Annotated in this window: 52 protein-coding genes and 1 pseudogene (2 of these 53 cut by a window edge); 13 read left to right on the top strand and 40 right to left on the bottom strand. The window is 68.2% G+C overall.

The annotated features are described in order from the left end of the window. Positions 1-353: the 5' portion of a DUF1349 domain-containing protein gene (locus JHW48_RS16145; protein ID WP_119886400.1), read on the bottom strand. It extends 214 nt beyond the left edge of the window; 353 of the gene's 567 nt are visible here — the first part of the coding sequence; its start codon is at positions 351-353; its stop codon lies off the left edge, out of view. Positions 354-413: 60 nt separating this feature from the next. After that, positions 414-845 carry an LbetaH domain-containing protein gene (locus tag JHW48_RS16140; protein WP_147388098.1) on the bottom strand — a complete coding sequence of 144 codons (432 nt, stop codon included), beginning with the start codon at positions 843-845 and terminating at the stop codon, positions 414-416. A 507-nt stretch (positions 846-1,352) separates the two neighbouring features. On the opposite strand from JHW48_RS16140, the gene JHW48_RS16135 reads away from it, so the two are divergent. Then, positions 1,353-3,098, top strand: coding sequence for a DUF927 domain-containing protein (locus JHW48_RS16135; protein WP_170152301.1), 1,746 nt, complete (start codon positions 1,353-1,355; stop codon positions 3,096-3,098). Between the two features lie 1,075 nt (positions 3,099-4,173). Here the strand turns inward: JHW48_RS16135 and JHW48_RS16130 are convergent. The 4 genes from JHW48_RS16130 to JHW48_RS16115 form a co-directional block, all read right to left on the bottom strand. Continuing rightward, positions 4,174-6,435 carry a hybrid sensor histidine kinase/response regulator gene (locus tag JHW48_RS16130; RefSeq protein WP_119886402.1) on the bottom strand — a complete coding sequence of 754 codons (2,262 nt, stop codon included), beginning with the start codon at positions 6,433-6,435 and terminating at the stop codon, positions 4,174-4,176. Further along, complete coding sequence (locus JHW48_RS16125; RefSeq protein ID WP_119886403.1) at positions 6,432-7,580, bottom strand: FIST N-terminal domain-containing protein; 1,149 nt, start codon at positions 7,578-7,580, stop codon at positions 6,432-6,434. The genes JHW48_RS16130 and JHW48_RS16125 overlap by 4 nt, the downstream gene beginning before the upstream one ends. Further along, on the bottom strand, positions 7,558-8,268 hold the full coding sequence (locus tag JHW48_RS16120; protein ID WP_119886404.1) for a response regulator: 711 nt from the start codon (positions 8,266-8,268) through the stop codon (positions 7,558-7,560). The genes JHW48_RS16125 and JHW48_RS16120 overlap by 23 nt, the downstream gene beginning before the upstream one ends. Before the next feature lie 126 nt (positions 8,269-8,394). Further along, a complete protein-coding gene (locus tag JHW48_RS16115) occupies positions 8,395-10,161 on the bottom strand; it encodes a PQQ-dependent methanol/ethanol family dehydrogenase (protein ID WP_119886405.1) in 1,767 nt (588 codons plus the stop codon). Between the two features lie 221 nt (positions 10,162-10,382). Here JHW48_RS16115 and JHW48_RS16110 point away from each other — a divergent pair, with 221 nt between their 5' ends. The 4 genes from JHW48_RS16110 (at position 10,383) to JHW48_RS16095 (ending at position 14,178) form a co-directional block, all read left to right on the top strand. After that, positions 10,383-11,549, top strand: coding sequence for an ABC transporter substrate-binding protein (locus tag JHW48_RS16110; RefSeq protein ID WP_170152251.1), 1,167 nt, complete (start codon positions 10,383-10,385; stop codon positions 11,547-11,549). Positions 11,550-11,557: 8 nt separating this feature from the next. Beyond that, complete coding sequence (locus JHW48_RS16105) at positions 11,558-12,517, top strand: YVTN family beta-propeller repeat protein (RefSeq protein WP_119885615.1); 960 nt, start codon at positions 11,558-11,560, stop codon at positions 12,515-12,517. 153 nt (positions 12,518-12,670) lie between these two features. Continuing rightward, the gene (gene pedF, locus JHW48_RS16100; protein WP_240637784.1) at positions 12,671-13,288 is read left to right on the top strand and encodes a cytochrome c-550 PedF; all 618 of its coding nucleotides are present in this window, start codon (positions 12,671-12,673) and stop codon (positions 13,286-13,288) included. Next, on the top strand, positions 13,288-14,178 hold the full coding sequence (locus JHW48_RS16095; RefSeq protein ID WP_119885617.1) for a substrate-binding periplasmic protein: 891 nt from the start codon (positions 13,288-13,290) through the stop codon (positions 14,176-14,178). The genes pedF and JHW48_RS16095 overlap by 1 nt, the downstream gene beginning before the upstream one ends. Positions 14,179-14,191: 13 nt before the next feature. Here JHW48_RS16095 and JHW48_RS16090 read toward each other — a convergent pair whose 3' ends face one another. The 3 genes and pseudogenes from JHW48_RS16090 to JHW48_RS16080 all read right to left on the bottom strand — a co-directional run. Next, positions 14,192-15,061: an FAD:protein FMN transferase gene (locus JHW48_RS16090; protein WP_119885618.1), complete on the bottom strand. Its 870-nt coding sequence runs from the start codon at positions 15,059-15,061 to the stop codon at positions 14,192-14,194. After that, on the bottom strand, positions 15,058-17,097 hold the full coding sequence (locus JHW48_RS16085; RefSeq protein WP_119885619.1) for a 4Fe-4S binding protein: 2,040 nt from the start codon (positions 17,095-17,097) through the stop codon (positions 15,058-15,060). Before JHW48_RS16085 ends, JHW48_RS16090 begins: the two co-directional genes overlap by 4 nt. A gap of 267 nt (positions 17,098-17,364) precedes the next feature. Beyond that, a pseudogene (locus JHW48_RS16080) lies at positions 17,365-17,597 on the bottom strand (integrase core domain-containing protein); the annotation flags it as partial. Between the two features lie 587 nt (positions 17,598-18,184). On the opposite strand from JHW48_RS16080, the gene JHW48_RS16075 reads away from it, so the two are divergent. Then, entirely contained in the window at positions 18,185-19,105 is a 921-nt protein-coding gene (locus JHW48_RS16075) for a LysR family transcriptional regulator (RefSeq protein ID WP_170152252.1), read from the top strand. Here JHW48_RS16075 and JHW48_RS16070 read toward each other — a convergent pair. The 20 genes from JHW48_RS16070 to JHW48_RS15975 form a co-directional block, all read right to left on the bottom strand. Next, positions 19,059-20,438 carry an MmgE/PrpD family protein gene (locus tag JHW48_RS16070; protein ID WP_205961868.1) on the bottom strand — a complete coding sequence of 460 codons (1,380 nt, stop codon included), beginning with the start codon at positions 20,436-20,438 and terminating at the stop codon, positions 19,059-19,061. The two genes, JHW48_RS16075 and JHW48_RS16070, sit on opposite strands and share 47 nt — an antisense overlap. A gap of 3 nt (positions 20,439-20,441) precedes the next feature. Beyond that, positions 20,442-21,347: a serine hydrolase domain-containing protein gene (locus JHW48_RS16065; RefSeq protein ID WP_119885621.1), complete on the bottom strand. Its 906-nt coding sequence runs from the start codon at positions 21,345-21,347 to the stop codon at positions 20,442-20,444. After that, positions 21,344-22,126 carry an ABC transporter ATP-binding protein gene (locus JHW48_RS16060; RefSeq protein ID WP_119885622.1) on the bottom strand — a complete coding sequence of 261 codons (783 nt, stop codon included), beginning with the start codon at positions 22,124-22,126 and terminating at the stop codon, positions 21,344-21,346. The genes JHW48_RS16065 and JHW48_RS16060 overlap by 4 nt, the downstream gene beginning before the upstream one ends. Further along, positions 22,126-22,989, bottom strand: coding sequence for an ABC transporter ATP-binding protein (locus tag JHW48_RS16055; RefSeq protein WP_119885623.1), 864 nt, complete (start codon positions 22,987-22,989; stop codon positions 22,126-22,128). Before JHW48_RS16055 ends, JHW48_RS16060 begins: the two co-directional genes overlap by 1 nt. Then, complete coding sequence (nikC, locus tag JHW48_RS16050; RefSeq protein ID WP_119885652.1) at positions 22,982-23,893, bottom strand: nickel transporter permease; 912 nt, start codon at positions 23,891-23,893, stop codon at positions 22,982-22,984. Before nikC ends, JHW48_RS16055 begins: the two co-directional genes overlap by 8 nt. A 7-nt stretch (positions 23,894-23,900) precedes the next feature. Beyond that, the gene (locus JHW48_RS16045; protein ID WP_119885624.1) at positions 23,901-24,956 is read right to left on the bottom strand and encodes an ABC transporter permease; all 1,056 of its coding nucleotides are present in this window, start codon (positions 24,954-24,956) and stop codon (positions 23,901-23,903) included. 63 nt (positions 24,957-25,019) lie between these two features. After that, positions 25,020-26,606 (bottom strand): ABC transporter substrate-binding protein, encoded by a 1,587-nt coding sequence (locus JHW48_RS16040; protein ID WP_170152253.1) that lies wholly within the window; start codon positions 26,604-26,606, stop codon positions 25,020-25,022. A gap of 45 nt (positions 26,607-26,651) precedes the next feature. Then, positions 26,652-28,076 (bottom strand): amidohydrolase, encoded by a 1,425-nt coding sequence (locus JHW48_RS16035; RefSeq protein ID WP_119885626.1) that lies wholly within the window; start codon positions 28,074-28,076, stop codon positions 26,652-26,654. 10 nt (positions 28,077-28,086) lie between these two features. After that, complete coding sequence (locus tag JHW48_RS16030) at positions 28,087-29,880, bottom strand: S9 family peptidase (protein ID WP_119885627.1); 1,794 nt, start codon at positions 29,878-29,880, stop codon at positions 28,087-28,089. Next, positions 29,867-30,844: a prolyl aminopeptidase gene (gene pip, locus JHW48_RS16025; protein ID WP_119885628.1), complete on the bottom strand. Its 978-nt coding sequence runs from the start codon at positions 30,842-30,844 to the stop codon at positions 29,867-29,869. The genes JHW48_RS16030 and pip overlap by 14 nt, the downstream gene beginning before the upstream one ends. A gap of 222 nt (positions 30,845-31,066) precedes the next feature. Continuing rightward, positions 31,067-32,428 carry a TRAP transporter large permease gene (locus JHW48_RS16020; protein WP_119885629.1) on the bottom strand — a complete coding sequence of 454 codons (1,362 nt, stop codon included), beginning with the start codon at positions 32,426-32,428 and terminating at the stop codon, positions 31,067-31,069. After that, complete coding sequence (locus tag JHW48_RS16015) at positions 32,418-32,963, bottom strand: TRAP transporter small permease (protein ID WP_119885630.1); 546 nt, start codon at positions 32,961-32,963, stop codon at positions 32,418-32,420. Before JHW48_RS16015 ends, JHW48_RS16020 begins: the two co-directional genes overlap by 11 nt. After that, on the bottom strand, positions 32,960-33,994 hold the full coding sequence (locus JHW48_RS16010) for a TRAP transporter substrate-binding protein (RefSeq protein ID WP_205961870.1): 1,035 nt from the start codon (positions 33,992-33,994) through the stop codon (positions 32,960-32,962). The genes JHW48_RS16015 and JHW48_RS16010 overlap by 4 nt, the downstream gene beginning before the upstream one ends. A 184-nt stretch (positions 33,995-34,178) precedes the next feature. Further along, entirely contained in the window at positions 34,179-35,249 is a 1,071-nt protein-coding gene (locus tag JHW48_RS16005) for a sugar phosphate isomerase/epimerase family protein (RefSeq protein WP_119885631.1), read from the bottom strand. Positions 35,250-35,263: 14 nt separating this feature from the next. Then, positions 35,264-36,424 carry a Gfo/Idh/MocA family protein gene (locus tag JHW48_RS16000; protein ID WP_119885632.1) on the bottom strand — a complete coding sequence of 387 codons (1,161 nt, stop codon included), beginning with the start codon at positions 36,422-36,424 and terminating at the stop codon, positions 35,264-35,266. A gap of 4 nt (positions 36,425-36,428) precedes the next feature. Beyond that, positions 36,429-37,184, bottom strand: coding sequence for a sugar phosphate isomerase/epimerase family protein (locus JHW48_RS15995; protein ID WP_119885633.1), 756 nt, complete (start codon positions 37,182-37,184; stop codon positions 36,429-36,431). 17 nt (positions 37,185-37,201) lie between these two features. Beyond that, a complete protein-coding gene (locus tag JHW48_RS15990) occupies positions 37,202-38,290 on the bottom strand; it encodes an ABC transporter ATP-binding protein (RefSeq protein WP_119885634.1) in 1,089 nt (362 codons plus the stop codon). A gap of 3 nt (positions 38,291-38,293) precedes the next feature. Beyond that, complete coding sequence (locus JHW48_RS15985; RefSeq protein ID WP_119885635.1) at positions 38,294-39,214, bottom strand: carbohydrate ABC transporter permease; 921 nt, start codon at positions 39,212-39,214, stop codon at positions 38,294-38,296. Continuing rightward, positions 39,207-40,100, bottom strand: coding sequence for a carbohydrate ABC transporter permease (locus JHW48_RS15980; RefSeq protein WP_119885636.1), 894 nt, complete (start codon positions 40,098-40,100; stop codon positions 39,207-39,209). The genes JHW48_RS15985 and JHW48_RS15980 overlap by 8 nt, the downstream gene beginning before the upstream one ends. Before the next feature lie 69 nt (positions 40,101-40,169). Then, complete coding sequence (locus JHW48_RS15975) at positions 40,170-41,408, bottom strand: ABC transporter substrate-binding protein (protein ID WP_205961871.1); 1,239 nt, start codon at positions 41,406-41,408, stop codon at positions 40,170-40,172. A gap of 244 nt (positions 41,409-41,652) precedes the next feature. Between JHW48_RS15975 and JHW48_RS15970 the strand changes: the two genes are divergently transcribed. The 3 genes from JHW48_RS15970 to JHW48_RS15960 are packed head-to-tail and all read left to right on the top strand — an operon-like array spanning position 41,653 to position 43,308. Further along, entirely contained in the window at positions 41,653-42,036 is a 384-nt protein-coding gene (locus JHW48_RS15970) for a hypothetical protein (RefSeq protein ID WP_119885637.1), read from the top strand. Positions 42,037-42,084: 48 nt separating this feature from the next. Continuing rightward, positions 42,085-42,837, top strand: a complete 753-nt coding sequence (map, locus tag JHW48_RS15965) for a type I methionyl aminopeptidase (RefSeq protein WP_119885638.1) — start codon at positions 42,085-42,087, stop codon at positions 42,835-42,837. Positions 42,838-42,849: 12 nt separating this feature from the next. Further along, a complete protein-coding gene (locus tag JHW48_RS15960) occupies positions 42,850-43,308 on the top strand; it encodes a metallophosphoesterase family protein (RefSeq protein ID WP_119885639.1) in 459 nt (152 codons plus the stop codon). 3 nt (positions 43,309-43,311) lie between these two features. Here the strand turns inward: JHW48_RS15960 and JHW48_RS15955 are convergent, their stop codons facing one another. Next, positions 43,312-43,902, bottom strand: coding sequence for a LysE family translocator (locus JHW48_RS15955; protein ID WP_119885640.1), 591 nt, complete (start codon positions 43,900-43,902; stop codon positions 43,312-43,314). 93 nt (positions 43,903-43,995) lie between these two features. On the opposite strand from JHW48_RS15955, the gene JHW48_RS15950 reads away from it, so the two are divergent. After that, a complete protein-coding gene (locus tag JHW48_RS15950; protein WP_119885641.1) occupies positions 43,996-44,448 on the top strand; it encodes an Lrp/AsnC family transcriptional regulator in 453 nt (150 codons plus the stop codon). Between the two features lie 4 nt (positions 44,449-44,452). Here the strand turns inward: JHW48_RS15950 and JHW48_RS15945 are convergent, their stop codons facing one another. Beyond that, a complete protein-coding gene (locus tag JHW48_RS15945; RefSeq protein ID WP_119885642.1) occupies positions 44,453-45,163 on the bottom strand; it encodes a FadR/GntR family transcriptional regulator in 711 nt (236 codons plus the stop codon). Positions 45,164-45,245: 82 nt separating this feature from the next. Here JHW48_RS15945 and JHW48_RS15940 point away from each other — a divergent pair, with 82 nt between their 5' ends. After that, the gene (locus JHW48_RS15940; RefSeq protein WP_119885643.1) at positions 45,246-47,021 is read left to right on the top strand and encodes an IlvD/Edd family dehydratase; all 1,776 of its coding nucleotides are present in this window, start codon (positions 45,246-45,248) and stop codon (positions 47,019-47,021) included. Here the strand turns inward: JHW48_RS15940 and JHW48_RS15935 are convergent. Next, complete coding sequence (locus JHW48_RS15935; protein WP_119885644.1) at positions 47,015-47,218, bottom strand: hypothetical protein; 204 nt, start codon at positions 47,216-47,218, stop codon at positions 47,015-47,017. The genes JHW48_RS15940 and JHW48_RS15935 overlap by 7 nt on opposite strands. Before the next feature lie 59 nt (positions 47,219-47,277). Continuing rightward, positions 47,278-48,018, bottom strand: coding sequence for an SDR family oxidoreductase (locus JHW48_RS15930; RefSeq protein WP_119885645.1), 741 nt, complete (start codon positions 48,016-48,018; stop codon positions 47,278-47,280). 138 nt (positions 48,019-48,156) lie between these two features. Between JHW48_RS15930 and JHW48_RS15925 the strand changes: the two genes are divergently transcribed. Continuing rightward, positions 48,157-49,323, top strand: coding sequence for a fumarylacetoacetate hydrolase family protein (locus tag JHW48_RS15925; protein WP_119885646.1), 1,167 nt, complete (start codon positions 48,157-48,159; stop codon positions 49,321-49,323). A gap of 6 nt (positions 49,324-49,329) precedes the next feature. Here JHW48_RS15925 and JHW48_RS15920 read toward each other — a convergent pair whose 3' ends face one another. The 7 genes from JHW48_RS15920 to JHW48_RS15890 all read right to left on the bottom strand — a co-directional run bounded on the left by JHW48_RS15920 (position 49,330) and on the right by JHW48_RS15890 (position 55,449). Then, positions 49,330-50,331, bottom strand: a complete 1,002-nt coding sequence (locus JHW48_RS15920; RefSeq protein ID WP_119885647.1) for an ABC transporter ATP-binding protein — start codon at positions 50,329-50,331, stop codon at positions 49,330-49,332. A 2-nt stretch (positions 50,332-50,333) separates the two neighbouring features. Beyond that, positions 50,334-51,368 (bottom strand): Gfo/Idh/MocA family protein, encoded by a 1,035-nt coding sequence (locus JHW48_RS15915; protein WP_205961872.1) that lies wholly within the window; start codon positions 51,366-51,368, stop codon positions 50,334-50,336. Then, on the bottom strand, positions 51,365-52,204 hold the full coding sequence (locus JHW48_RS15910) for a carbohydrate ABC transporter permease (protein WP_119885648.1): 840 nt from the start codon (positions 52,202-52,204) through the stop codon (positions 51,365-51,367). Before JHW48_RS15910 ends, JHW48_RS15915 begins: the two co-directional genes overlap by 4 nt. Before the next feature lie 9 nt (positions 52,205-52,213). Then, positions 52,214-53,131, bottom strand: a complete 918-nt coding sequence (locus JHW48_RS15905; protein WP_119885649.1) for a carbohydrate ABC transporter permease — start codon at positions 53,129-53,131, stop codon at positions 52,214-52,216. Positions 53,132-53,253: 122 nt separating this feature from the next. Beyond that, positions 53,254-54,525, bottom strand: coding sequence for an ABC transporter substrate-binding protein (locus JHW48_RS15900; RefSeq protein ID WP_119887930.1), 1,272 nt, complete (start codon positions 54,523-54,525; stop codon positions 53,254-53,256). A gap of 41 nt (positions 54,526-54,566) precedes the next feature. Next, positions 54,567-55,232 carry an N-acetylmuramic acid 6-phosphate etherase gene (locus JHW48_RS15895; protein ID WP_272835885.1) on the bottom strand — a complete coding sequence of 222 codons (666 nt, stop codon included), beginning with the start codon at positions 55,230-55,232 and terminating at the stop codon, positions 54,567-54,569. After that, positions 55,147-55,449, bottom strand: coding sequence for a hypothetical protein (locus tag JHW48_RS15890; RefSeq protein ID WP_272835884.1), 303 nt, complete (start codon positions 55,447-55,449; stop codon positions 55,147-55,149). Before JHW48_RS15890 ends, JHW48_RS15895 begins: the two co-directional genes overlap by 86 nt. Positions 55,450-55,593: 144 nt before the next feature. Between JHW48_RS15890 and JHW48_RS15885 the strand changes: the two genes are divergently transcribed. Continuing rightward, positions 55,594-55,685, top strand: partial view of a glucosamine kinase nucleotide-binding domain-containing protein gene (locus JHW48_RS15885; RefSeq protein ID WP_119887052.1) — the start only. Its footprint extends 757 nt past the window's final position; only the first 92 of its 849 coding nucleotides appear in the window; its start codon is at positions 55,594-55,596; its stop codon lies beyond the right edge, outside the window.

Here is a 55,685-nt window from a genome sequence, read left to right as displayed (position 1 = left end):
TCCGTCGGATCACCGGGAACCTCGACAAGCGACCAATCCGACATGGTGTTGGTCACGACGACCGAGAAATAGTTCTTTCCGTCCGTGCGTTCGATGCCTGCCTTGATCCAGTGGCTTTCGCTGAGCCGGATCATCAGTCCTGCCTGATCATAGAGCGCCCTGTAGTCGCCGCTTACAGTCACCTCTGCCGTGAAATCACCTTCGACGCGCTGATGGAGGAAATGGCCGCTGTCACGAAAGAACCCGTAGAATGTTCCGCGCCAGAAGTCGGTCTTGTCACCGGTGGTGACCCTGATCACGTCACCGTCCTGTGTCACGTGTTCGGGCGGGTTCAGCCATTTGAGATCAGTCATCTTGGACCGTGCTTCGCTGGAGGTTTCCAATTGAGAGCATGTTGGCTGCACACGGGCCAGTCACGCTTCTTCGATAGGATCAGCGATACCGCAACGCGACTTGCTTTTCGAACTCATGGATAACGCAGGCAGGGTTGCCGCCGAAAAAATCGATGCAAACATCTTGCCGCAGTCATTGGAACCTGCAGGAATCACCGGGCCTGCATCGAGCACATCGCCAAACAAGATCGATACTTCCGCTCGGTATATGACATCGTTCCCAGTTGTCACCGGATGGGCATATTGCCACGCCTGGTTTCTCCGTCCGGCCTGAGAGGCGTGACCGGCGATGTAGATCCCCCCGGTGTGAACGACAATATTACCACCGATAGTCACCTCGGCACTGTCATGGGACTTCCTGCCGCTGGCATCTCGGAAGGGCGAGTTTGAGAGGCAGATAGTTGCGTTGGAAACGGGGTTACAGGAAAAGGAAAGCCTGCAGATCCGCATCATGGGAGGTTCCACAGCTTGGTCAGGTGGAGGCCACTCCCAACGTGAGCAAAGGGATTCTGATCATCCCTGACGATTCGGTCCAATTGCCGGTCCAAGGCATGCGTGACGTCATCTGACCCGGCGAGATCACGGCGACGACGGCAGGGCCATCGTCATTGCTGCCGCGGCTCCTCCCATGCTTGATACAAAATGCGGCGGATTAAACGTCTATCATTTCTAGCGCGGCTCCGTAATTTCCCCTTGTTGTGTCAGCAAAACTGCAAGTTTCGTGGCCCTGTTCTGTCAGTTGGTTCCATCTGGGCAGCTGCGGATACCTGCGGATGCTCAACACATGCCGCGAGACTTTTTCTTGTTTCTGCGGATGGTCGAATCAGGTGATCGCCCCTGTTCTCTCCGATCATGACGCGGCTCTGGTCCAACGGTCCAACGGTCCAAGGACAATGAGCCTGCTCATCGTGGAAAGCATCGGGCGTCGCCATGTCGACCCGCATGATGATGGAGCCGCGTATGAACGACATGATGAGCAACGGCATGGAAGGATCGGCCGGGACGCGCCCTTGGTCTCTCGCGGCTCAAAGCGCTGACCTGACAGAACCAGCACTGCGCATGCTGACGATGGAGGAGCTGGAAGACCGGGTGGCATCGGGCCTGCATTCCGGTTTCAAACTCAAGGCCGGGTTCATCTGCGACATGGACAATACCCGGATCTGCGACCTGATCCTGCCGCTCCGATGGGCACGGCGGCAGGACGGCTCGGGCTACGCTGTCGAGGTGGCCTTTGCGACGCGGCACCGCTCTGTTGCACGTATGGTGCTGGAGAATGTCGCGCTGAACGGATCCCGCGCCATCGCGCGGCTTGCCGATCACGGCTTCACCATGGTCGGGCAGTCGTCCTCCTTGAAGAGGCTTCTGCAGGGTTGGCGCAACGTCCCGGACGCCCTGCGGACCGACCGCTCTGGATGGCTGCGGACCTCTTGCGAGGAGGTTTACATGCGTGCCGACGGCACTTGCCTGGGGGCCTGTCCCACGGAGCCCGGGCCGGCGCTTCTGGCAAATCCCCGGCCGCCGCAGCGGGCCGGCACGCTGGCCGGCTGGCAGGAGGCCGTCGCGCGCCCTGCCCTCGGCAACGACCTGATGATCTTTGCCATCTGCGCCGCCTTGGCCGCGCCCCTGATGCGGCCGGCCGGGATGCAGACCGGGACGTTTCACCTGCACGGCAAGGGTCCGATCGGAAAGTCCCACCTGGCCCTCATCGCCGCCAGCGTGGATCATGCGCCAACGCTGCGGCTGAGCTGGACGATCGATACGGAACGGCTGGATCGCCTTCTGGAGCAAACCTGCGACGGGCTTCTGGATCTGGATTGCCTGTCAGAGAACCCCTCGGGGCGGCTTCTGGAACGGCTGGCGGGCCTCGGAGACGAGGCTGTCGGCCCGCATGACTGGTCCTGGCATGGGATCCGGCTTTCCACCGGTGAACGGCCCCTGAGCAATCTCCTGGCGCAGCACCGCAAGATCGTCGCGGCGGCCGTGACCTCGCGGGTGATCGACATTGCCGCGGGAACTGGTTCTTACGGGGCCTTTCAGACGCTGCATGGCCATGCGGATGCGGATGGTTTTCTTGCGGCCCTGAGGCAGGGTGCAGAGGCGCATCATGGTCATCTCCTCCCCGCCTTCATCGGGCAGATCCTTGCTGGTCAGAAGGCCCTTGGCGGTGTTCTCCCGGAACGGATCGCTGCGATGGCCTCCAAGATCTGCGCGCGGGCGGATTGCCCCGTGACTGCTGTCGAGGGCCCTCTGCGCGAGGCTCTGCGCCGCCTTGCCCTGGTCGCCGTGGCCGGAGAAATGGCGATCACCTTCGGCCTTCTGCCATGGCCGAGGGGCAGCGCAACGGAAGCGCTCGGTGCGATCGCGGCGCGGTGGCTTCCTGGTCAGGATGGCACAGTGAAGCCAGGGAATGTCGTGCGGCGTCTGGCAGCGTTCATCGCCGAAAACCGCGATGTGTTTTCGTGGTTGGATGCCGGCAGCGAGGCCGACAGGGCTGATCCGGAACGCAGCTGGCAGGACGACACGTTCATATATCTGACCGCCACTCAGGCCAATCTGATCCCCGGTTTCCGCGCGTTGCTTCCTGAGCTGGTCAAGCAGGGGGTCGTGGCGCCCGGAGACGAGCGGAACTCGTGGAAATGGCGGATGGGTCGCCAGTTCAAGACACGCCCGCGCTACTACAGGATCCGCAAAGATGCCGTCATGTGAGTGGGTTGCTCGGCGATCCTCGAACGATTTCGGATATTAGGCGGGATCCCGACTTCCGTAACGGGGTCTTCCGGGTCAAGCTACTTCCGCAACAAAATATCGACTGCGGGCACGCGGTAGTCTTGAACCTATCATTCTCCAACTGACCTCTTCTGGCAGAAGGCATTCGTCTGAGGGCATGCCCGGTGCATGTTCCGGTCCGTGGTCCCGACATTGACCGCCAAGATGATGTCATTTCGCCGTCACTCCGATGTGTCCGCCTGATCGGCGTGCGCCCAGTCATTGGACAACGCCTGGAGTTCGGCATCGTCAGAACCGCGTCCTTCGGGGTCGTTGAAGGCCTAGACTTGGGCAGGGCACGGTTGGTGGCCCGGCACGCAGATCCTCAGCCGATATGCGATGCAGGACAGCACCAATCCGGCGCGGCGGCGCGACCGCTATGCGCAACGATCCTCGGCGGCAGGCCCCCGTTCGGCCCATATCCGGAGCCAGGCCGAACGGCCAGGATGCATCACAAATGTCGCAGCCAGGAACCAGGGGAGCCGGAAATCGTCGTCGCCAATATTGGTTATTCGACCTGCGACACAGCGCCTGTCCGACTGATCTCGAGAAGGCATCGAGCCAATCCGTGAGGCGACCGGGGGTCCTTGATCGCAAATCGATAGGTCTGTGCGACCCCCGCGCCGGCCCTGGGCATGGACATCGTGGGACGACAGGGCAGAACCTCCTGGGCAAGCTGGCGGACAAGACCCTCGAGCCCGACCATCCTCAGTCCGAGCAAGAATCGCGGTCGTGCCATCGGTTCGGTTGCCGGCAGCGGCAGAGGATTGCACCCCGGCATTTCTCGATTGAGCTGTCCAAACCTGCCGCATGGGATGGTGGGAACGTTCGGTGAGAGACCCCACACGGATATTTCCAATGCGATGATAACCCGTTGCACCGCCCTGCGCGCATTCAGAACCCGGCGAACCTCCCGCGTCGACCCAGCATTGCAGTGGGCTGGCCCGAACCACCCCGGAAGAAGCCGACGTAAGTTCGTGTCTTCCGTCACTTTCCGACAGATGGCAGGAGCGGCTCATCCGCGCGGCATGTCCTGTCGCATGGCCTCCCGCGCCTCTGCGATGATCTGGGCTAATGTGCCAGGCGCTATCGGTTTGCTCAGCAGGGTGACGCCAAGATCGTCGGCCTGGCGCTGCAGTGCCTCGGATCGGCTGGCGCTCATCAGCCAATAGCGGCTCGTGGTCCCCAGATTATGGGCCAGCCGCCTCAGGCAGGCCAGACCGTCCATGCCCGCGCCCAACTGGTAATCGACGATGCACAGGTCGGGCTCGACCCCGGTTTCCTCCAGCAGGGCCACGGCATCCTCGCCGGAGGATACGTCCAAAACGTTGACGCCCCATTGCTCCAGAAGGCCGGTCAGGGCCTGCATCATCGCGGCGTCGTTCTCGACGATCAGCGCGGTGACCTCGGGCCGGTCCGCGCCGCCCGGCCCCAATCCGCTGAACGCCCCCCGCCGGTCGGGTGCCTGCAGCGTCGCGGCCACCTCGACCCCGAAGGTCGAACCGCGCCCCGGCGCCGAGCGCAGCGTCAGCGCATGGCCCAGAAGCGCCGCGGCCCGGTCGACGATGGCCAGGCCCAGGCCCAGCCCCTCGGAGGCCGAGGCCTTGGCGTCCAACCGCTTGAACTCGGCAAAGATCAGGCGGTGATCGCCTTCCGCAATCCCCCGCCCGGTATCGCGCACCTGCAGCAGCACCCGACCCGCCCGCGGCCGCGCGGCCACCAGCACCCGTCCTTGGTCCGTATAGCGGATCGCGTTCGCCAACAGGTTCTGCAGGATGCGCCGCAGATAGAGCCGGTCTGAGATCACCCATCCCTGCGCCGGACGCACCACCAGCTGCAGTCCCTTGGCCTGGGCGACGGGGGTGAATTCCTCGCGCAGCTGCTCGAACAGGGGGGCCAGCGCGACCGGCTCGACCGTCAGGGCCGCCTGCCCGGCCTCCAGACGCGAGATGTCCAGAAGCGCCTCGATCAGCCCGCTGACGCTATCCAGGGATCGCTGGATCTTCTCCAGCTTCGCGCGGGGGGCGGGCTGGGCCACATCCTCCAGCAGCGAGCCGACGAACAGGGTCGCCGCCGACAAGGGCTGCATCAGGTCATGGCCCACCGCGGCCACAAAGCGCGCCCGCGAGGCATTCGCCCGTTCGGCCTGGGCCAGCGCGTCCTGAAGCTCCTCGGTGCGGGCGGTGACGCGGGCCTCCAGCGTCTCGTTGGCACGGCTGACGCTGTCCAAGGCACGGCTGTAATCGGTGATGTCGTCGATCGACAGCACGAAGCCGCCATCGGGGATCTCCTGCGCGTGCAGCGCCAGGGTGCGCGGCCCCCCGACACCCCCAAGGCGCATCACCTCGACCCCAAAACTTTCGCGCCGCCGCACCGAACGCGCCCAATCCGCCAGCCGGTTCGCCCCCTTCTGCGCGGGAAACACGAATTGCGTGCGCAGCTGGTGCCACAGCTCGTCGAAATGCACCCCCTCGCGCAGGCGCGTCAGCGGCAGGGTCAGCATCTGGGACAGGTTCGCGTTCCAGGCCAGCAGCCGCAGCCGCCCGTCGAACAGGCACACCCCCAAGGGCAAGTGCTCCAGCGTGGCCTTCAGGATCGCGGCCTGGTCGTTCAGCAGCCGCCCCCGTTCCGCCCGCTCGGCGCGGATCAGGTCGGTCACCTCGGTCTGCAGGATCGCGGTGCCGCCATCCGCCGTGCGCTGTTCCGACACCTGGATCAGCCGGCCTTCGGTCAGCTCCTGCGTCAGGATGAAGTGACGTTCGGCATGGCGGCTGCGGCGCATCGCGATCCAGGCATCCGGGGTCATCCCCTCCGGCGGCTTGAAATGCCGCGAGCTAGCGACGACGCGCAGATAGGTCTCGAAATCCAGGCCGGGCTGCAGGCGGTCGACGATATCGGGCAGGATCGCGTTGAAGCGCGAATTGCACATGACCAGCACGTCATCGGCGTCGAACAGCGCGAACCCCTCCTGTACGGCCTCGATGGCCGACGACAGGTTCTGCCGCGCGGCCTCCTTGTCGCGATAGGCCTGGGACAGGCTGGCATTCGAGGCGTTCAGCAGGTCCAGCGCATGTTCCAGCTCGCGCGTGCGGGCACGAACCTCGTCCTCCAGCAGGGCGGCGCGCTGGAACTGGGCATAGCCGCCGGCGGTGTCCTGGGGCTGATCCTCGATCTGGCGGATCAGGGCCTGGGCGATGACGACCAGTTTCTGGTGCCGCCGCTCGGCATCGTCACCCGGCGCCATCATGCGGGCGATGTCGGCGGGCCGGTCGCTCATGCGGGGTCGAAGAAGGCGACGCCGGTCAGCGTCTGGTTCACATGCATGCCGCCGGTCTGCTCGCCATAGGTCGAAAAGCCCGCGACGCGGTGCCGGACCAGCAGGTCCGAGACGGGGCGCATCTGCTGGCGGGCCTCGGCATCCATGCGGCGAAAGATGCAGTCGAAGCCCAGGATCATGCGCGGCGCGCCCGCCGCCGACAGGTCCGCAAAGGATTGGGCCAGATGGGTGGCCATGTCGGATTCGCCGGCCAAGGTCAGCACCATCCCCTCGGCCACGGCGCCGAAGAACTGCAGCCCGTCATCGGGGCCGACGCCCCGGATCGCGCGCACGAAATGGCGGCTGCCGGCGCGCACCATCACCGGCCGTGTCGCAAACATCTGCGGGCCCAGATCTGCGGGATCGCAACCCAGCAGCCGGGCATATTCGCGCGCCGCCGGTTCGTCATTGATGCGCAGCACGGTGCGGGCGGCGGGATCGGCGCGGGTCACGACCATCTGCGTGCGCGAGGGCCGCGCCGAGTTGAAGGAAAAGGGCCGCATCGCCATGCGGCTGCGCAGCAGGCACAGGACCGCGGCGGCGCGGTCGCGCATCTGCTGGCCGCAGAAGACCCGCGTGCGGTCAAAGGCGCGCCCGTCCCCCGCCGATCCGCCGATGATGCGCACCGGCCCCAGACCCCCGGCCAGCGAGGCGACCAGATGCTCCTCGCGGCCCGACATGCCGTCGACCAGCAGGATGCCCAGTTCCTGCGGCATCTGGGGCGCCCGGCGGGCCAGGTCCTGGCGGGCCTCCTGCAGGCGGGCGATCATCGGGCGCGTGTCGATGGCGTCGATCGGGTCGATCAGCACGGTCGAGGCTGCAAAGCCCGCCTCGGGAAAGCCGATGGCGACCAGGCTGCGATCGGCATAGCCACCCTCGCCCAGCTCGCCCGCGGTGGTGCATCCGGCGATGGCGCAGCGCCCGAAATGGCCCGGCGCCCGGGCCAGAAGCACCGGCAGGTCGGCGCCTTCTCCCGCAAAGATCAGGACCAGCGCAAAGGGGCCGGGACCGAGCCGCGCCGCCAGCGCCGCCACCGGGTCCGGCCCGCCCAAGGGCACCGAGGCGCTGCGCGGCGCCCCGGTCTCAGGCGGCGCCGTTGGCGGCATCGGCGATGCGTCCCCGCAGCTTCACGTCCTGGGCCATCAGCACGGCCTGGGTGCGGGTGGACACGCCCATCTTGCGCATGATCGCGGTGACATGGGCCTTGACCGTGGTTTCCGCAATCGACAGCTCATAGGCGATCTGCTTGTTCATGCGCCCCTCGCAGATCAGTTCCAGGATGCGGGCCTGTTGGCGGGTCAGCTGGGACAGGCGGCGGATCACGGCATCGGCATGGGGGGCCTCGGGTTCGGCCTCGGCGGGCAGGTCGGGGGCAAAGACCTCGCCCGCGGCCAAGGCCTCGAAGGCGGCGCGGAAGACCTCGCGGCGGGAATGTTTCGGCACGAAGCCCGCCGCGCCCCCGGCCAGCGCCGCGCGGATGGTCCGCGTCTCGTTGACCGAGGTGACCAGCAGGACCGGCAGGCGCGGCGCGACGCGGCGCAGGTGCAGCAGCCCCTCCAGCCCGTCCACATCGGGCAGGTTCAGATCCAGCAGGATCACGTCCACATCCGCGCCCGCGGCCAGATGGCGGCTGGCCTGTTCCAGGCTGTCGGCATGGATCACATGCCGGATCCCCGAGACCGATTGCAGCGTCATCGCCAGCGCATCCCCGAACAGCGGGTGATCCTCGACGATCAGCGCGGCGCGGAACGGCCCTTCCTGGCCTGTGCCCGGGATCTGCGGTTGAACTGCCATGGCCTGCCCTTCTTGCACGCGCGTTTCGCGATCTTGCGACGCCTTGCCCCGCTTGGAAAGAGGCGCCGTTGCAGCAAGGGGATGCGCGGCGTGCCGCACATCCCCGTCCTCCGGGTCGACCGCGGATCAGTTCGCGGCCAGTTGGGCGGGCAGCTTGAACGTCCAGACCATGCCGCCTTGATTGAGGTAGTTCACCTTCTTGGCAACCTCGCCACCCCAGAGCGGCACCGCCCCGCCCCAGCCCGAGACGATGGTGACATATTGCTCGCCATCCTGTTCCCAGGTCACGGGCTGACCGACGATCCCCGAGCCGGTCTGGAAGGACCACAGCTCCTCGCCGGTCTCGTCGTCCAAGGCCTTGAACTCGCCCTCGGGCGTGCCGAAGAAGACGAGGCCGCCGGCCGTGGTCATCACCCCGCCCCAGAGCGGCGCGTCGTTCTGGTATTCCCACTTCACCTCGCCCGTCATCGGGTCCATCGCCTTGAGCGAGCCGATATGGCTTTCGAAGATCGGCTTGATGGTGAAGCCCGCGCCCAGATAGGCCGCGCCCTTCTTGTAGCTGATCGGCTCGTTCCAGATGTCCATGCCCCACTCGTTCGAGGGGATGTAGAAGAGGCCCGTGTTCTGGCTGTAGGCCATCGGCTGCCAGTTCTTGCCGCCGAGGAACGAGGGCACGGCAAAGACCTGCTGACCCTTGCCGCCTTCGGCGGCCTCGTTCATCGCGCCGGGGCGGTTTTCCTCGATGAAGACGGGGCGGCCCGTCTCGTCGATGCCCGACGCCCAGTTGATGTCGGCCACAAAGGGATGGGCATCCACGAAGGCCCCGTCCTCGCGGTTCAGCACATAGAAGAAGCCGTTGCGGTCGGCAGTGCCGTAGCGCTTGTTCCCCTCGCGATCGGTATAGGAGACGACCTCGTTCACGCCGTCGAAATCCCAGCCCTCGCGCGGGGTGGACTGGAAATGCCACTTGATCTCGCCCGTCTCCGGATCGATCCCGAGGCGCGACGCGGCATAGAGGTTGTCGCCGGCATTCCCTTCGACCGGCGTGCCGGCATTGCGCAGATGGCTGTTCCAAGGTGCGGGGTTGCCCGTGCCGAAGACCAGCGTGTTCGTGTCGATGTCATAGGAACCACCCAGCCAGGTCGCGCCACCGCCGGTCTGCCACATGTCGCCCGGCCAAGTCGCGTTCAGCGTCCCGGTCATGGTGCTTTCCTCGCCGTTCAGGGTGCCCATATGGCCCTCGATCACCGGGCGGGTCCAGACGGTCTCGCCCGTCTCGGCGTCGCGGGCCTGCACCTCGCCGACGATCCCGAATTCGCCGCCGGAATTGCCGGTGATGATCATCCCGTCCACGATCAGCGGCGCGGCGGTATAGGAATAGCCTTCCTTGTATTCGGCGATCTTCTTGTTCCATTTCACGTCGCCGGTCTTCAGGTCCAGCGCGATCAGGCGCGCGTCCAGCGTGCCGAAATAGATGTTGTCGCCATAGATCGCCGCACCCCGGTTCACCACGTCGCAGCAGGGCAGGATGCCCTCGGGCAGGCGGGCGTCGTATTGCCAGATCTCGCGCCCGGTCTCGATGTCGATCGCATAGATGCGGGAATAGGACCCCGTCACATACATCACGCCGTCATGGATCAGCGGCTGGCTTTCCTGCCCGCGCTGCTTCTCGCCGCCGAAGGAAAAGGCCCAGGCCGGCATCAGGTTCCTGACATTGTCGCGGTTCAGCGTGGTCAGCGGGCTGAACCGCTGCAGGTCGCGCCCCATCCCGTTGGTCAGCACGTTGCCGGTGCTGGCCTGATCGTTGGCCAGGTCCTCCTCGGTCACGGCGGCTTGGGCCACCGGGGCCGCCGCCATCATCGCCAGCACGGTCGCCAGCACGAATCTGTTCATGGTGTCCTCCTCCGCTCACTTCCCGGCCCCGGCTGTCGCGGGGTCTTGCAAGGGGGCAGTATGGGGGCGGGCGGGGTGGCGTATATTGTCCATTGGTCGAATGATTCCCGTGCGCTGCCGGGCTGACCCACGACCGCGCGGCTGACCAGTTCGACCATGGTCCTATTTCCGCACGGGGCGCTTCCTGCCGATCCTCGGGCCGAGGAAAGGGAGGGACCATGATGCCCAAACGGCTTGCCATCATCGGCGCCGCGATGACCGCCTGCGCGACAGCCGCCGCCGCGCTGGAGGTGCGCATCGACATGGTCGAACGCCAGGTCGTCCCGCCGCCGATCCTGTCGAACCTGATCGCCCCGCCCGAGGACCTGGCCCTGGCCGGTGCGCGGCTCGGGCTGTCGGACATCGCCGCGACCGGGCGCTTCATGGGCGACGACTTCACCCTGACCGAGACGCGCATCGCCCCCGGGGAAGACCTGCGCCCCGCCATCGAGGCGCTGCTGGCCGATGGCGCGCGGCTGATCCTGGTCAAAGCGCCGGCCGAGGACATGCTGGCGCTGGCCGATCTCGCCGCGGCCGAGGGCGCGGTGATCTTCAACGTCTCCGACCCCTCCGAGGCGCTGCGCGGGGCTGACTGCCGCGCGAACGTCCTGCACACGACGCCCAGCCTTGCGATGCGCACCGACGCGCTGGCGCAATTCGCGCTGAAGAAGCGCTGGACCCGGCTGGCGCTGCTGCAGGGTCCAAACCCCGAGGATGCGGCCTTTGCCGACGCGCTGCGGGCGTCGCTGACCAAGTTCGGCCTGTCGCTGGCCGCGGAAAAGGCCTGGGCCTTCGATGCCGACATGCGCCGCGTCGCCTCGGAGGAGCTGCCGGCCTTCACCCAGGACCTGCCCGACCATGACCTGCTGCTGGTCGCGGATGAACGCGGCGATTTCGGCCGCTACATCCCCTACAACACCTGGGTGCCGCGCCCCGTCGCGGGCTCCGAGGGGATCATGCCGCTCGGCTTTTCCGGCGTGGTCGAGAATTGGGGCGCCGCGCAGCTGCAGACCCGGTTTCGCGACCTGTCCGGGCGCGAGATGCAGGCCACCGATTTTGCCGCATGGGCCGCCGCCGCCGCCATCGGCGAGGCCGTGACCCGCACCCGCAGCGCCGATCCGGACGTGCTGCACGATTACCTGCTGTCCGACGGCTTCCGGCTGGCGGGGTTCCTGGGCACGCCCCTGTCGTTTCGCGCATGGGACGGGCAGATGCGCCAGCCGATCCCGCTGGTCACCGAACGCGCCGTCGTCGTCACCGCGCCGCTGGAGGGGTTCCTGCACGAATTCTCCGAACTCGACACGCTTGGGCAGGACCGCCCCGGCACATCCTGCACCGCATTCCCATGAGGCCCCGCATGTTCCGTCCCGTCCTTCTGTCGCTTGCCCTTGCCGGCCCCGCCGGCGCGGACGAGATCTGGGTGTCCAACGAACTGGACGATACCGTCAGCGTCATCGACGTCGCCACGCTGGAGGTCAAGGCGACCTATCCGACCGGCCAGCGCCCGCGCGGGATCACCTTCAACAGTGATCACAGCCTGCTGTATATCTGTGCCTCGGACAGCAATGCGGTGCAGGTCATGGACCCCGCGACGGGCCAGATCCTGCACGACCTGCCCTCGGGCGACGATCCCGAACAGTTCGTTCTGTCCCCCGACGACCGCCAGCTGTGGATCGCGAACGAGGATGACGCGCTGACCACGGTCGTCGATACCGAGACCCGCCGCGTCGTCGCCCAGATCGCCGTCGGGATCGAACCCGAGGGGATGGGCATGTCCCCCGACGGCCGCATCCAGGTCACCACCTCGGAGACGACCAACATGGCCCATTGGATCGACACCGAGACGCATCAGATCATCGCCAATACCCTGGTCGACAGCCGCCCCCGCCACGCCGAATTCAGCCATGACGGCAGCCAGCTCTGGGTCAGCTCCGAGATCGGCGGCACGGTCACGGTCTTCGACACGGAAACCCGTGCCGAGATCGCCAAGATCGCCTTTTCGCTGCCCAATATCCGACCCGAGCGGTTGCAGCCCGTCGGCATGGTCTTTTCGCCGGACGGCGGCAAGATCTTCGTGGCGCTCGGGCCGTCGGACCATGTGGCGGTGATCGACACAGCCAGCTTTCAGGTCATCGACTACATCCTGGTGGGCCGCCGCGTGTGGCATCTGGAGCTGTCGCCGGACGGCACGCGGATGTTCACGACCAACGGCGTCTCGGGCGATGTGACCGTCTTCGACGTGGCCAGCCACCAGCCGATCAAGACCATCAAGGTCGGCCGCTATCCCTGGGGCGCGGCTGCCCGGCCCCTGCCCTGACATCGCCTCGACCAAGGTCGAATTGCCGCCATGTGCGCCCTGCCCCTAACTGGCGCCAAGCCGAAATGAAGGAGGATTTCCGTGCCCATCCCGTCCCGCCGCGCCCTGTCCGCCGCGCTGATCGCCGCAGCCCTCGCCCTGCCTGTCCAGCTGATGGCGCATGGCGATGTCGCGCCCCAGCCCATGAATACCGAAGCCCTGCCCGATGTCGGCGAGGACTGGCTGACCGAGAACCCCTATCGCGCCGAGGCGGCCGGGGACGAGGTCTGGCTGACCGCCGTCAAGATCGGTGACAGCGGCTATAACCAGAACTGCGCGCGCTGCCACGGGCTGGGGGCGGTGTCGGGCGGTCTGGCCCCCGACCTGCGCTTCCTCGAGGCCGAGGAATATGGCGACGAATGGTATATCGAGCGGTTCCGCCACGGCTATACCCAGGACGGCGTGACCAAGATGCCCGGCTTCGAGGAGGTTCTGGACCAGAAGGCGGCCTGGGCGATCCGCACCTATGTCGAGACCCGCCCCGAGGATGGCGCGCTGGACGACCACACCGCCCGCCTGACCGAGATCCGCGACCAGCTGGCCGCAGGCGACGGCGACACCACCGCCATCGCCGCCGAACTGACCCAGATCGCAGGCAATGTCGCCACCGCATCCGGCGCACCCAAGGCCGACAGCACCGTGTCGCGCGCGGCCGAGATCCTGGCGCTGGCGCCCGACAACCGCAAGGGCGCGTCCGAGCTGTTGACCATCGGCCTTTCCGCGGCGCATTGATGCGTGGCCTGGCCGTCATCCTCGCGCTGCTGCTGGCGGGTCCGGCGGCGGCGCAGCCCGCGCCCCTTTGCGCCGATCACGTCCCGCAGGCCCGCCCGCAGAACACCTTTCCGCAGGATGTCGGCCGCAGCCTGGACCGGATTCGCGAACAGGGCTGGATCGAGATCGCCGTCTACGAGGATTTTCCGCCCTGGTCGCATGACACGGACGGCACGCCCCACGGCATCGACGTGGATCTGGCCCATCTGATCGGCGAGGGCCTGGGTGTGGAGACGCGCATCCGCATGGTCCAGGCGGGCGAGACCTTCGATCAGGATCTGCTGAACTATGTCACGCGGGGCGCGGTGGTGGATGGGCATGTCTCGAACCTGTTCCTGCATGCGCCCTATGATCCCGCCTATGCCTGCCGCTTCGACCAGGTGGTCTTCACCGGCATCTATGCCGAGGAACGGCTGGCCATCGCCTATCGGCAGGCGGATTACCCCGAAAAGGGGCCGGTCCCGGCCTATTTCCGCTATGACACCGTCGGGGTCGAGAACGATGCGATCGCGGATTTCTACCTGACCTCGCTGGTGGGGGCGGCGGGCGACAAGGTGCGCCGCTATCGCTCGACCGCGGCGGCGATGGCGGGGCTGGCCGGGGGCGAGGTCATGGCCGTGATGGGCCCCGTGACCGAGCTGGAGGGCCTGTCGGGCGACGGTGTTCTGGTCCATACGCCGCCGATGGTAGGGCTGGATCGGTCGTCCTGGACGCTTGGCGTGGCGCTGTCGACCCAGCACCGCCCGCTCGGCTACGAGGTCGATGCCATCATCGGCGAGGCTGTGGCCGATGGCCGGATCGAGGCGATCTTTGCCCGGCATGGCGTGCGCTATCGTCCGGGGCTGCGGTAAGGGGCGGCCCCGATCAGCCGTGGCGCTCGATCGTGGAGAGGTTTCCCGCCGGGTCGACCACCCGCACCGGTCCCAGGCCAAGACGGACCTGCGCCTGACGGATCGCCGGGGCAGGCATCAGCACGAAGGCGGTGGATGCGGCATCGGCCAGCGCGGCGGTGGGTGCCTCGACCGTCACGCTGGACCAGAGCGGCGCCTGACCCTGCGGCCCGATGATATGGCTTGAACCCGTCGCAAAGCGCAGCGCCCCGGGGGATGAGGTGGCCACCGCCCGCCCCGCGCGCAGGGTGATCCGGCCCAGGCCCCTCGCTGCGGGATCGACCAGTTCCAACCGAAAATCACCGCCGAGCGCGCGCTGTTCGCCGATATCCACCAGGACGGGGCCAAGCCCGGCCAGCTCTGCCGCGATCAGGTCGGTGGCAAGGCCCTGCGCCAGCCCGTTCATCGTCAGCGCCTGCCCCGGTGCCAGTTGCACGCCGTCCCTGATCCGCGCGATCCCCCCCAAGGGCCGGACCCGCGGCGCCGGCATGCCCCCGGCCCGGGCCGCCCAGATCGGCTGGACGCCCGGATCGAAGATCCCGCCCGTCGCCGCATGGACCCTGCGCGCCAGGTGCAAGGCCAGGCGCATCTCGGGGGACAGCGTCACCGCCGCGCCCTGATTGAGGCGCGTCAGCTCGGACGGGGCATGCAGCGAAAAGACCTGTTCGATCCGGCGGATGCGGGCCAGCACCCGGGCCAGCGTCGCGTCGCGCAGATCGCCCGAGCGGATCAGGATGCGGGCATCGGCGCCCATCGCCCGGCCCTGCCATTCGGCCGCGTCCGCCGCGCGCCCCGCCAGTGCCGCGCCCGCAAGGATGGTCAGGAACCGTCTGCGCGTGGTCATGCCGCCCTCCGTCTGGCGCGGGCGGCCAGGATCAGCGGCACGCATTGGCGCGGATCGTCGTGGATCGTCACGCAATCGAGGCATTGGAAACATTCGCCATAACGCACCTGCCCCTTGGGGGCGATGGCGTCATAGCGGCAGCGCACCCGGCACAGCTGGCAGGGGATGCCGCATTCCGCCCGGCGCGGGATCCAGCGGCGCAGGCGCAGGATGTCGCCCGCCCGCAGCAGCGCACCAAGTGGGCAGAGCGACCGGCAGAATCCCTTGAACCAGACCATCGACAGGACCAGCCAGCCGCCCGCCCAGAGGATATAGGGCCAGGGCCGGGCGAAATGGGTGGTGATGGCGGTCTTGAAGGGCTCGATCTCGGCGGTGGTCTCCAGATGGGCGGGGACAAGGATCGCGGTCAGGACCAGACCCGCCAGCGCGGCGGGTCCGGTCCAAAGAAGCGCGCGGCCCAGGCTTGGGGCGGGGCGCCAGTCCGGCAGGCCGAGCCGACGCCCGGCATGATGCGCGAATTCCTGCATCGCGCCATAGGGACACAGCCAGCCGCAGAACAGCCCCCGCCCCCAGAGGACCAGCCCCGCCAGCGTCACCGCCCAGATCACCAGCGAGAACGGATCATAGAGCAGCACCGCCAGCCCCCCGCCCTGCATCAGCCCCCGCAGCACCGCCAGCGGGGTGACGATCGACAGCTGCCCCTGCCCCCAGAAGCCGATGAAGCCGATCACGAAGGCCAGCCAGCCAAGCCGGATCGCGCCATAATGCCGGTGCCCGGCCAGGCGCGACTGCCGCGCCAGCCCCGCCAGCAGCAGGGCCAGGGCGGCGATCAGAACGGCCAGATCGGCACGGCGCGCATGGGCGGCCTCCAGCCAGGCCGGGCGCGGCGCAGGGCCTTCGGGTGTCAGGAAGAAGCGCTGCGGCAGGATCATCGGCAGGGTCAGGTCGGCATGGCCGATCTCGGGCTGGAACATGCCATGCTGGCGCTCGGCCCGGACGGTCAGCTGCCATTCGCGCGTCGGATCGAAGCCGAGCCTGCGGTCGAGGCGCAGCACCATCCGCGCCGCGTCCTGCCAATCGGCAAGGTCCGGATGCAGCTCGGCCAGGATATCGGCATCGCGCAGCGCCAGCGGCAGACCGTCCTGCGTGGCGCCCAAAAGATCCGGCGCGGTGTTGCGGACGAAATCCGGGCCCACAAGGCCGTGGCGGCCGCGGTCGAGCAGCAGGATGAATTCGTCATCGGGGGCGACGCGGGATTGCGCCTGAACCTCGGCCAGCGTTTCGGGCGACAGGACGGCGCGGGCGATGGCGGGCGGGCCGATATCGACGGCCAGCAGGTCGAGGAACAGACCCTGCGGATCGCCAGCGCCCTCGGGATCCGCGCCCGACCATCGCGTGCCGGCAAAGGCGGCCTCGACCTCGGCATTGGTGACCGAGAGCCTGCGCGCGATGCCCTGGTCCAGCAAGGCGTCGAGGTTCAAGCTCTCGGCATGGTCCGGGTCGGGCCGCGGGGGCGGGCCGGCGCTGATCCCCTGCATCCGTTCGCGCGCGACGGCCAGCGTCGCCGCCAGGATCGATTCATGCGCGATGCGGACCGAGGCCGTGGCCTTGGTCACCCCGTCCAGCCAGACCAGATCGCCCCCCTGCCCGGCGCCATAGGGATTGCCGACGACCAGGGGCTCGGTGATCGCATGCCCGCGATATTGCGACAGGAAGGCGCGCAGCGGCGCCTCGCCCAGGCCCGAGACGAAGATCGGCTCGTTATGGGCCAGCAGGCGCACGTCGATGAACCGGCCCTCCAGATCCAGCATGACCAGCATGTTGATCGGCTGGCCGGAAAACCCCGGCAGCGGCGCCAGCGGGCCTGTCTCGAACAGGAACCCCGCCTCGCCGCCGCCGGAATTCAGCAATCCATGGACGCCCTGGTCATTCAGCCTGTCGCCAAGGGCATAGGGTGCGATCACATGATCGGCCATGTCCTGCGCACCAAGCCGCAGCGGCACCAAGAGCAGCAGGATGAGCAGCGCGCGATACATGCCTGGCACGATACGCCCTGCCCATCGTGGTGCCATTCGACCAAAGTCGAGGTTCAGGATGTCGGAAATGCGCCTGCGCCCATTCCAAAGGGGGCAGTCGCAGCGCGTTCATGCACGGACCCAAAGCACAAGCCGTCGCATCACACCGCGATGCCTGACGCTTGCAATCGGGCCGCTGTGAGGCCCCGTTCTGGCAAGAAAGCAGCCCGACAGGGTGCGGAAACGAGAAGCATCCCCATTTCGACGGGGACGCGACCGCGGAACTCTCGCGGCCATTTTCAGTTTCGTGGCCGGTGTGACGCCACCGATATCCATGTCGGGGCGCTTGTTGCTAGAGGTTCGCAGGCATTCCGTTGCGATCTGCTGCGCCTCATCGATGGTTTCAAAGGTCTAGAGGTCCAGCCATTCGTGCTGTAGCGCTCGACATGGGCCGTCCGCCGCTGCTTGTCGGGCTGGCTGCAGGTCAGGGCGATGCGCTGCTTATCGCGCCAGATCGTCAGCCTTGGCCGCGATGCCTGCAGCTACGTTCAAAAGAGCCGTTGCGCTGACCGGTCGAACCCGCCGTGGCGTTTTTGCGGGCGAGAGGGGATATCAAGTTCGCCTTCATCGGCAAGCACCGATGGTCGTGGAGGCCCCGAAGATGCCGGCTTGGCGACGCGGCAAGGTCGAAGCGCTGCTGCACCATTCCGACCAGGGATCGTCATACGACCTGCAGGCAGGTCCAACGCCTGTCGGACAAACCAACATCATCTGCGCAACGAGCCGGGCCGGCAATGTCCGGGATCCGTCCATGGCAATGTCGGCGATGGAAAGCCTCTTCTCGACGCTGAAGACCGAACGCACCGGCCGCAAATTGTATCGCCCCCGAAATGCAGGTTGCGCCGATGTCGTGGCCGACATCGAAGGGTTTCACAATCCACGGCGCCATCATGCGAAACCGGGCAACCAGACCCTTGCAGAACGCCCCGGGCACTTGGGCTGGCTGCCGGCAACGCGGCCGGCGCGCTTGCCATCAACCCACCTGCCGACTACCAATCCCATACCGGCAGACCTTCGCCATGATCGAGGGACCAACGGGGGGCAGGTCATGATCAACACCGGACTGTTCGAGGATTTCCTGCACCTCGCGCAGAGCCGCAACTTCTCGACCACCTCGCGCGAACGGGGGATGTCACAATCCACCCTGTCGCGCCGGATCGCCGCGCTGGAGGGCTTCGTCGGGCGCGAACTGTTCGACCGCACCATCCAGCCCGTCGCCCTGAGCGAGGCGGGCGAGATGCTGCTGCCCTTGGCGCAGGACATCCTGGAGAAGATGGAGGAGGTCCGCACGATCGGCCATCCGACCGCCCGCCGGGTCGAGACATGCCACCTCATCGCGCTGAGCACCTTGGCGCTGCATTTCTTTCCCGACTGGCTGTCGCGCTACGAGACGACGGAATCCTGGCAGGTCGACCTGCTGAACACCGAGCCGCTGCTGGCCGCGAACATCCGAAATTTCCTGCGCGGGCAGGCCGAATTTCTGCTGACATTCGCGGATGACCGGGTGCCCGACCTGCTGGCCCTGCGCCATCACCGCTACATCGTCCTGGGCCACGAGACGGCAGTGCCCGTCAGCCGCCCCGATGCCGATGGCGCCCCGATCTGGTCGTTGGATGGCGAGGCCGAGATCGCCTATTGCGGCTATACGAGGGGCAGCTTCTTTCAGCAGGCGCTGACGCCCTGCTTCGATCGCTTGGGCGACCGGCTGTGCAAGGTGCGCGACAATTCGATGGCGGCGGTGATCCACGGGCTGGTCCGGCAGGGCCATGGCATGTGCTGGCTGCCCCGGGTCATGGTCGAGGACGACCTGAAAGCGGGCGTGCTGGTCCGGGCGGGCGGGCCGGATTTCGATCTGCCGACCGAGATCCGGCTCTATCGGTCGCATAACATGAGCCGCTATGCCCAGAGCCTGTGGAACGCCGTCAGCAGCGGTCACCAGATCTGCCGAAGATCGGTGCGACTGGCCTGAGATCGGCCGCCCCGTCCAGCGCCATCAGCCGGTCATGCAGCGCCCCCGCCCAAGGCGCGTCGTCGCAGCAGGCCAGGAACTTAGCCCGGACCTCCTCCGGGCGGAAGGGCTCGCGCAGATCGCCGCGGGGGAACATGCGCTCGGCCCGCAGATCGCGCCCGTCGCGCAAGCGCAGATGCAGCCGGTGGGGCAGGCGCGCGTCGGGGGCCGCGGCCTCCTCGGCCTCGGTCCAGGAGGTCATGGTCAGCCGCGCCAGCAGCGGATCGTCGCGCCGCGCCAGGACGGCGGCCGGCGTGAAATCGTCCAGCACCAGGCCCCCGTTGCGCAGCGCGACCGCGACGCAGTAGTTCATCGAGAAACGGGCCTGCATCTCGTCCTCGGGGCGGGTATAGGGCAGGTTCAGGCGGTTGGCGGTGCCGACCTTCACCGCGATGGCCTGGACATCCTCGGCGGCGAATTCAGCGTTGCGGCGCAGATCCGTCAGCGCGTCCACGACCAGATGGGTCGATCCGCAGCAGGGATGCAGCTTGGGGACCACGCCGTCGGTCGCGATGACATGGCGGGTCGTCCCGGCGATCCGGGCGGCGTCATAGCCGGGCGTGCCCGCGCCGCGGAACATCGCGGCAAAGCCCTGCGGCCCCTCGAAGGCGCGGGGGTGGCCCTCCATCCCCGCCAAGGCCAGCCGGGCGGCCTCGACGGCGTTGCGGGCGGCCAGGCCCGCGTGAAAGGGCTTGGCGGGCGTGCCGAACTGGCCCTTGGTGCCGCAGGCAAAGCTGCAGGCCAGGGTCAGGGCGCGGCGCATCCCCTCGGCATCCGCGCCCAGCAGATGCGCGACCCCCGCCGCGGTGCCGACCGAACCGATGGTCGAGGTGCCGTGCCAGCCCGCCGCGTAATGGCCCGGCCCCACCCCCGCGCCGACAAAGGCCTGCGCCTGCAGCGCCACCAGATAGGCGTCGACCAGCGCGCGCCCCGACACCCGCAGGCCCCCGGCCGCCAGCAGCGCCGGGACGATCACCGCCGAGGCATGGGACATGCCCGGCGTGAAGTTGTCGTCGTAATCCAGCGCATGGGCGGCGGTGCCGTTGACCATCGCCGCGGCGGCCGGATCGGCCGTGCCCCCCGTCACCAGCCAGGCATCGCCCCCCGCCGTCGCCGCCTGCGCCACGCGCCGGGTGGTGGCATCGCCCCGCCCCGCATGCATGCAGCCGATCGCGTCGGCGATGGCCGCCTGCGCCAGCATCCGCGCCGCGGGGGCGGCGGCAAAGGGGCCGTCCTCGTGGCGCGCATGCATCCAGCCGGCGATATGGCCGGCGATCGTGTCCTGATGCTGCATGGCTCAGTCCAGATGCCGCAGGATGTGGCGCAGCAGCGTGCCGAAGCGAAAGCCCGAGACCTCGTGCCCCTGATCGGTGTCCACGCGGTGGATCACGATGGCGTTGCGCGCGGGCATGACCAGCGCGTAATGCCCCCCCGCCCCGATCGCCATATAGCTGCCTTCGGGCAGGATGACATGGGGCAGCCCGCAGCCGTCGCGTTCCAACCACCACATATAGCCATAGGCCCCGCGCGGTCCCGCATCGCTGCCGCGCAAGGTGCAGAGCCGCGTCCAGCCCTCGGGCAGGACCTGGGTGCCGTTCCAGACCCCGTCCTGCAGGAACAATTGACAGAAGCGCAGCAGGTCGCGGCTGGACAGGCGGAAGGGATAGGCGTCATGGCGCGACTGATCGAAACGTTCGGTCCAGGCATCGGCTTCGGGGCGGAAATCCTGCAGGTCCAGCGGACCGGCCAGATGGCGGGTGAAGCCCTCGGCCACGCTGTGTCCGCTGGCCTGGACATAGATCGTGCCGAGCGCGTTGAAATCCCAGTTGTTGTAGCACCAGAAGGTGCCCGGCGCGTGGGAATGGCGGCGTTCCTTGATCATCCCCATCCATTCGGTCTCGTATCCGGCGGGGTGATAGATGCCCGACCGCGCGGTCAGCAGGTCATAGACCGTCGCCTGCCGTTCCACCGGCGACAGCGGGTCGTTGTCGTCGATGCCCAGCTGTTCCAGCGTCGCGCCAAGGTCCAGGCGCCCGGCCTCGACCTCGATCCCGATCAGGGCGGCCAGGATGCTCTTGCGGATGGAATGGCACAGAAAGCGGTGGTCCTGGGGGCCGAATTCCCCCAGGGTGCGGCCGTTCTGCCAGATGGTCAGGGCGGCGGTGGGCTGGGCCTCGATATGGGGCGTCAGGGCGGCGATCATGCGGCGTCTCCTTCAAGGGCGGCGGCGAAGGACGCGCTCGCGTCCAGGAACTGCCTGGTATAGGGGTGTTCGGCCCGACCCTTGCGCACGGCGTCCGAGGTCAGCTCCTCGATGATCGCGCCGTGCTGCATCATGCCGATGCGCTGGCAGACATGGGCGATCACCGCCATGTCATGGGATACCAGCAGATAGGTCAGGCCCCGGTCGCGCTGGATCTGGACCAGCAGGTTCAGGATCTCGGCCTGGACGGACACGTCCAGGGCCGAGGTCGGTTCGTCCAGCAGCAGGACCTCGGGCTCCATGATCAGCGCGCGGGCGATGGCCACGCGCTGGCGCTGGCCGCCCGACAGCTCGTGCGGGTAGCGATAGCGGAAGGCCGGGTCCAGGCCCACCTGCACCAGCACCTCGTCGATGCGCTGGCGCCGGCGGTCGAAGCCGTGGATCTGCAGGGGCTCGCGCAGGACCTTGTCGATCATCTTGCGCGGATGCAGCGAGGCATAGGGGTCCTGGAACACCATCTGCACCCGGCGCAGGAAATCCGCGCCGCGCCGCGCCTTGGGCTGTTCGCGCCCGTCCAGCAGGATGGCGCCCTCGTAATCGGGGTTCAGCCCGGCGGCGGCGCGCAGGACGGTGGACTTGCCACAGCCGGATTCCCCGATCAGGCCATAGCATTCGCCGCGCCCGATGCGGAATCCGACATCCTTGACGACATGATGGCGGTCGTCCTCCTCGCCGAACGAGACGTCGAGGCCCACCGCCTCGAGGATGGGGGTGCTCATCAGTGATCCTCCAGCCGATAGACCGGCCCGTCCAGCCAGTCCGGGTCGCGCTGCGGCACGCGCAGCAGGTCGGTCCGCCGGTCCAGCCGCGGCAGGCTGTCCAGCAGGGCCCGGGTATAGGGGTGGCGGGCGCGGCGCAGGTCCTTGGCCGCGATCTCCTCCAGCACGCGGCCAGCATACATGACCAGGATGCGGTCGCAGAAGCTGGCGACCAGGTTCAGGTCGTGGCTGATCAGGATCAGGCCGGCGCCCCGCGCCTCGACCAGTTCGTCGAGGACCGACAGCACATGGCGGCGCACGGTCACGTCCAGCGCCGATGTCGGCTCGTCCGCGATGATGATGTCGGGTTCGGGGATCAGCATCATCGCGATCATGATGCGCTGGCCCATCCCGCCCGACACCTCGTGCGGCAACAGGGCGAAAACCCGTTCGGGGTCGCGGATATGCACCGCCTCCAGCATGGCCAGGGCGCGCTGGCGGGCGGTCCGGGCATCGACCCTGTGATGGACGCGGTAGGCCTCGACGATCTGTTCGCCCACCCGCATCAGCGGGTTCAGCGAGAATTTCGGGTCCTGCAGGATCATCGAGATCTTGCGGCCCCGGATCTGGCGCATGCGCCGTTCGTTGGCGGCCAGCAGATCCTCGCCCCGGAACCGCAGGGCGGATGCGGTGACGGTGGCCGAACGCGGGGTCAGCTTCAGCAGTGCCCGCCCGGTCTGGGATTTCCCCGAGCCGGATTCCCCGACGATGCCCAGCTTTTCGCGCCCGACGCGGAAGGACACGCCGCGCACGGCATCGCGCCCCGTGCGGTTGCCGGCAAAGCGGATGCGCAGGTCCTCGACCTCCAGCAGCGGTTCAGTCATGGCGGGGGTCCAATACGTCGCGAAGCCCGTCGCCGGCAAGGTTGACGGCAAGGCTGGTCAGAAGGATGGCGATGCCGGGCACGGCCGCGACCCACCAGGCGTTCATCATGAATTCCCGGCCCGAGGACAGCATCGCGCCCCATTCCGGGCTGGGCGGCTGCGCGCCGAGGCCCAGGAACCCCAGGCCCGCCGCGGTCAGGATCACGATGGCCATGTTCAGCGTCACGCGCACCACGACCGATGGCAGGCACATCGGGATCACGTCCGACAGGATGATCCGCGTATGCGAGGCGCCTTGCATCCGCATCGCGGCGACATAGTCGGATTTGCGGATGGTCAACGTCTCGGCCCGCGCGAGGCGCGCGATGGGCGGCCAGGCGGACAGCGACAGCGCGATCACCGCGTTCTCGATTCCCGGACCCAGTGCGGTGACGAAGGCCAGCGCCAGGATCAGCGAGGGGAAGGCCAGAAAGACATCGACGATGCGCACCAGGATCAGGTCGATCCAGCCGCCGAAATAGCCCGCCAGCGTGCCGACGGCCAGCCCCACGGGCGCCACGATCGCCGCCGTCAGCACCGCGATGTACAGTGTGATGCGCGTGCCGTGGATGATGCGGGACAGGATGTCCCGGCCCAGCTCGTCCGTGCCCAGCCAATGGGCGCCCGACGGCGGCTGCAGCCGGTTCGCCAGCGATTGCTGGAACGGGTTGTAGGGGGCGATGACCGGCGCCAGCAGGGCGACGGTCACCAGGATCAGCAGGAAGATCGCGCCGGCCAGGGCGGATCGGTTGGCCGCGAAGCGGCGGCAGCCCAGCAGGACCTGCTGCGCGCGCGCCTGTGCGGCGGATGCGGGCACGGGTGCGGCCAGCCAGCCGCGCAGGCCCGGGGATTGTGTCTGGTTCATCGCCATCCTACCGCGTTCTGGGATCGAGGACGCGATAGAGCACGTCGCAGATCAGGTTGATGGTCACGAAGATCAGTCCGATGATCAGCGTGCAGCCGACCACCGCATTCATGTCGCCCGCCAGCAGCGCGCTGGTCAGATAGCGGCCGAAGCCGGGCCAGGCGAACACCGTCTCGGTCAGCACGGCGCCCTCCAGCAAAAAGGCATAGGACAGCGCCACGACCGTCAGCACCTGCACCGCGATGTTGCGGAAGGCGTGGCGCCAGACGGTGCGGCGCCAGGACAGGCCCTTGACGCGGGCGGTGATGACATATTCCTGCGTCAGCTGCGCGGCCATGAAGCTGCGCGTCATGCGGCTGATATAGGTCATCGCCCCGAAGGCCAGGATCGAGGCCGGCAGCACGATATGGGACACCGCGTTACGGAAGGCCGCCCAGTTCCCGGCCACCGCCGTGTCGATCAGCAGAAGGCCGGTGCGCTGTTCGAACCCGTATTCATGGACGAACCCGATCCGCCCCGGCCCCGAGACCCATCCCAGCCCCGCATAGAAGACCATCAGCCCCATCAGGCCCAGCCAGAAATTCGGTGCCGAATATCCGATCAGGCAGACCGTGCGCACGACATGGTCGATCCAGCTGTTGGCATACATGGCCGAGATCACCCCGAGCGGCACGCCCAGCCCCGTGCCGATGATCATGGCGACGGTCGCCAATTCGATCGTGGCGGGAAAGACGCGGGCAATATCCTCGATCACCGGGCGGCCCGAGGTCAGCGAATTGCCCAGATCCAGCGTCACCGCGTCGCGCAGATAGTTCAGGAACTGGATGATCAGCGGCTGGTCCAGCCCCAGCTCGCGATAGACGCGGTCATAGGCGGCCTGCGGGGCGTTCTCGCCCACGATCTTGATGACCGGGTCCAGGGGCAGCATGCGCCCGATGAAGAATGTCAGGGCCACGAGGCCCAGAAGCGTGACGCCCACCGATCCGATGGTGCGGATGCCCCCGCGAAGCTGACGCCTGCGCCGGGATGTGAAAAGCCCGCCTTGCGATGCCGCTGCCCGCATGGTCCTGCCTCCTTTCCTGTCTGGGATGGCCCGCCGGCGGGGTGCCGGCGGGCCGGACGGGCCTTACTTGGTCACCTGGTTGTAGAAGGCCTTGAAGCCATGGGCGGTCCAGCCCTGCAGCTCGGCGCGATGCGCGACGTTCTGGGTCGTCTGGAACATGAAGACCTGCGGGCCCTCCTGCATCTGGTCCAGCTGCAGCTGGTGATACATCTCCTCGCGCGTGTCGGTATCGGGTTCCAGCAGGGCCTCCATGACGCGCTGGTTGTATTCCTCCGAGAAATAGGCCGACCGCCAGCTGGGATATTGGGTCAGCTGCGCTTCGGCCGCATTGTCGGGGTTGTAGATCTGGCGCGAGGCCATGCCATGCGCATCCCCAACCGAGGTCTGCCAGCTCATCACCCCCATCTCGAATTCACGGCCCCGGATGCGCGAGAAGAGCTGCGCATTCGCCATCCGCTCGACCGAGACGTTCAGCCCCGCCGCCGCGGCGTTTTCCTGGAAATGCTGGCCGATGGGCATGGAATAGGGATGGGTGCCCAGGATCAGCGAGATGCTGGTCCCCTCCTCGACGCCGGCCTCGGCCAGCAATTCGCGCGCGCGGTCGACATCCAGCGCGAAGGGGCGGCCCTCTTCCTCGCTGAGCGCGCCGAAGGCACCCAGCTGGACCGGGCTCTGGCGGATCACGCCGATATTGCGCAGGAAGGAATTGCCCATCGCGTCATAGTCCAGCAGATAGCGCAGGGCCAGCCGCGCGCGCGGGTCGGTGAAGGGACCGAATTCGTTGTTCAGCGCCAGATAGGTCAGCTGGGGCTTCATGGTCGTCACCACCTCGACATCGTCGCGGGCGCCGACATCGGCGATATCCTCGGGGGTCAGGTCGCGGGCGATGTCGATATCGCCGCTGGTCAGCATCAGGCGCTGCGTGCCGGCCTCGGCCACGTGGCGGACCAGGATGGTCTGCATGCCCGGCGCCTCGCCCCAGTAATCGTCGTTGCGTTCCAGGATCACGACCTCGCCGGGGTTCCAGCGCTCCAGCCGATAGGGGCCGACACATTCGGTATGGGTGGCCAGATACTGGTTGCCCAGATCGTCATTGACCTCGTTTTCCAGGATCGTGTCGCGGTCAAGCATGATCGCCACCGGATAGGCGGCGATCGCCTGCAGCAACAGCGATGCGGGATAGGGCTGGTCGAACTGCATCACCAGCGTGCGGTCGTCGGGCGCGGTGATGCGTTCGGCCGCGTTCTCGGCGGTGAAGCCGTATTCGGTCAGGGCGGCCGCCGCGCCCAGGCCCACGTTCAGCACGCGGTGCAGCGACCACATCATCTCCTGCGCGGTGGCGGGGTTGCCCGACGGAAAGGTGATCCCCTCGCGCATGGTGAAGGTGATGGTCGTGCCGTCCTCGGACACCTCGTAGCTTTCGGCAAGGCCGGGAATGACGTTCGTCTCGTCCTCGGGGTCGTATTCCATCAGCCGGTCGCAGGTGTTGACCAGCAGCTCGACCGTGACGACCTCGCCCACCTGGGCGGGATCGAAGGTCGAGATGGCGTCGATGTTCCACGCCATGACCATCACGTTCGGCGGGGTCTGGGCGGCAGCCGCAAAGGGCATGGCGGTGGCCCCCGCAAGGGCCAGCGCGGATGTCAGCATTCTTGCCTTGTGGTTCATTTTCTCTCTCCTGTTGGTTCTTATGGTTCAGGCCGCTTCGGGGCGGGGCTGAAGGGGTGGGCTGACCTCGGCCGGGATCGGGCAGGTATAGGGCGCGGCGGCCAGGCGCGCGTCCAGATCGGCGCGGGCGCGGGCCAGCAGGTCCGCATCGGTCAGGCAGTCCTGGGCGGTGGCGGCCATGACCTTGGCGACCCAGGTCATGGCCTTGTGGGCCTGCGGCGTCTTGCCCTGCGCCGTCACCTGCCAGCTGTGGCCCGGCGTGCCGATGGCCAGCGTCGCGGCATGGGCCTGGACGGTGGGCACGATCCAGCTGACATCGCCGACATCGGTCGATCCGATCATCGGTTCCCGCCGCGTGTCGCGCGGCACGATGTAATCGCAGAGCGGCGTGTCGGTGGGCGCGACCCCCACCCCGCGATAGGCGCTGGCGATGTCGCCCGCCGACAGGGTCGCTTGGATCCGGGCGGCGAAATTGCGGTCCTCGGCGTCGAATTCCGGGGGCCCGAGCCGTTCGAAATTGGCCTGCATCGCCTCCTCCAGCGGGGTGTTGGCCAGAAGGTTCGACACCGCGCTCATGATCGAGATCGACACCTTGGTGTCGGTCATCATCGCCGCGCCCTCGGCGATGCGCTTCACGCGCTCGTTCAGTTCGAACATGCCGGGCAGGTCGGGCGAGCGGATGGCGAAACGCAGCTTGGCCTTGGCCTGCACCACGTTCGGCGCGACGCCCCCGGCATCCAGGAAGGAATAATGGATGCGGCTTTCCTGCGGGACATGTTCGCGCAGATACTGCACGCCCGTACACATCAGCTGCGCGGCATCCAGCGCCGATCGGCCCAGATGCGGGGCGGCGGCGGCATGGCTGGCGCGGCCGGTGAATTCGAAATCCATCCGGGTATTGGCCAGCGACAGGGCGGGGGCCACCTCGTTGAAGCAATGCGGGTGCCAGGTGATCGCGGCGGCCACCCCGTCAAAGGCGCCCGCGCGCGCCATGAAGGACTTGGCGGCGCCGCCCTCCTCGGCCGGGCAGCCGTAATAGCGCACGCGGCCGGGGGTGCCCGTCTCCTCCAGCCAGTCCTTCAGCGCGCAGGCCGCCAGCAGCGCGGCCGAACCCAGAAGGTTGTGCCCGCAGCCATGCCCCTGCCCGTTGCCCGGCAGCGGGCGCGGCTCGGCCACACCGGCCTCCTGGCTCAGGCCCGGCAGCGCGTCGTATTCGCCCAGAAAGGCGATGATCGGCCCGCCCTCGCCCGCCTCGCCGATGACGGCGGTGGGGATGCCCGCGACGTTCTCGGTGATGCGGAAGCCCTTGTCCTTCAGCATCGCGACATGTTCGGCGACCGAGGCATATTCGGTATAGCAGATCTCGGGCATGCCCCAGATCCGGTCGGACAGCCCGATCAGGTCGGGGGCATGGCGGTCCACGCCGGTCCAGATATCGGCTTCGTTCTTCATGTTCGCTCCCTCAGAGTTCCTGTGCGATGAATTCGGCCAGCGTCCCGAAGACGCGGCGGATATTGTCGATGCGTTTGAAGCCATGCCCTTCATGCGAAATCCGCAGAAAGTCGCAGCGCTTGCCCAGACCGAACATCAGCGAATGGATGATCTCGCTTTCGCAGGGCGGCACGCGCGGGTCGCGATCGGCATGGACCATCAGCAGCGGCGCCCGCACCCGCTCGATGCGGTTCACGGGCGACAGGCGGGCCAGCATCGCGGCATCGGCCTCGGGATCGCCGTATTCCGCGACCCGGATCATCCGCGCCCAAGGGCCGGTCGCCAGCAGATGGGTGGCGAAATTGCCGATGCCGTAGAAATTGACCCCGCAGCGCCACAGATCCGGCGTTTCCGTCAGGGCGGCCATGACCATGTATCCGCCATAGGACCGCCCGAAGATGCAGGTCCGGTCCCCGTCGATCACCCCCGCCCCGACCAGATGCGCCCTGATCGCGGTGACATCGGCCAGGCTGTCCAGCCGTTTCTCGCGGTCGTCCAGCCCGTGATAGCGGCGCCCATAGCCGGTCGATCCCCGCACGTTCGGCGCGACCACCATGATCCCCTGCCCGACCAGCCATTGCACATCGGCCCGCCATTCCGGGCGCCACTGCATCTCGGGGCCGCCATGGATGATGAAGACCGCGGGCCAGCCCTGCGCGGGCGCCTGGCCCGCCGGACGATAGAGGAAACAGGGCACGCGCAGCCCGTCGAAGCTGTCGAAGGCGCAAGGCTCCGCCGCCGCCCCGTCCGGCAGCGGTTCGGCCCCGTGCAGCCGGGACGCGGCCCCGCCCGACAGCGGCAGATGCCACAGGGCGGGCGGGTTCACCGGGCCCGAAAGGGCGCAGAGCGCGGCCCCGTCCGCAGGCACGCTCAGCCCGGTGACGACCCCCTGATGCGGCAGCGCCAGCGGGCGGCCCGCGCCCGAGGCCAGGTCCACCCGCGCCAGCTGGCTGAACCCGTCGCGGTTGATCGCCACGACGGCGCGGCTCTGGTCGGGCTCCAGCGCGAAGGCGTCCAGATCGCAGCCCTCGGCATGAAAGACGCGACCCGTGCCCGCGCCATCCCCGTCAAAGCCCCAGAGCGCCATCCGATCGCCATCCAGATCGCAGATCGCCAGCCCGCCGCCCGCCTTCAGCATCCGCGCCGCCGCGAATTTCACGCGATGTCCGGCATCCAGGATCGGGCGGCGGCGGCCGGTCGCGATCTCGACCAGGTCCAGCTTCTGGTCGCTGGCCGCGCCCAGGGTGCGACGCACCAGCAGGCTGGCCCCGTCCGGCGCAAAGCCCAGCACCTCCTGATGGCCGGCGGGGTCGGCCACCGCCTGCACGGCGCCCGTCGCCAGGTCCATCACCCGCAGGTCCAGCCGGTCCCGGCCCCGGTCATTGGCGGTAAAGGCGATCCGCCCCCCGTCCGGCGAGAACGCGCCCCACATATGCACCGTCATCGGGTCCGCGGTCAGCGCCCTTACCGCGCCGGTTTGCGGGTCCAGCAGATGCAGCTGCCAGCGTTCATCCCCGCCCCGATCGGCGGTGAACAGGATCCGGTCGCCCGCGGGGCTCCAAGCCTGGCTGTTGACGGGTTCGGGATGATCGGTCAGCTGCCGCGCCCCGTCGCCGCCACCGTCACCGTCGGTGATCCAGATCTGCGGCATGCCGCTGCGGTCGCTGATGAAGGCCACCGCCCCGCCACCCGGCGCGCAGGCGGGGGCGCGCGCCGCGGCGATCTCGACCAGCGGCAGGATGGCGCCTGCGTCAATGCGGGGCATGGGGATGGGTCCTTTCCAAGAGCCGCGCCGTCGCCGCCCGCTGCGCGGCGATCATGGCGGGCGATGCGGTGTGATTGGCCAGGGTGACAACCTGGAACCCCGCCTCGGGCCAGGCCTTGTGCAGGTCCCAGGCCGAGATCATCGGCGTCACCATGTCATAGCGGCCCTGCAGGATCTCGGCCGGGATGTGGCGGATGCGGTCGATCCCCGCCAGCAGCCCGCCCTGGGGCAGAAAGAACCCGTTCACGCAGTAATGCGCGAACAGCCGCGCCACCGGCAGATAGCGCTCCGGGCCGTCCAGCAGGCGCGCGACATGCGCCTCGTCCGGCTCCAGCGTCTGCGTGCGGGCCGAAAAGGTCCGCAGCGCCCGGGCCGCCGCCTGCCGCACCGCCATGTCGGGGCCGGTCAGGCGGCGGTGATAGGCCGCCAGCAGGTCGCCCCGCTCCTCGACCGGGACATGGGCTGCGAAACGGTCCCATTCGTCGGGAAAGACGGCGGCGATGCCGTGGAACCACCAGCGGATCTCCTCCGGGCGGCCGAGGAAGATGCCGTGCAGGCGCAGCGCCCGAACCCGGTCGGGATGCGCTTGGGCATAGGCCAGCGCCAGGCAGCTGCCCCAGGACCCGCCCGCGACCATCCAGTCCTCGAACCCCAGATGGGTCCGGATCCGTTCCAGATCTGCGATCAGCGCGGCGGTGGTGTTCCCGTCCAGCCCGGCACTGGGCCGCGACCGACCCGCGCCGCGCTGATCGAACAGCACCAGGTCATGGCGGGACAGGTCGAACCCCTTCAGGCAGGCATGGGACAGCCCCGCCCCCGGCCCCCCATGCAGAAAGACCGTGGGACAGGCCCCGGCGGTCCCGTGCCGTTCGAGGTGTAGGTCATGACCCGGATCGACCGCCAAGCGGCCCTCCGAGCGCGGCACGGCGGGGCCGGCATCGGGCTGATGAAGGGTTGTTTCCATGCAGCCGAGCCTAGGCAGCGTGAAAACTTGCAGCAAATGCAATTTTCGTATGAGCGATCCGGAAAACGGATGGGTCCGTCACCGCGGCGCCCCGCAGCCAGCAGGCGCAGGGGTGGCGACACCCCGCGCCGGCTTGGCTCAGCCGGCGCGGGGCCGCAGGGACGCCGCTTTGCAGGGCAATGCCCCAAGGATCGTGCAGTTTGCGAAAAGCCCGCGGGGGCGTCAGCCCGAAAGCACCCGTGGCAGCCACAGGATCAGCGCGGGAAAGGCCAGCAGCAGGGCGACGCGGAACAGCTCGGCCAGAAAGAAGGGCACGACGCCCTTGAAGGTCTCGCTCATCGGGGTGTCCGTGGCCAAGGCCGAGATGACGAAGACGTTCATCCCCACCGGCGGCGTGATCAGGCCCAGCTCGACCACGACCAAGGCCAGGATCCCGAACCAGATCTTCAGATCGTCGGTGGACATGCCGAAGCCCGACCCCTCGGCGCCCTGCATCGGCCCGCCGTTCAGCGTGACCAGCACCGGCCAGAAGAACGGGATGACCAGCAGGATCATCGACAGGCTGTCCATCAGACAGCCCAGCAGCACCAAGGCCAGCAACAGCAGCAGCAGGATGGTGAAGGGCTCCAGCCCGACGGTGCCGATCCATTCGGCGGTGAATTGCGGCAGGCGCACGCGGGACATGAAGATCTTCATCAGCTCGGCGCCCAGCAGGATCAGAAAGATCATGCCGGTGGTCGATGCCGTCTCGACCAGGGATTCGCGGATGCCCGTCCAGGTGATGCGCCCCTGGACCAGCCCGAAGACCCAGACCAGGAACACCCCGATCGCCGCCGCGGGCGTGGGGTTGTAAAGGCCGCCATAGATCCCCCCCAGCACCAGCGCGAAGATCGCCAGGACCGGCAGCACCCCGATCGAGGCGGCCCGGAACTCGGCCCGGTCGGCCGCGCCCCCGGCGGGACCGGATTCGGGAAAGATCGCGACATAGATCGCGATGGTCAGCAGAAAGAAGACCACCGCCAGCAGGCCGGGGATCATCGCGGCCATGAACATGGTGACGATGTTGGCCTCGACCAGGATGGCATAGATGATCAGCACCACCGAGGGCGGGATCAGGATGCCCAGGACGCCCCCCGCCGCCAGCGATCCCGTCGCCAAGGCCCCGGAATAGCGGTATCGGCGCAGCTCGGGCAGGGCGACCTTGCCCATGGTCGATGCGGTGGCCAAGGACGACCCCGACACCGCGCCGAAGCCCGCGCAGGCGGCGATCCCGGCCATGGCCGTGCCGCCGCGCATCCAGCCGAACCAGGCATTCGTGCCCCGGAACAGCGCCTGCGAGAACCCGGCCTTGGTGGCCAGCGCCCCCATCAGGATGAACATCGGGATGACCGACAGATCGTAGGTCGCGAACTGGCCATAGGCCAGGGTCTTCAGCTGGTTCAGCACCAGCATAGGACCTGCCACCAGCGACAGGCCCCCCGCCCCGACCAGGATCATCGCATAGCCGATGGGCATGCGCAGCGCGATCAGCACCAGCAACGCCACCAGCCCCAGGCTGCCCAGAAGGATGGGATCAGCGGGCATCGCGGGCCTCCTCGGGGCGGGCCATGCGGCGGCCGCTCTCGATCAGGGTCAGCGCCGAGGCCGCGACCAGCAGGGTCAGGGACACCAGGATCGGCACGAAGGCCCACCAGATGGGGATCTGCAGGATCGTCGTGCGATAGCCGAAGCGGCGCTGATCGCCCATCCCCAGGCCCATCCGCCACAGCAGCAGCGCGGCGAAGGCCAGGGCCACGACCGATGCCGCCAGCCGCAGCACCGCGATCATGCGCGGCGAGGCGCGGGCGGTGAAGATGTCGGCGGTCACATTCGCATCCGTCATCTGGCAATAGGGCAGAAAGCAGAAGACCGCGACCGCGACCAGCATCTCGGTGATCTCGAAATCGCCGGTGATGCGCTGGCCCGCCACGCCCGAGGCGACGGCCAGCACATTGACCGCGACGATGCCCAGAAGCAGGCACCCCCCGACCAAGGCCCATGCGGTGATGACGCGGCGCAGCCCCCCGGCCAGTCGCCGGCCGGGGGTCGCGCGGTGGTTGGCACGGTGGTTGGCGGTCATTCCGACCCGGCCTGTGCCGCGATGGCGTCGCGTGCCCGCGCGACCAGCCCCGCGCCGTCGACGCCCTGCGGCGTCACGTCGTCGATCCAGCGCTGCACAACCGGTTCCAGCGCGTCGCGGAAGGCCGCGGTCTCGTCCTCGGTCAGGGTGACATGGGTGTTGCCCGCATCGACCGCCAGCCCGATGCCGCGGTCGTCGGCGGCGCGCCAGATCGCGCCGACCTCGGCCAGCCATGCCTCGTCGGAATGGTCGCGGAAGATCTGGCGGATGTCCTCGGGCAGGGAGTCCCACCGCGCCTGGTTCATCGAGACCTGGAACACCGAGGTCCCGAAACGGTAGCGGTCATGCCCCTCGATCTGGAAATCGGTCTGTTCCTGCAGCTGCAGCGGCGCGATGATCTCCCACGGGATCAGGGCGCCGGCCACGGTGCCGCGCTGCAGGGCCTGGGGCAGTTCGGGGACCGGCATCGCGATGGCGTTGCCGCCCAGGGCCTCGATCGCCCAGGCCCCGGTCCGCGACGGCGTGCGCAGGTCCCGGCCGGCCAGGTCGGCGGGGCTGCGGGCCTCGATGCTGCCGGTCTGGATGGCATTGCCGGCATGGCTGTGCAGGAACAGCACCTCGGTGCCCGCGAAATCCGGCGCCAGCTCGTCCATCATCGCGCGCATGGCCAGGTTCGCCGCCGCCGGGTCGTTGCCGAAGACATTGGGCAGCTCGAAGACCTCGGACCGCGGAAAGAGGCCCGGCGTATAGCCGTTCAGCGTCCAGATCATGTCCACGACGCCGTCGCGGACCTGGTTCACCAGCTCGGGCGGGCGCCCGCCCAAGGTCATCGAGGGATAGATCTCGATCCGCACCCGCCCGTCCGAGGCCTCGGCGATGCGTTCGGCCCAAGGCTCCAGCATCTGGCTGTGGGCCGGGGCCTGCGCGCCCAGGAAATGGTGCAGCGTCAGCGTTATGTCCTGCGCGGCGACCGGCATGGCCAGCAGCACCCCGCCCAGCAGCGCCCCGAGGGCCGTTCTGTGGTCCGTCATTGTCATTCCTCCCTTGGTGATCACGGCCGTCATTCTTTCGCGCATGGCCTGTCCCCCCTTCCCCGGATCATAGGGAAAAGCCGGCCGCCGCGAATGGACTATTCACATATACGCTGGCACTAATCGTGCGGAAGATGGGCGCCCCCCGCCCCGATCTGGCATCTTTCCGTCCGGGGCGGGGCGATCAGCCCAGGCCCAGCATGGACCTCAGCGCGCCGGGGTCGCGCGCCGTGCCGCCGGCGAAATCGTCGAAGGCGGTTTCGGTCGGGTCGATCAGATGGGCGGCGATGAAGGGGGCGCCCTCGGCCGCGCCTTGGGCCGCGGATTTCACGCAGCATTCCCATTCCAGCACCGCCCAGCCCCGATACCCCGCCAGCGTCAGCCGCGAGAAGACGCCCGCGAAATCCACCTGCCCGTCGCCCAGGCTGCGGAACCGTCCCGCCCGCCCGGTCCAGTCGGAAAAGCCCGAATAGACCCCCTGCCGGGCCGAGGGCAGGAATTCCGCATCCTTGACATGAAAGGCCCGGATGCGGTTGGCGTAATGGTCGATGAAGCCCAGGTAATCCATCTGCTGCAGCACGAAATGCGACGGGTCGTAGTTGATCGCCGCGCGGGCATGGCCGCCCGCCGCGTCGAGGAACCGCTCGAAGCTGACGCCGTCCATCAGGTCCTCGCCCGGATGCAGCTCGAAGGCGTAATCGACGCCCTGCGTCTCATGTGCGTCGAGGATCGGCCGCCAGCGGCGCGCCAGCTCGGCAAAGGCCTCGTCGATCAGCCCCGCGGGCCGCTGCGGCCAGGGATAGAGATAGGGCCAGGCCAGCGCGCCCGAAAACCCCACCTGCACGTCGAGGCCCAGATGGCGCGAGGCGCGGGCGGCCTTGACGACCTGATCCGCCGCCCATTCGGATTGGGCGCGCGGCTGGCCCCGCAGCGCCTCGGGGGCAAAGCCGTCGAACTGCGCGGCATAGGCGGGATGCACCGCGACTAGCTGGCCCTGCAGATGGGTCGACAGCTCGGTGATTTGGACGCCGGCCTCATGGCAGATGCCGGCGATCTCGTCGCAGTAATCCTTGGATTCGGCGGCGCGGTCGATGTCGATGAAGCGCGCATCGACCGGCAGCTGGATGCCCAGATAGCCCAGATCCGCCGCCCAACGGGTGATATTCGGCAGCGTGTCGAAGGGGGCCGCGTCGCCCGCGAACTGCGCCAGAAAGATCGCGGGGCCCTTGATGCCCCGCTGGTGGTCGGTTGCCATGACGGACCCCTCTCTCAGGCCGGGACGGTCCGGCCGGCCAGCAGCAGCCCGGCGGCGGCGGGGTCCAATGCCTCGGGGCGGGCGCAGGTGGTGGTCATGGGGACGAAACGCCCCTCCTCGCCCGATTGCAGGATGGCGGTCATCACCTCGACCACATGCAGCGCCACTTCGTCATTGCAGCGATGCGGGCGGTCTTGGGCGATGGCCAGCGCCATGTCGGCCAGGCCCGCCGCACGGTAATCGGCGACGTGGCGGCCGTCATTCGTCATCCGGTTCGCGGGCCCGAGCGGGTGGTCCCAATCCGGCAGCGCCGCAGGCTCGGCCCGGCGGGTGACGCGGACCGCGCCGTCGAAGAAGTTCGGGTCGGGGACATGCAGCGTGCCCTCGGTCCCATAGAGCGCCATGGGCTGCAGGTCGTGCTGATGGACGTCCCAGCTGGACTGAAAGCTGATGATCGCGCCGTTGTGGAACTCCAGCAGGGCGTGGATGGTGGTGGGGGTCTCGACCGGCACCTGCTGGCCCTTGCGGGCGGCCGATCCGATGGTGCGCGTCGTGCTGGGCGTCGCGGCGAGGGCTGCCACGCGTGCCACCGGCCCCAGCAGCTGCACCAGGTTCGAGATGTAGTAGGGCCCAAGATCCAGCACCGGCCCGCCGCCCTTCAGAAAGAAGAAATCCGGGTTCGGATGCCAGCTTTCCATGCCGCTGGACATGACCGCGCAGGTCCCCGAGGTGACGCGGCCGATCGCGCCGCTGTCCAGGATATGCCGCGCCAGCTGGTGGCTGGTCCCGAAGAAGGTGTCAGGGGCCGAACCCACACGCAGCCCCGCCTCGGCGGCGATGGCGGCCAAGGCACGCCCCTCCTCCAGGGTCAGGACATAGGGCTTTTCGGAATAGACATGCTTGCCCGACTGCAGGATGCGGCGCGAGATGTCGAAATGCGCGGCGGGGACGGTCAGGTTCACGATCAGGTCGATGTCGTCGCTGTCCAGCAGCGCATCGACGCTGCGGGCCTCGATGCCGAATTCGGCGGCCCGCGCCTCGGCCGCGGCGGGGTCGCGATCGGCCACCGCGACGAAGCGGATGCCGTTGTAATGCGGCGCCCGCCCCAGATAGGAGGACGAGATATTGCCGGCCCCGATCAGGCCCAGTCTCAGGTCACTGGCGGATTGGGTCATGGGATCAGCCTTTCAGGGTCTGCCAGGCGGCATGGGCCTGGGTCGCGAAACGGTCGAAATCGGATGGCTTGTCATGTTCGGCGACCAGCACTTCGACCCGCGCATGGGTCCGCAGGGCGTCGATGATCGCGGCCCAGTCCATCGTGCCGGTGCCGGGATCGGCCCAGCCATCCTCATCCGCCTTCTCACCTTCCGGCGCGATGTCCTTGAAGTGGGCGGCGGTGATGCGCGGGCCGTATGTCTCGATCCAAGCCAGCGGATCGGCCCCGCCGCGGATGATCCAGGCGATGTCGGCCTCCCAATCGATCATGGGCGCCTCGTCCAGGATGATGCCCATGGGCGTCTGGCCGCCGGGCAGGGCGTGGAATTCGAAATCATGGTTGTGCCAGCCGAAGCCGAGGCCGCGTTCGGCCATCGCCCCATGCGCGGCGGCCAGACGGGCGGCGAAGGCGCGCCAGCCGTCGGCATCCGCGGGGCGCTGGTCGGGGGCGACATGGGGGGCGAAGATCATCGTCGCGCCGACCTCGGCCGCGATCCGCGCCACGCGGTCGGGATCCTGTTCCACCAGGTCCAGCGCCACATGCAGCGAGGGCATGGTCATCCCGGCTTGGGACAGCGCCTCGGCGATGGCGGGCAGCTCGTCGAAGGCGCCGCCATAGCCCTCGGCCGCGTCATAGCCGATCGCCCCGAGGCGGCGGATCACCTCGGCATAGGGGGTGGCGAACCGGGCCGAATAGAGTTGCAGGGACAGTTTCATCATCTTCTCCGTGGGAAAGGCTACAGACGCGCCTCGGTGGCGGCGTCGAAAAGCGACAGGCTGACGGGGTCGCAGCCGATGGCCAGACGGTCGCCCACGCGCACGCGGTCCTCGCCGTCCATGCGCACGCGGAAGGGCGTCTGGCCGAGCCGGGCCCAGACCAGGGTGTCGGCGCCCATCGGCTCGACCACCTCGACATCGACCTGGGCGCGGATGGGCAGCGCCTCGGCCGCGGGGCCCGTGCGGACATGTTCGGGGCGGATGCCCAGCACCACCTTGCCGTCGCGCGGCGGGGCGGCAAAGTCATAGCCCGCGACATCGGCGGTCAGCGGGCCTGTGAACCGCCCCGCCTCCAGCCGCCCCGGCAGCAGGTTCATGGGCGGCGAGCCGATGAAGCCCGCCACATAGAGGTTCGCGGGCCGGCGATAGATGTCGTCCGGCGTCGCCAGCTGCTGGATCGCGCCGCCGCGCATGATGGCGATGCGGTCGGCCAGGGTCATCGCCTCGATCTGGTCATGGGTGACATAGATCATCGTGTTGCCGAGGTTCTGGTGCAGGCGCTTCAGTTCGACCCGCAATTCGGCGCGCAGTTTCGCGTCCAGGTTCGACAGCGGCTCGTCGAAGAGGAACACGTCCACATCGCGCACCAAGGCCCGACCGATGGCCACGCGCTGGCGCTGGCCGCCCGACAGCGCGGCGGGCTTGCGTTTCAGCAGCGGCTCCAGCTGCAGCGTCTCTGCGGCGCGGGCGACGCGGCGGCGGATCTCGTCCCGGGGCACGCGGGCGTTCTTCAGGCCGAAGGACAGGTTCCCCTCGACCGTCATCTGCGGATAGAGCGCGTAGGACTGGAACACCATGCCGATGCCGCGCTCGGACGGTTCGGCCCAGGTGACGTTCCAGCCGCCGATGAAGACCTGCCCCTCGGTCGCGGGTTGCAGCCCCGCGATGCAGTTCAGAAGCGTGGACTTGCCGCAGCCCGATGCGCCCAGCAGGACCAGGAATTCGCCCTGCCGCACGTCGAGGTTCAGATCGCTCAGGACCCTGACCGCCCCATAGCCGAGGGACAGATCGCGGATCGAGACCGAGATGCCGTTCAGTTCGTCACGCATGGGTCAGCCTTTCACGGCGCCTGCGGCGATGCCGCGGACGAAGAGTTTGCCAGAGAGGAAATAGATCGTCAGCGGCACCAGCCCCGTCAGCAGGGTCGCGGCCATGTTGACGTTGTATTCGCGCACACCTTGGACCGAATTGACGATGTTGTTCAGCTGCACGGTCATCGGATAGCTGTCGGGCCGGGTATAGATCACCCCGAACAGAAAATCATTCCAGATGCCCGTCACCTGCAGGATGACCGCCACGGTGAAGATCGGCAGCGACATCGGCACCAGCACGCGCAGGAAGATGCCCCAGAAGCCTGCGCCATCGACGCGGGCCGCCTTGAACAGTTCCGGCGGCAGCGAGCTGAAATAGTTGCGGAACAGCAGCGTGATGATCGGCATGCCGAAGACGACATGGACCAGCACCAGCCCCCAGACCGACCCCATCAGCCCCAGTTCCCGCAGGATGATGACGATGGGATAGATCATCACCTGATAGGGGATGAAGGCGCCGAAGATCAGGATGGTGAAGAACACCTCGGACCCCTTGAAGCGCCAGTTGACCAGCGCATAGCCGTTCACCGCCGCCACCGCGATGGACAGGATCGTGGCGGGCACGGTGATCGCGACCGAATTCCAGAAGCCGCGCGACAGCCCGTCGCAGTTCAGGCCGGTGCAGGCCTGGGACCAGGCCTTGACCCAAGGCTCGAAGGTGATCTCCATCGGCGGAGCGAAGATGTTGCCCATGCGGATCTCGGGCATGCCCTTCAGCGAGGTCATGACCATGACCCAGAGCGGCAGCAGGTAATAGATCGAGAAGACGATCAGCCCGCCATAGACCATGATCCGCTTGGGGTTCATGCGCCGCGTGGGGGCGATGCCCGCGGGGCCGTCCAGCAGGCGCCCGCGCGGGGTGGGGAAGGCTGCGTCAGACATGGCGTTTCCTCCCCATCCGGAACAGCGCGAAGGGGATGATGATCGCCAGCACCGCGGCCAGCATCATGGTCGAGGCCGCAAAGCCCTGGCCCAGGTTCTGGTTGCCGAACATGTAGTCATAGACGTATTTCGCCGGCACCTCGGACGCGATCCCCGGCCCGCCCCGCGTCAGCGCCACGACCAGATCGTAGAGCTTGATGATCCCGGCCGAAATCAGCACGATGCAGGTCGCAAAGACCGGCTTCATCATCGGCAGGATGATGAAGATGTAGGTCTTCCAGGCCGGGATGCCGTCGACGCGCGCGGCCTTCCACACGTCCTCGTCGATGCCGCGCAGCCCCGCCAGCAGGATCACGGTGGTCAGCCCCGCCCCCTGCCAGATGCCCGCCGCCAGCAGCGCCAGGATCACCAGGTTCGGATCGTTCAGCGGATCGAAGGTGAAGGTCGAAAACCCCATGCTGCGCCCGATATGCTGCAGCCCGAAATCGGGGTTCAGGATCCATTGCCAGACCACGCCCGTTACGATGAAGCTGAGCGCATAGGGAAACAGGATGATCGTGCGGAAACCGTCCTCGAAGCGGATCTTCTGGTCCAGCAGCACGGCCAGCAGAAAGCCGATGGCCAGGGTCAGGATCAGCGACAGGACGCCATAGACCGCCAGGTTCTCGATCGAGACCTGCCAGCGGGGCGTGGACCACAGCCGCTCGTATTGCGCGAGGCCCACGAAATCCAGCCGCGGCAGCAGGCGCGAGCTGGTGAAGGAATAGACCACCGTCCAGAGCGAGCAGCCGATGAAGATGACCAGCGCGGTCAGGATCATGGGCATGGCGGCAAGTTTCGCCTGCCAGTTCTGGAACAGGCGGAGGGGCGGGCCGGAACGGGCCATGGCAATGCCTCCGGTCAAAGGGCGGGTGCCCGGCGCCCACGCATCGCGCATGGGGGCCGGGCGGCGGCCTTACATCTCGGACATCACGATGCGCACGTGACGCTCATGCGCATCCTCGGCGCCGAGGTCGGAGCCGAAGAATTCGGCCGTCAGGTCCTCGATCTGGCCGCGCGTGTCCGATGACAGCATCATGTCGATCGAAGGGATGGTGTTGCCCGCCGCCAGCGTCTCCAGCCCCAGCTGGGTGCAGGCGTTCACCTCGGTCAGGTCGATGTCGCCGCGGATCGGCAGCGACCCCTTGGCGGCGTTGAAGGCGACCTGCGCCTCGGGGCCGGTGATCACCTCGGCCAGGGCGCGCTGCGCCTCGGACACGCCCTCGTCGCGGTTGACGGGGAAATAGATCGCGTCGCCCCCCGTGGCGATATAGGGCTCGCCGCCCAGGCCGATATTGCAGCCGTAATCGCTGCCCGCGCTCTGGCCCGCCAGCGCGAATTCACCCTGCGCCCAGTCACCCATGACCTGGGCCGCGGCGGTGCCCTCGATCAGCCGGTTCGTGGCCATGTTCCAGTCCGACAGGTTGCCGCCCTGCGATAGCTCGCGCGCGATAGCCAGCTCCTCCCAGATCTGGCGCATCGTGTCGCTGCGCAGCGTCTCCTCGTCGCGGGCCTGATAGGCCGAGAGGTAGAAATCCGCCCCCCCGATCCCCGAGATCATGGCATTGAGCAGCAGCGAGGTCTGCCAGCCCTGCATCCCCTGCGCCAAGGGCAGGATGCCCGCATTGCGCAGCGCGGGCGCGGCGGCCTTCAGCTCCTCCCAGGTGGTGGCGGGTTCGACGCCCGCGGCCTCGAAGGCGGCATGCGAGGTCCACATCCATTGCGGCGAATGGATGTTGATCGGCGCGCAATAGATGCGCCCGTCCAGCGTGCAGGCCTCCAGCAGCGAGGGCGGGTTGATGAAATCGGCCCAGCCATTCGCCTCGGCCACCTCGGTCAGGTCCTGCATCAGGCCCGCCTCGACCAGCTCCTGCGCCTGCAGGCCGTGGTTGAACTGGGTGGCGCCCATCGGATCGCCGCCGATGATGCGCGACACCATGATCGGCCGCGCGGTCGATCCCGACCCCGCGATGGCGCCGTCCACCCAGTTGTGGTCGGTCTGTTCCTCGAAGATGCGGGCCAGTTCCTGCACGGCGGCGGCCTCCCCGCCCGAGGTCCACCAGTGCGTCACCTCAAGATCGGCCGCCATCGTGGCGGCAGGCATCATCGTCAGGGCTGCGCCCGCCAGAAGGCGGCGCATCGAGGTCGTCTGCATTGTTCATCCTCCCGTGTTGTCCGGTCGCGGTCGCGCCGCCCGGAGCAATCGGCTTGGCCTCTCCCCTGCCAATGTAAACGATTGCTGTTTAGGCATCTCATGGTGATCGCGCATGCGTCAACAAAAAATGTAATCCATTACCCGCCTGATCGGCCGGGGGTCGGCGCGGCCCGCGCGGAACCCGGACCCGGCACCGCGCATTGGCCAAGCGAGACGGGCCGCGCATCACGAAAGGACCGTCGCCATGCGGATGATCGCCCTGCTGCTGCTGGCCCTGCCTGTGCCCGCATCGGCCTTCACCACGCGCAACGGGATGGAGGCCGCGCAGACCGGCCCGACCGAGATCGCCGTTGCCTTCCATGGCGGGCGGACCGACACGGATTACTGGTGCGCGGCGGGGGATTTCGCGCAGCGTGCCATGGGCCTGCCGGTCGGCACGCGGCTGTGGCGGGCCAGCCCGAAGCCGCGCGGCGCGGGTCAGGGCATCGCCTTCACCCTGGACCCCGCGCGACAGGCCGAGGGCGCGGGCCTGTCGCAATGGGGATCGGGGCCGCGGGACGGCGCGATATCCATCGGGGCGGCGGTGGCGGGGCATTGCCGGGTGCTGCTGCTGTTCTGGCAGGACTGACGCCGCAGGGGGTGCTCGGGTGCCCCGGACAGGACAGGACGGGGACCGATGACCATCACGCAACAGGAAGAGCTGGACGCGCTGCGGCGCACGGGCAGGATCGTGGCCAACACCCTGCAGGCCATGGCCGCCGCGATGGAGCCCGGCATGACCACGCGCGAGCTGGACGGCATCGGCCGCGACCTGCTGGACCGCGCGGGTGCCATCCCCGCACCGGAGGCGACCTATGACTTTCCCGGCGCGACCTGCATCAGCGTCAACGAGGAGATCGGCCATGGCATCCCCGGCGATCGCCGGCTGGCGGCGGGGGATCTGGTGAATATCGATGTCTCGGCCTCGCTGGACGGGTATTTCGCGGATACCGGGGCCAGCTTCTGCCTGGGTGCCGCCCCGCCCGCGGTCGCGCGCCTGTGCCGCGACGGGCGGCGCGCGCTGCAGATCGGCATCGCCCAGGTGGGCCATCAGCGGCCCTTGGCTGGGATCGGCCAGGCCGTCGGCGCCTTCGCGGCGCAGCGGGGCTATACGCTGATCCGCAACCTGGCCAGCCACGGTGTCGGCCGCGCCCTGCACGAGGCCCCGGAGGAGATCGCCACCTGGCCCACCAAGGGCGACCGCCGCCGCATCCATGACGGGCTGGTCCTGACGGTCGAGCCCTTCCTGTCGCGCGGCGGGCGGTGGGCGCGCGGGGGCGAGGATGATGAATGGACGCTCTACAGCGACCCGCCAGCGCCGGTCGTGCAGTATGAGCACACCATCGTTGCGACCCGGCGCGGCGCGATCGTCGTCACCCTGCCCGGCTGATCGGGCGGCCCCATGCGGATCGGCGTCATATCGGACACGCATGGCCTGCTGCGCACGCAGGCGTTGGCCGCGCTGGCGGGGGTGGACCGCATCCTGCATGCGGGCGATATTGGCGATCCCGCGCATCTGGACCGCTTGGCGCGCATCGCCCCCCTGACCGCGATCCGTGGCAATATCGACCGCGGGCCTTGGGCCGATGCCCTGCCGCCGACGGCCAGCGTGACCTTCGGCGCGCTGCGCATCCACATGATCCATGACCGCAAGACGCTGCGGGCCGATCCCCGGGCCGAGGGGTGGAATGTCGTCATCTCGGGCCATTCCCACAAGCCGGGGATCGAGGAGGCGGGCGGCATCCTGTGGCTGAACCCGGGGGCCGCGGGTCCGCGCCGCTTTCGCCTGCCCGTCACGCTGGCCTTCCTGTGGCAGGATGGCGGCCGCCCGCGCGCCGAGATCCACCCCCTGCCCGTCTGACGATCACGCCAGCATCGGATAGAGCGACAGGACCAGCAGCCCCGCCATGGTCAGGTTGAAGACCCGCAGCCGCGCCGGGCTGGACAGCCAGGCCCGGATCACCGTGCCCAGCCAGGCCCAGACCGAGATCGCGGGCAGCGACACCAGCGCGAAGGCCCCCGCGACGATCAGCACCGAGGCCAGCGAGCGGTCCGGCGCATAGATCGTGACCGCCGACAGGCACATGGCCCAGGCCTTGGGGTTCACCCATTGAAAGGCGGCCGCCTGCAGGCCGGTCATCGGGCGCGCCTGCGCGGGCCGGTCGCGGATCGGCGCGGCGGTGGCGATCCGCCACGCCAGCCACAGCAGATAGAGGACCGACACCACCCGCAGCACCTGCCCCAGGACCGGGGCCGCCTCGAACAGCGCCATCAGCCCCAGCCCGACCAGCAGCGCCATCAGCGACACCCCCAAGGCGATCCCCAGCATATGCGGCACCGTGCGGCGGAACCCGAAATTCGCGCCGGACGCCATCAGCATCACGTTGTTCGGCCCCGGCGTGACGGTGGTGATGAAGGCAAAGCCCAGCAGGGCCAGAAGAAGGGTGGGGGTCATGATCGGCTCCGATACGGGGTCGGGGCGACTCTACGGCTTGCGCGGCACAATGTTTCGTCAAAGATTGACGGGACAGGCGAAAGGACGCAACGAATGACGGCAATCGACCCCATAGACCAGAAGATATTGCGCGAACTGGCCGCGAATGCCCGGATCAGCAATGTCCAGCTGGCCGAGCGGGTGAGCCTGTCGCCCTCCGCCTGCCTGCGCCGCGTGGCCGAGATGGAGCGCACGGGCCTGATCCGCGGCTATGGCGTCAGGACGGACCCGGACCGCACGGGGCGGGGCTTTGCGGTCTATGTCATGGTCGGCCTGTCCCATCACACCAAGGCCGCGCAGGAGGGGTTCGAGCGCGCCATGGCCATCGCCCCGGAGGTCGCCGAATGCCACAACATCGCGGGGGCCTTCGAATACCTGCTGCGCGTCGAATGCGCGGGGCTGGCCGATTACAAACGCTTCCATACCGAGGTGCCGGGCACCCGGTCGCATGTCAACGCGATCACCTCGCATATCGTGATGGGGTCGCCCAAGGATCGGCGGGCCTGAAGGATCAGCCCAGGACCTGCAGCCGCAGCCCGACCCGGGCCGCCGATTGCAACATGTGGCGGCGCATCGCCGCGCGGGCCTCGGCGGGTTCGCCCTGGCCGATGGCGTCGCGCAGGGCGCGGTGTTCGCGGTCGATCAGCGGGGCGATGCGCTCCGGGCTCTGACGGTCGCGCGATTCGATGATCGTGGACAGGATCCGGTCCGAGATCGCGCCCAGGAACTGGACAAAATAGGCGTTGCCCGTCGCCTCGGCGATGATGCGGTGGAAATCCAGATCGGCCTGCATCACCGCCGCGCCGTCATCGCCGCCCGCCATGCGGGCCAAGGCGTCGTCCATCCGGTCCAGATGGTCGGGGCCGCGATGCAGGGCGGCCAGACCCGCGGCCTCGATCTCCAAGGGCAGGCGCAGCTGGAACAGGTCCTGGAAGGCATGGGGCGCCATCGCCTGCGCATCGTCCAGCCGGATATGGCGGGCGGCGCGCTGGATGACGAAGGCCCCCGCGCCCTGCCGCGTCTCGATCAGGCCCTCGTTGCGCAGCTGGGCGATGGCCTCGCGCACGACGGTGCGGCTGACCGCGAAGCTGCGGGTCAGCGCCAGCTCGGTCGGCAGGCGGTCGCCGGGCTTCAGCAGGCCGCGTTCGATCCGCGCGCCCAGCTCGGCGGCGATGCGCGCGGGCAGATGACCGTGCCGTTGGATCGGGGTGAAATCGCTCATCGCGGCATCATCGGTCCCTTGGGGTTGATGTTCAAGATTGATCAGACAATCCTATGACCGACCGCCATCCGAAGGATCCGTCATGACCGACCGCCCCCGCCGCCTACGATCGCAGGACTGGTTCGACAATCCCGACCATGCCGACATGACCGCGCTCTATCTGGAGCGGTTCATGAATTACGGCACCACCCCGGAGGAGCTGCGATCCGGCCGCCCGATCATCGGCATCGCGCAATCGGGCAGCGACCTGAACCCCTGCAACCGCCACCATCTGGACCTGGCCAAACGCGTGCGCGACGGCATCCGCGACGCGGGCGGCATCGCCATCGAATTCCCCAGCCATCCGCTGTTCGAGAACTGCAAGCGCCCCACCGCCGCGCTGGACCGCAACCTGGCCTATATGGGGCTGGTCGAGCTGCTCTACGGCTATCCCTTCGACGGGGTGGTGCTGACGACGGGCTGCGACAAGACCACGCCATCGGCGATCATGGCGGCGGCGACGGTGGACATTCCCGCCATCGTGCTGTCGGGCGGGCCGATGCTGGACGGCTGGCACGAGGGGCGCCTGGTCGGGTCCGGCACCGTCATCTGGCAGTCGCGGCGCCGATATGCGGCGGGCGAGATCACGCGCGAGGACTTCCTGCAGACCGCCTTGGACAGCGCGCCGTCCATCGGGCATTGCAACACGATGGGCACGGCATCGACCATGAACGCCATCGCCGAGGCCTTGGGCATGTCCCTGACCGGCTGCGCGGCGATCCCCGCCGCCTATCGCGAACGCGGCCAGATCGCCTATCGCACCGGGCTGCGCGCGGTCCGGATCGTGCATGAGGACCTGCGCCCGTCCCGGATCCTGACGCGGGCGGCCTTCCTGAACGCGATCCGGGTCAATTCGGCCATCGGCGGGTCCACCAACGCGCAGCCGCATCTGATGGCGATGGCGAAACATGCGGGCGTCGCGCTGGAACCGTCGGACTGGCAGGTCCATGGCCATGACATCCCGCTGCTGGCCAATGTCCAGCCGGCGGGCGCCTATCTGGGGGAACGCTTCCACCGCGCCGGCGGCGTCCCCGCCATCATGTGGGAATTGTTTCAGGCGGGGCAGTTGGACGGCCAATGCCTGACGGTCACGGGCGCGGTCATGGCCCGGAACCTGGAGGGGCGCGAGGCCACCGACCGCGAGGTCATCCGCCCCTATGACGCGCCCCTGATGGACCGCGCGGGGTTCCTGGTCCTGAAGGGCAACCTCTTTGATTTCGCGATCATGAAGACCAGCGTGATCTCGGACGATTTCCGCGCCCGATACCTGTCGCGCCCCGGCCATGAGGGGGTGTTCGAGGGCACGGCCTTCGTTTTTGACGGATCTGGCGATTATCACGACCGGATCAACGACCCCGCGCTGGCGATCGACGAGGATTCGATCCTGGTGATCCGCGGCGCGGGCCCCCTGGGCTGGCCCGGATCGGCCGAGGTGGTGAACATGCAGCCCCCCGACCGCCTGCTGAGGCGCGGCATCCGCAGCCTGCCGACCATCGGCGACGGGCGCCAGTCGGGGACGGCGGACAGCCCCTCGATCCTGAACGCGGCGCCCGAAAGCGCGGCGGGGGGCGGGCTGGCCTGGCTGCGCACAGGCGACCGCATCCGCATCGACCTGAACCAGGGGCGCTGCGACATGCTGGTGGATGATGCCGAGATCGCGCGCCGCAGGGCCGATGGCCCGCCCCCCGTGCCGCCCTCGGCCACGCCGTGGCAGCGGATGTATCGCCAGACGGTGACCCAGATGGATGACGGCGCCACCATCCGCGGGACCGAGGATTTCCGCGGCATCGCCGCCACCCCGCCCCGCCACAATCACTGATCCCGCAGCGACAGGTCCTCGATGATCTCGGCGCGGTGGCCCTTCAGGGGCGGCTCCTCGCTGTGGCGCAGCACATAGTCCCAGGCCGCCTGATGGCTGTCGAAGGCCATGGGCTGCAGGGCCGCGTCGAATTCGCGGCCCGTTCGGGACAGCTTCAGCTGGGGGGCGGCCCCCATGACGATGACGAAGCGCGCCATTGCGGATCCTTTCCAAAGGGTGTCGGCCCCAACGCCGCCGGGGGCGGAATCGAACCGCCTCAGATCAGCCCGATGCGCCGCCGCAGCGCCTCGTCGCGCAGCGAGACCTCGGCCCCCAGGTAATCGTCCGCCTCGGCCGAACACATCCAGACCAGCGCCCGGGCGGGCCATTCGGGCGGGATATGCGCCGACCAGTCCAGGCGGCTGACCGGGTTGATGCCGCTGTCGCGGATCGCGGCCTGCATGTCCGTGGCGACGGTGCCGGGCGACAGGCTGATGGCGCGGATGCCGTCGGCGCGGGCCTCGTGATCCAGGGCGGCGGTCAGCATCAGCGCGCCGGCCTTGCTGGCGCAATAGGCGCTCCACCCCTCCTGCGGCTTGTGGGCAGCGCCCGATCCCACGGTCAGGATCGTGCCGCCCCCGGCCCGGCGCATCACCGGCAGGGCCGCGCGCATGCCGTGAAAGACGCCCATCACGTTCACGTCGATGGTGCGCGCCCAATCGGCGGGATCGGCATCCTCGATCCGGGCCATCGGGCCGATCAGCCCGGCATTGTTGACCAGCACGTCCAGCCGCCCGGTCCGGTCGGTCATGCGCGCCACCGCATCCTGCATCGCGGCCGCATCAGACACGTCGCCCTGCAGGGCCACGCCGTCCAGTTCCCGCGCCAGCGCCGCCACGGCATCGCCGTCGCGCGCCATCAGCCCGACCACCGCGCCCGCCTGCGCGAAGGCGCGCGCCGCCGCAGCCCCGATCCCCCGGCTTGCCCCCGTGATCAGCACCGTCCTGCCCTGAACCATCGCGCCCTCCTTCCTTGATGCCCGCGCAGGTTAACCGCCCTTTGCGCCCCGGGGCCAGCGGATTGCGGCTGGACAGGGCCTTGGCCCTGCCCCTACTGTCACGTCAGGTTGTCTGACAAAATTGGCAGGAGGGTTTCCATGACGCCAAGGCCGGTCCTGACCGCAGCGCAGATCCTGCCCGACGACGCCGGGCGCGCCCGCCTGCTGGGCCGGGTCTGGTCCGAGGCCCAAGGCGGCCCCTGCCCCGTGGTGATCCGGGACGGGCGGGTCTTCGACCTGGCCCCCGTCGCCGCGACCATGTCCGCGCTGCTGGAACGGCCCGACCTGGCGCAGGTCACGGCCCGGACCGACCTGGCCGATCTGGGGCCGCTGGACGGGTTTCTGGACGGCAGCCTGGGGCGGCTGCTGGCGCCGGTGGACCTGGCGGCGGTCAAGGCCGCGGGCGTCACCTTCGCCGGCAGCATGATCGAGCGCGTGATCGAGGAACAGGCCCGCGGCGATCACGCCCGCGCCGCGGCGATCCGCGCGCGGCTGGAACCGGTGATCGGCCCCAGCCTGCGCGCGTTGCGCGCGGGGTCCGACAAGGCGGCCCAGGTCAAGGCTCTGCTGCAGCAGATGGGCCTCTGGTCGCAATATCTGGAGGTGGGCATCGGCCCGGATGCCGAGATCTTCACCAAGGCTCAGCCCTTGTCATCGGTCGGCTGCGGCGATCTGGTGGGCATCCACCCCATGTCCGACTGGAACAATCCCGAACCCGAAATCGTCCTGGTCATCCGCGCCGACGGGGCGATCATCGGCGCGACATTGGGCAATGACGTGAACCTGCGCGATGTCGAGGGGCGGTCCGCGCTGCTGCTGGGCAAGGCCAAGGACAACAACGCCTCCTGCGCCTTGGGGCCGTTCATCCGGCTGCTGGATCAGGACTTCACCATGGCCGATCTGGAAACCGCGACCGTCACGCTGCGGGTCGAGGGCCTGGACGGCTTCGTGATGGAGGGCGAGAGCCGGATGGAGGCGATCAGCCGCACCCCCGCCGATCTGGCCGCGCAGCTGCTGAACCCGTCGCATCAATATCCCGACGGGGCGGTGCTGTTTCTGGGCACGATGTTCGCCCCGGTCAAGGACCGCCGCGGCCCGGGCCAGGGCTTCACGCATGAGCTGGGCGATCTGGTCCAGATCGCCTCGCCGCGGCTCGGCCGGTTGGTGAACCGGGTCGATCGGTCGGATCGCTGCCCGGAATGGACCTTCGGCGCGTCGGCCCTGATGCGCAACCTGGCCGCGCGCGGCTTGGCCCACCGCGCCTGAGGCCGGTCACCCGCGCAGCCGGCGGCCATCCGCGTCGAAATGGAAGGCCCGGTCGGCATCGGGGGTCAGCCGCACCGGGGCGTCCACCTGATGGTCGTGTTCGCCGAACCGCCGCACCGTCAGCAAGCCGTGATCGGGGGTCGCGACATAGACCAGCGTTTCACCGCCCAGCTTCTCGACATGGCTGATGCGGCCCGTGATGGGGCCCGCATCCGCGGATATCGTCAGATGTTCGGGCCGGATGCCCACCTGCGCGCTGCGCAGCCCCAAGGGACCGGCGGCCAGGAAATTCATCTGCGGGCTGCCGATGAACCCGGCCACGAAGGTGTTGTCGGGATCGTTGTAGAGATCCATGGGCGCACCCACCTGTTCCACCCGCCCGCCGCGCAGCACGACGATCTTGTCGGCCAGGGTCATCGCCTCGACCTGGTCATGGGTGACATAGATCATCGTCGCGCCCAGGTCGCGATGCAGGCGCGCGATCTCGATCCGGGTGGCGACGCGCAGGGCCGCGTCCAGGTTCGACAGCGGTTCGTCGAACAGGAACAGCCGCGGGGTGCGCACGATGGCGCGCCCGATGGCCACCCGCTGGCGCTGGCCGCCCGACAGCTCGGCCGGGCGCCGGTCCAGCAGCGGCCCGAGCGCCAGCATCCCCGCCGCCTTGTCCACCGCCTGGCGGATGCGGTCGCGCGGCTCGCCCGCCTGGCGCAGGGCCAGGCCCATGTTGTCGCGCACCGTCAGATGCGGATAGAGCGCGTAGGACTGGAACACCATCGCGATCCGCCGCCGCGCGGGCGCCAGGTCGTTGACCCGCCGCCCGTCGATGGCGACATCGCCCGCGGTCACATCCTCCAGCCCCGCGATCATCCGCAGCAGGGTCGATTTCCCGCAGCCCGACGGGCCGACGAAGACGCAGAATTCGCCATCCGCGACCTCCAGATCGACGCCCTTGATGACATCGGTCCGCCCGAAGGACTTGGTGACCCCGCTGAGCGTCAGCGCACCCATGGCTATGCCTCCCCCTGCAATCGGATCGGGATGCCGCGACGCACGCTGTCATCGGCGGCCAGACACACCGCCAGCGACCGCAGCGCATCCGTCATGTGCCGGTCCAGGTCCAGATCGTCCGCGATGGCGCGCGACACGAAACCCGCCTGCGCATCGCAGAGCTGCTGGTGCCCCGGCTCGCCCGCCATGCTGATGTCGCGCGCGCCCGCGCCGACCCGGTGCAGGCGCAGGGTCGATGTCCGCGTATGCGTGTCGATATCGTCCGAGCGCGCATCCTCGGCCATGCGGATCGACACCGCGCCTTGGGGGGTGACGACATCCTTCACGAAGAAGGCCGTGTCCGACATCATTGGCCCCCATCCCGCCTCGTACCAGCCAAGCGATCCGTCATCGAACAGCACCTGGAAATGGCCGTAATTATACATGTCGGGGGCGATCTCCTGGGACAGGCGCAGGCCCATGCCGCGCACCTCGACCGGGGCGGCATCGGTGATCTGGCACATGACGTCGACGTAATGGACGCCGCAATCGACGATGGGCGGCGTGGTCTGCATCAGCGCCTTGTGGACCGCCCAGGTGGGGCCGCTGGACTGCTGGTTCAGGTTCAGGCGGAACACATAGGGCCCGCCCATGGCGCGCGCCTCGGCGATCAGGCGCTGCCAGCTGGGATGGTGGCGCAGGATATAGCCCACGACCAGCTTGCGCCCCGTCTGCCGAGCGCAGGCGACGACGCGGCGGGCATCCTCCAGCGTGGTGGCCAGGGGCTTTTCGACGAAGACATGGGCGCCGGCCCGCATCGCCGCCACCGCGAATTCGGCATGGCTGTCGGAATAGGTGGCGATCGACACCAGGTCCGGGCGCAGCCGGTCCAGCGCCTCGGCAAACTCCTGCGACAGCGGATAGCCCCGCAGCGCCTCGGGCAGGTCCGGTCGGCTGCGATTGACCAGCCCCACGATCCGGAATGCGGGATCGGCGTGATAGGCCAGGGCATGGCTGACGCCCATGTTGCCCAGGCCTGCGACAAGAACGCGGATCATTTGACGGCCCCTGCGGTGATCCCGCGGATCAGCTGCCGCGAGAAGATGAGATAGAGGACCAGCACCGGCACGATCGCCATGGCCAGCGCGGCCAGGACGGCGTTCCAGTTGGTGACGAACTGGCCGATGAAGACCTGGCTGCCCAAGGTGATGGTCTTGGTCGCCTCGGACGGGGCCAGGATCAGCGGGAACCACAGGTCGTTCCAGATCGGGATCATGGTAAAGACCGCGACCGTGGCCATGGCGGGCCGCACCAGCGGCAGGACCAACCGAAAGAAGATCGTGTATTCTGACAGCCCGTCGATCCGCCCGGCATTCTTCAGGTCGTCCGACACGCCGCGCATGAATTCCGACAGGATGAACACCGCAAGCGGCAGGCCCTGCGCGGTATAGACCAGGATCAGCGCGGTCAGCGTGTTGACCAGCCCCGATGCCACCATCATCTGCAGGATCGCCACCGTCCCGAGCCGGATCGGGATCATGATCCCCAAGGCCAGGTAAAGCCCCATCAGCAGGTTGCCGCGGAACCGGTATTCCGACAGCGCAAAGGCCGCCATAGCCCCAAACAGCAGCACGAAGACCAGGCTGACCACCGTCACGATCATCGAGTTCTGGAAGTAGAGCAGGAAATCCCCCTGCGCCAGGACGGTACGGTATCCGACCAGGTCGAACGTCTCGCGCGTGGGCAGGGCCAGCGGGTCCGAAAAGATCGCCCGGCGCGACTTCATGCTGTTGACGACGATGACAAAGACCGGGAACAGCGCGATCAGCGTATAGGTGGCCAGGATCGCATGGGCGGCGATGCTGCGCGCGGTGGAATGGCGGGCGGCGCTCATCCGGGCCTCTCAGAACTGATAGCGGCGCAGCCGCGTCTGGATGGCGAACAGATAGATGCAGACCCCCAGCAGGATGATGCCGAACATGGCCGTGGCGATGGTCGCCCCCATATGCGGATCGCCCAGCTGCAGCTGGAACCCGAAGAAGGTGCGATAGAGGAACGTCCCCAGGATGTCGGTCGCGAAATTGGGCCCCGCCAGCGCCCCCTGGCTGACATAGATCAGGTCGAAGGCATTGAAATTGCCCACGAAGGTCAGGATGCTAATGATCCCAATCGCGGGCAGGATCAGGGGCAGCTTGATCGTCCAGAACTGCGACCAGCCGGTGATGCCGTCGATCTCGGCCGCCTCGATGACCTCGTCGGGGATCGACAGCAGCGCCGCATAGATCAGCATCATCGGGATGCCCACGAACTGCCAGACCGAGATCAGCGCCAGCGTGGTCAGCGCGTATTCCTCGCGCCCCAGCCAAGGCGCAAACAGGCTCCGCAGCCCGACCGCGTCCAGCATCGACGGCGCGATACCCCAGATGGGCGACAGGATCAGCTTCCAGACGAAGCCCACGATCACGAAGCTGAGGATCGTGGGGATGAAGATCGCCGTGCGATAGAAGGCCGCCATCCGCAGCCGCGGCGAAGACAGCAGCGCCGCCAGCAGGATCCCCACCGGGTTCTGCAACAGCATATGGACCAGAAAGAACCAGGCATTGTTGCCAAGCGCGTTCCAGAATGCCCCCGACCAGCGCGGATCGCCGAACAGCGTGGCGAAATTCTGCAGCCCCACCCAGACCCGCTCGCCCCCCGCCCGGCCATAGAGCGACAGGTTCAGCGTGCCGATCAGCGGCACGATCATGATCGCGGTATAGACCAGCACGGCGGGTGCCAAAAACACCAGGACATGCCAGCGGAAGGGCTTGCGCTCTGCCATCTCTCGATCCTTTCCGGGTTGCAGGGCCGCCCTGCCCATCCGTGCGGCGCCGCCGGGGGGTCCAAGGGGGGGGTCCGGGGGCGGCGCCCCCGGCCTCCGCCGGGCCCGTCAGGGCGCGGCCGTCACTCCTGGGGCTGATACCAGCTGTCCAGCCCCTGCTGCAGGCGGGCGGCGGCGTCCTCCGGGGTTTCGGCCCCGGTGATGACATTGGCGCTGGCCGTCCAGGTCTCGTTCTCCAGGTTCGGCGTGCCGCGCGACAGGATCTGATAGGTGGACCGGATCGTGGGCTCGCAGGTCTCGCGCCAGCTCACGAATTCCTGGGCCAGCGGGTCCTCCATCTCGACCGGCGCCGAATTCAGTGAAAAGAACCCCGGCAGCGCATTGGCATAGAGCGTGGCGAATTCCGGCGATCCGACCCAGTCCAGGAAGGTCCGCGCCGCATCCGCATGGGGCGATGCCGCGTTCAGGCCCAGGGCAATGTCGGTATGGTCGCTGATGAAGCAGGTGTCGCCCTCGGCCGCGACCGGCGGGGGAAAGGCGCCCATCTCGAACGCGCCCTCGATCTGGGGCCCGAAGACGCCGATCTCCCAGCTGCCGGCGGGATAGATCGCGGCCCGGCCCAGGGTGAACAGGTTCTGGCTGTCGGGATAGGTCTGCGCCTCGAAACCCTCGCCCAGATAGTCGCGCCAGCGCGCCAGCTGGCGCAGCGGTTCGACCCAGCCCTCGTCGGTCAGCGACTGCTCGCCCGCGATCAGGGCGCGCCGCCCCTCCTCGCCGCCCCAATAGGTCGGGCCGATGTTCTGATAGCCCATCGTGGCGGCCTCCCACTGGTCGGCGGTGCCCATCGCCATGGGGATATAGGTGCCGTCCTCTTTGATCGCCTCCAGCAGGGCGTAGAATTCGTCAGTCGTGCGCGGCGGCTCCAGCCCCAGCTCCTCGAAGGCGGTGCGGTTGTAGATGAATCCGTGGATCACCGAGGCCATCGGCACGCAGAAGGTCGCGGCCCCGTCATCGGTCTGCCAGGCCGACCGCGCCACGTCGGAAAAGTTCTCCATCGCCGGCAGGTCGGTCAGGTCCGCCAGCTGGCCCTTGTTGAACAGCTCCAGCGAGGCGTCGAAGGGCCGGCAGGTGATCAGGTTGCCCGCCGATCCCGCATCCAGCTTGGAATTCAGCACGGCGTTGTATTCCGCGGGCGCAGTGGGGGCGAAGGTCACGCGGATGCCCGGATGGGCCGCCTCGAAGGCGGGGATGATCTGCTGCTGCCAGATCATCAGGTCGTCGTTGCGCCAGCTTTCGATGGTCAGCGTCACGTCCTGCGCCGCCGCCATCCCGGACATCGCCATCCCCGACATCGCGGTCCCGGCCAGCAGCGCCATCCTCAGCGTTCTCGTCATCATCCTCTCTCCCCTTGTTGCGGGCCGGTCGGGGCCCGTGTTCATCCGTCGATCGCGGGACCCAGCAGGCCGCCATCCCGGTCCAGCCGGGCGCGGGCCTGGTCGGGCGTCATGCCGCGCGCGACCAGGATCGCGGGCTTGACCGCCCCGCCAGTCCGGTCCAGCGCATGGGCCGCGGCATCGGGGCCCACGCCCGCGATCTCGGCCACGATGCCTGTGGCGCGTGCCACCAGCTTGGCATTGTCGGCGATCAGGTTGACCATCCGCCCGCGATGGACATGGCCCAGCCCGATCCCCACCAGGACCGAGATCATGTTCAGCGCCGCCTTCTGCGCGGTCGCGGCCCCCATCCGGGTCGATCCGGCCACCAGCTCCGGCCCGCTGTCCAACAGGACCGGCAGGTCCGCCATTTCCAGCAGCGCCGCGCCCGGTACATTGGCGATGCCCGCCACCACTACCCCGCGCGCCCGCGCCCCCTGCGCCACGGCCAGCGCATAGGGCGTCATCCCCGATGCCGACAGGACCAGCACCATGTCCCCCTGCCCCAGCCCCGCGCGGTCCAGATCGGCCAGGGCGCGGTCCGGGTCATCCTCGACCCCGCCCTCCATCCGCAGCAGCGCATCAGCCCCGCCCGCGAACATCATCGGCACCCGCGCCGGGTCGATCCCGAAGGTGCCCGGCAGCTCCAGGCAGTCGGCCAAGGCCATCAGCCCCGAACTGCCCGCCCCCGCATAGCCGAGCCGCCCGCCGCCCCAGCACCCCCACGGCCGCCCGTCCCACGCGGGCCAGCGCCGGAACCGCCGCCTCGACCGAGGCCAGCGCCGCCCGCTGGCCCGCCAGCAGGCGCGCCAGCGCATCCTCGGCCGGGACGGCATGCAGATCGGCCGCGTCGGGATGCAGGGCTTCGGTCCGGGCTGTGGTCATGTGATTCTTCCCCTCGGCATCAACAATGCCAAACCAATACCACTTGTAAACAGATTTGTGCGTTAGCGGCGATCAGGCGCGATATGCGCGGGCATCTTGCAAAATGGTATTGCTTTGGTATTTTCATGGGCAAAGGGAGGACGCATGGCGCTGGTCTTGGGAATCGATGGCGGGGGAACCGGATGCCGCGCGGCGTTGGCCGATGCCGCGGGCCGCATCCTGGGCCTGGCCGAGGC

Source organism: Paracoccus aestuarii (assembly GCF_028553885.1).
GTDB classification, from domain to species: Bacteria; Pseudomonadota; Alphaproteobacteria; order Rhodobacterales; family Rhodobacteraceae; genus Paracoccus; species Paracoccus aestuarii.
The sequence above is the reverse complement of the archived record's forward strand: the minus strand, read 5'-3'. Positions and strand labels throughout refer to the sequence as shown.

Coding starts and splice junctions, on each gene's coding strand:
- JHW48_RS16140 (WP_147388098.1), bottom strand. CDS start 845: ATGATGCGGATCTGCAGGCTTTCCTTTTCCTGTAACCCCGTTTCCAAC.
- JHW48_RS16135 (WP_170152301.1), top strand. CDS start 1,353: ATGAACGACATGATGAGCAACGGCATGGAAGGATCGGCCGGGACGCGC.
- JHW48_RS16130 (WP_119886402.1), bottom strand. CDS start 6,435: ATGAGCGACCGGCCCGCCGACATCGCCCGCATGATGGCGCCGGGTGAC.
- JHW48_RS16125 (WP_119886403.1), bottom strand. CDS start 7,580: ATGCCGCCAACGGCGCCGCCTGAGACCGGGGCGCCGCGCAGCGCCTCG.
- JHW48_RS16120 (WP_119886404.1), bottom strand. CDS start 8,268: ATGGCAGTTCAACCGCAGATCCCGGGCACAGGCCAGGAAGGGCCGTTC.
- JHW48_RS16115 (WP_119886405.1), bottom strand. CDS start 10,161: ATGAACAGATTCGTGCTGGCGACCGTGCTGGCGATGATGGCGGCGGCC.
- JHW48_RS16110 (WP_170152251.1), top strand. CDS start 10,383: ATGCCCAAACGGCTTGCCATCATCGGCGCCGCGATGACCGCCTGCGCG.
- JHW48_RS16105 (WP_119885615.1), top strand. CDS start 11,558: ATGTTCCGTCCCGTCCTTCTGTCGCTTGCCCTTGCCGGCCCCGCCGGC.
- pedF (WP_240637784.1), top strand. CDS start 12,671: ATGGCGCATGGCGATGTCGCGCCCCAGCCCATGAATACCGAAGCCCTG.
- JHW48_RS16095 (WP_119885617.1), top strand. CDS start 13,288: ATGCGTGGCCTGGCCGTCATCCTCGCGCTGCTGCTGGCGGGTCCGGCG.
- JHW48_RS16090 (WP_119885618.1), bottom strand. CDS start 15,061: ATGACCACGCGCAGACGGTTCCTGACCATCCTTGCGGGCGCGGCACTG.
- JHW48_RS16085 (WP_119885619.1), bottom strand. CDS start 17,097: ATGTATCGCGCGCTGCTCATCCTGCTGCTCTTGGTGCCGCTGCGGCTT.
- JHW48_RS16075 (WP_170152252.1), top strand. CDS start 18,185: ATGATCAACACCGGACTGTTCGAGGATTTCCTGCACCTCGCGCAGAGC.
- JHW48_RS16070 (WP_205961868.1), bottom strand. CDS start 20,438: ATGCAGCATCAGGACACGATCGCCGGCCATATCGCCGGCTGGATGCAT.
- JHW48_RS16065 (WP_119885621.1), bottom strand. CDS start 21,347: ATGATCGCCGCCCTGACGCCCCATATCGAGGCCCAGCCCACCGCCGCC.
- JHW48_RS16060 (WP_119885622.1), bottom strand. CDS start 22,126: ATGAGCACCCCCATCCTCGAGGCGGTGGGCCTCGACGTCTCGTTCGGC.
- JHW48_RS16055 (WP_119885623.1), bottom strand. CDS start 22,989: ATGACTGAACCGCTGCTGGAGGTCGAGGACCTGCGCATCCGCTTTGCC.
- nikC (WP_119885652.1), bottom strand. CDS start 23,893: ATGAACCAGACACAATCCCCGGGCCTGCGCGGCTGGCTGGCCGCACCC.
- JHW48_RS16045 (WP_119885624.1), bottom strand. CDS start 24,956: ATGCGGGCAGCGGCATCGCAAGGCGGGCTTTTCACATCCCGGCGCAGG.
- JHW48_RS16040 (WP_170152253.1), bottom strand. CDS start 26,606: ATGCTGACATCCGCGCTGGCCCTTGCGGGGGCCACCGCCATGCCCTTT.
- JHW48_RS16035 (WP_119885626.1), bottom strand. CDS start 28,076: ATGAAGAACGAAGCCGATATCTGGACCGGCGTGGACCGCCATGCCCCC.
- JHW48_RS16030 (WP_119885627.1), bottom strand. CDS start 29,880: ATGCCCCGCATTGACGCAGGCGCCATCCTGCCGCTGGTCGAGATCGCC.
- pip (WP_119885628.1), bottom strand. CDS start 30,844: ATGGAAACAACCCTTCATCAGCCCGATGCCGGCCCCGCCGTGCCGCGC.
- JHW48_RS16020 (WP_119885629.1), bottom strand. CDS start 32,428: ATGCCCGCTGATCCCATCCTTCTGGGCAGCCTGGGGCTGGTGGCGTTG.
- JHW48_RS16015 (WP_119885630.1), bottom strand. CDS start 32,963: ATGACCGCCAACCACCGTGCCAACCACCGCGCGACCCCCGGCCGGCGA.
- JHW48_RS16010 (WP_205961870.1), bottom strand. CDS start 33,994: ATGACGGACCACAGAACGGCCCTCGGGGCGCTGCTGGGCGGGGTGCTG.
- JHW48_RS16005 (WP_119885631.1), bottom strand. CDS start 35,249: ATGGCAACCGACCACCAGCGGGGCATCAAGGGCCCCGCGATCTTTCTG.
- JHW48_RS16000 (WP_119885632.1), bottom strand. CDS start 36,424: ATGACCCAATCCGCCAGTGACCTGAGACTGGGCCTGATCGGGGCCGGC.
- JHW48_RS15995 (WP_119885633.1), bottom strand. CDS start 37,184: ATGATGAAACTGTCCCTGCAACTCTATTCGGCCCGGTTCGCCACCCCC.
- JHW48_RS15990 (WP_119885634.1), bottom strand. CDS start 38,290: ATGCGTGACGAACTGAACGGCATCTCGGTCTCGATCCGCGATCTGTCC.
- JHW48_RS15985 (WP_119885635.1), bottom strand. CDS start 39,214: ATGTCTGACGCAGCCTTCCCCACCCCGCGCGGGCGCCTGCTGGACGGC.
- JHW48_RS15980 (WP_119885636.1), bottom strand. CDS start 40,100: ATGGCCCGTTCCGGCCCGCCCCTCCGCCTGTTCCAGAACTGGCAGGCG.
- JHW48_RS15975 (WP_205961871.1), bottom strand. CDS start 41,408: ATGCAGACGACCTCGATGCGCCGCCTTCTGGCGGGCGCAGCCCTGACG.
- JHW48_RS15970 (WP_119885637.1), top strand. CDS start 41,653: ATGCGGATGATCGCCCTGCTGCTGCTGGCCCTGCCTGTGCCCGCATCG.
- map (WP_119885638.1), top strand. CDS start 42,085: ATGACCATCACGCAACAGGAAGAGCTGGACGCGCTGCGGCGCACGGGC.
- JHW48_RS15960 (WP_119885639.1), top strand. CDS start 42,850: ATGCGGATCGGCGTCATATCGGACACGCATGGCCTGCTGCGCACGCAG.
- JHW48_RS15955 (WP_119885640.1), bottom strand. CDS start 43,902: ATGACCCCCACCCTTCTTCTGGCCCTGCTGGGCTTTGCCTTCATCACC.
- JHW48_RS15950 (WP_119885641.1), top strand. CDS start 43,996: ATGACGGCAATCGACCCCATAGACCAGAAGATATTGCGCGAACTGGCC.
- JHW48_RS15945 (WP_119885642.1), bottom strand. CDS start 45,163: ATGAGCGATTTCACCCCGATCCAACGGCACGGTCATCTGCCCGCGCGC.
- JHW48_RS15940 (WP_119885643.1), top strand. CDS start 45,246: ATGACCGACCGCCCCCGCCGCCTACGATCGCAGGACTGGTTCGACAAT.
- JHW48_RS15935 (WP_119885644.1), bottom strand. CDS start 47,218: ATGGCGCGCTTCGTCATCGTCATGGGGGCCGCCCCCCAGCTGAAGCTG.
- JHW48_RS15930 (WP_119885645.1), bottom strand. CDS start 48,018: ATGGTTCAGGGCAGGACGGTGCTGATCACGGGGGCAAGCCGGGGGATC.
- JHW48_RS15925 (WP_119885646.1), top strand. CDS start 48,157: ATGACGCCAAGGCCGGTCCTGACCGCAGCGCAGATCCTGCCCGACGAC.
- JHW48_RS15920 (WP_119885647.1), bottom strand. CDS start 50,331: ATGGGTGCGCTGACGCTCAGCGGGGTCACCAAGTCCTTCGGGCGGACC.
- JHW48_RS15915 (WP_205961872.1), bottom strand. CDS start 51,368: ATGATCCGCGTTCTTGTCGCAGGCCTGGGCAACATGGGCGTCAGCCAT.
- JHW48_RS15910 (WP_119885648.1), bottom strand. CDS start 52,204: ATGAGCGCCGCCCGCCATTCCACCGCGCGCAGCATCGCCGCCCATGCG.
- JHW48_RS15905 (WP_119885649.1), bottom strand. CDS start 53,131: ATGGCAGAGCGCAAGCCCTTCCGCTGGCATGTCCTGGTGTTTTTGGCA.
- JHW48_RS15900 (WP_119887930.1), bottom strand. CDS start 54,525: ATGACGAGAACGCTGAGGATGGCGCTGCTGGCCGGGACCGCGATGTCG.
- JHW48_RS15895 (WP_272835885.1), bottom strand. CDS start 55,232: ATGGCCTTGGCCGACTGCCTGGAGCTGCCGGGCACCTTCGGGATCGAC.
- JHW48_RS15890 (WP_272835884.1), bottom strand. CDS start 55,449: ATGACCACAGCCCGGACCGAAGCCCTGCATCCCGACGCGGCCGATCTG.